The organism is Arthrobacter rhizophilus (assembly GCF_026241105.1).
In the GTDB taxonomy this organism is placed as follows: Bacteria; Actinomycetota; Actinomycetes; order Actinomycetales; family Micrococcaceae; genus Arthrobacter.
In genome coordinates, this window is sequence record NZ_JAPFFT010000028.1 from 1 (window position 1) to 44154 (window position 44154).

A 44154-nucleotide genomic window follows, 5' to 3' on the forward strand; every position below is an offset into this window, starting at 1 on the left:
CATGCTCAGGAAAGCCCCGGCGCGGAATGACCACAGCAGCCCGAACTCCTACACCACCTCCGAGTGGACATGCCCCCTCCTCGTTTGAACCATTGGACATAGCAGCACTATGTCCACTCCTGGCACCAAGGAGAGCGCATGCTCAGGGGAACCGGAGCACTATGTCCACTCCTGGCACCAAGGAGAGCGCATGCTCACGTGAATTGCGGCACCGAGGTGAGCGCGGCGCGCAACTCGCGGACCGCCGTCGGGCCTCCCGCAATGAACCAATCGAGGCCATTGACTCGCACGACGTCGGTGTCCCCGCCTGCCGCACGAACGATCGCCTTGCCGGGGAGCCAGTCCCACTCGGGGCAGCTGTGTTGGAACCAGCAGCCCAGTTCGCCGTCGGCCACCCTGCCGAGATCGCAGGAGCCGGATCCGAACATGCGGAGCGAGGCAGTGGACACCGCTGCGGCGTGCCACGGCATGGCGGCGCGAGGATCGGCAAGCCACTTGGGGTGAATGTAGGTGGCGGCGCCGAGTTCGCTGAGGGCCGCCCCCGATGGTCCGGAAATCCGTTCATCGTTGAGCGTCGCGGGGTGGCCTTCCCCGCCAATCCAGAGCTTGTCCAACTCGGGCTGGTAGATTGCTCCGAGGATGACGTCGGGATCCGACGCGACGCCGTGCGATGCCGGCCGCTCGTGCTTCAAGGCGATCGCGGAGCACCAGTACGTGGAGCCGTGCAGGAAATTGTAGGTACCGTCCACGGGGTCGATCACCCACATGCGGCCGCTGGTTCCTGCCACCGAGCTTCCCTCTTCGCCAAGGATGCCGTCGTCGGGACGGCAGCGGCGCAGCTGCTCAAGGACATAGGCCTCAGCCGCATGGTCTGCGGCGGTCACCACGTCCGAAACCGAGGTCTTGCGTTCTCCCTGCAACCCGCCCATCCGCATCAGCAGGGCAAGTTGCCCGGCTTCCCGGACCAGGGCAGCAGCCAGTTCGTAGTCGTCCAGCGATGGGTCAAGTTCTGTGGCGGAGTGCCTGCCAGTGGTCATGAGTCCAGCTTATGTGGCGGGATAATGATTCATATGGCCAAGACCCCTGCCCAACGCATCAAGAAGCACGGCGCCAACGCTGCCGTCCCGCAGCACCATTTGCCGTCCGTGGTCAATCCCACCACGCAGCGATCTCCCGAGAAGGCGCAAAGCAACGCAAAGCTCGTGGTGATCGCCGGGGTTGTGGCCAGCCTTTTCCTATTCTGGTACGTGCATCTCCTGACCCTGAACCAGATGACCCAGTTGTCGGGCGGCATGGCCATGCCTGATTCCCTCATTGGCGGATTCTCCACGGATTACGTCCAGCAGTTGCACTCCGCGATGAACGATGACGCCCGTGGCCAGCTCAGCTACATCCACAAAACCGCCGGAACCCTTTTTCCGCTGATCTTCGGCTTCACCTGGCTTCTGCTCATCGGCACCAACGTTGCCGGCAAGTCACTGCGTTGGATTCTGTGGGCTGCTCCCCTGCTGTTCGCGGTGGTCCGTTTGTGGAGCAACGTGGCGGTTGACGCCGCGCTGGGATCTGCCGTGCCCGACGCCGGACAGGTGGCTTTGGCGTCCACGCTCACCGTCTTGGGCTGGGTGCTTTTCCTGCTGAGCCTTTTGGCTGGCGGCGCGGCTGTGTTTATGGGGCGTCGGCGTTCAAAGAGCGCCTGACGATCCTGCGTTCCCGGTGCACTCGCCGCGCCACCACCAGGCCAACGAGCGAGAGCCCGAGGATGATCGGGTAGGCCATGGTCCGTTCGATGGCGCCGGGCTCGTCCACGCGCAGCGCCGAAGCAAGGACGAAAATCGTTGCGCCCAAGGACACCACACCGAAGAGCAGCACCATCCAGGACATCGTGGTGCGTCGCAGCCATACCAGGCCCAGCAATGCCAGTGCCAGCGGTCCCGCAATGAAATACAGCCCCGCTCCCGTCAAGTGCCAGGCCAGAGCCGTGTCCTCCGGAACCAGTCCCACGATGGTTTGGCCGATGCCGGCCACCAGCACCAGCACGCGCACCGCACCGGCAGCAAGCCACGGTACCTTTCCAGGGCCGGAACGGATGTAGCGCTGCCTTGGTTGCGCAGCCACGGACAACACCGCCGAGCTCAGCAGCACGGCACCTAGCACCATAGCAAGGCCTTGCAGGACGAAGGAGGCGTTCATGAGCCAGTTCAGTGGCGAACAGACCTCATAGCCGTTGAACTGCCCGCACTTGGCTGCGCCGAGGTCGCTGATGACATGGGCGCGGCGATCATAGCCAGGAGTGCCTTGCCAAGCGGCCATGGCGGCGGCTTCAACGATGAAGTAGTGGACGAGGCTGAGGGAGGCCCATGCCCCCACCAACTCGCGTCTTCCGGCGAGGTCCGGCAGCAATCCACGTTCTTCGGACAAAGGATCCCCGGCCCGCAGGGGGCCCGCCGTCGTCATAGCGCCAGAATAGCCGCCCGCGGAGCGGGAACGAAGACCCGGGGAGGAAGACGCTCCGAAACGAAGGAGCCCGCGGTCCGCGGGTGTTACTCGTGTTCCGGACCGGTTCCCGGGGCGAGCATCTCCCGGGCTTGGAGCGCACGCTGGTGGGCGCCGGCTTTGTCGAAGCGGTCAGCCGCTTCGAGCAGGCTTTGCCTTGCTGACTGCTTGCTCCCGGTATCGGCTTGGGCACGGGCCATCAGGAGGAATATTTCGCCTGCCATCTGCGGGGGCAGTTGGTCAGCACGGCCCCTGAGCTCGTCCAGCAACTTTATTGCTGCGCCAGCGTCGCCCGCGAGGTAGGTCCAATGCGCTCGGTTGAGTCGAAGCAGGAGAATTTCCTCTTCGTTGCCGCCCACCACATCCGTGGCAAGCTCCGCCCGTTCAATGCACCGCAGGGTGGCGGCATCTGCCACTTCGGCGGCCAGCCTCATCGCTGCCGATGCCTTGTTGAATTTGGCCCAGACATCAAGGTTCCGGGAAGGGGAAAAGGTTTCCGCTGCAAGCTCATGGTAGTGGAGCCCTTCATCGACCTTGTCGCAAAGGAAGGCCACATTGCCGATCACCCAGTACGCTTTCCCGGCTAGCTGGTCATCCATTTCATCCGAGATTCTTGCCGAGAGGGACAAGCACTCCTCCCAGGCCTCCTCCAGCTTGCCGGACTCGCCAAACGCGGCAATCAGTGCCTGCCTGGCATGGACGTCGATTTCCATGTCGGCGTCATCATCGACCAATCCAACTGCCGATGCCGCAGCCGAGGTGGCCAGCTCAAGGAGTCCTTCACCCCGCAGGGAATTCGCCATCAAGATGAGTGCCCGGGCCCGGTGTTGGGGTGAAGCCGCAGCCAACGATGCCTCGGAAAGGGACCTCGCCAGCGCAGTGCTGGCAGCGAAGTCACCTGCGTCAAGAAGATTCTCTGCTTGAAGGAAAGTCATGTTCCACCATCCGGTGGAATCGCCCTCGTCAAGAGCAATATCAGCAGCCGAGCGCGCACCATCGGCGGCCTTGGCGAAGTCGTGGCTGGCCCGGTGCCCCCTCGACTGCAGTTCCGCGGCGGCGTACGACGGCGCAACCTTCTTTTCTCCCATGGGTCCATTATGTCTCTGAGACCCTCCACCGATGATTCCGGTGAGCGTTTAGCATGTTTCTGCACCGTGCGGACGAACATTGATGACACGGCGTGTCGCTGCTCTTATAATGAGCATGCTTCACTTCGTTCACTCCAGTCGCATCAGTCACTCATATCAGGAGCTTCCGCATGAAAAGAACTATCGCCGCTCTCCTTGCTGCCGCAGCAATCTTGCTTGCCGGAATTTCCGGCTCGGCAGCCGTTTCCGCCAGCAGCGAGAGTCCCTCACACGACTCGTCCATCGCCACTGGCTGGTGGCCGAACTTCGCCCAGAACTCGGCAGAAGCCACTGGCTGGTGGCCGAACTTCGCCCAGAACTCGGCAGAAGCCACTGGCTGGTGGCCGAACTCCACCACTCAGGGTTCGCCTCAGGCCACTGGCTGGTGGCCGAACTCCACCACTCAGGGTTCGCCTCAGGCCACTGGCTGGTGGCCCAACTCCACCCCGTCCAACTAGCAATACCTGAAAGGCACCGGACCAAGGTCCGGTGCCTTTCTGTTGGCGCTCTGTTGCCGCCGCAAATCCGTTCAGGCGCCGCGCAGCAGCTCCGCGAATTTCTCGGGTGGCATGGGCCGTCCGAAGTAGTACCCCTGGCCGCTGGCACAACCGAGGCGGGAAAGCTCAGCCGCTTGGTCAGCCGTTTCGATGCCCTCAGCAACTGCCTGCATTCCGCAGGCATGGATGAGCTGAAGAACCGCCGCCACAAAGTCCCGTTCCTTGTCGTCCGTGCCCAGGCCCTGAATCAGGGAACGGTCAATCTTGACCACGTTGACGGGAAGGTTGCGTAGATAACTGATGGACGAATAGCCGGTGCCGAAATCGTCGATCTCCAAGCGGATCCCCAGGCGCCGGAGGCCGGTCAGCGAGTATTTGTCGATGTCGCTGCCGTTCACCGCCATCGACTCCGTGAGTTCGATGACCAGCCTTGCTGCTTCCACTCCGGTTTCGGCGAGCACTTCCCGCACATGCTCGATCAAGTCGAGGCTTTGAAGTTCAGTTGTTGAAATATTGACCCGCATGCTGAAGTCTTCGTCCACCCCCGGGCCGTCCTGCCACTCGCGCAATTGCCGCATTGCTTGGCGAAGGACCCAATAGCCCAGATCGATGATGATGCCGGTTTCCTCGGCCAGCGGAATGAACGCATCCGGCATCAGCAATCCCCTGTCGGGGTGGTTCCACCGCACCAGCGCTTCCGCGCCCTCAATCCGGCCCGTACTCAACTCGACAACAGGCTGGAAATGGAGAATCAACTGATCTGTCCGGATGGCTTCACGCAGCTCCGAGATCATGAGGCCTTGGAGTCGGCGTGCATACAACAAGGCGGGCTCGAAGACCCTCACAGTGCTCCGCTGCTCGGCCTTGGCCGCATACATCGCAGTGTCGGCTTCCATCACGAGGTCGTCCACTGACTGCCCGGGTTCGCCAACCGTGAGCCCGATGCTGGATCCGCAGATGATCCGGACTTCGCCAATCTCGATGCTCTCGCCCACTGCCCGGAGGATCCTTTTGGCAACCCCACGTGCGTGAGCCGCATTGGATTTTGGCAGCATGACGGCAAACTCGTCCCCGCCAAGCCTGGCCACCGTGTCTCCGTCGCGGACCGCCGCGAGCAAGCGCTTGGCAGTGACCTGCAGGACAGTATCACCGGCGCCGTGCCCCAGGGTGTCGTTGATGCCCTTGAACGAGTTCAGGTCCAAGACGAGCAATGCGGGTGGAAGTTCTCCCCGTTCGGACTCCGCCAGCTCGTGGCTCAGTGCCCTGTTGAGGGCAGTGCGGTTGGCCAGCTGGGTCAGCGGATCCGTGAGGGCCATCCTCTCAAGTTCGATTTGGGCCTCGCGCAGCATTGCCGTGCGGTTTTCGACCCGTTCCTCGAGTTCCTGGTAGATGGCTTGAAGATCGTCCGCCATGAGATTAATCCCGGTGATGACGGCAGCTACCTCGTCTCGCGGGCCAGAGACGGGGATCCGGGTGCTGAGGTCGCCGTCCGCAATCCGGACTACCCCTTCAACCAGGGCAAGGAGTCGAGGATCCTGGGACTCATGATTCACGGTGGTGCTCTATCAACCAGTCGCGGGCTTCCGCCTCGGAGGTGAAGAACCTCGCCGGAACTGAGTCCGACCTTGCCCGCAGGAGGTAATGCGCGATCACCCGATCCACGGGGCTCTCCCCCAGCAAGGCACAGGCGGATACAACGACGGAATTCGTGTAGCCTAGGCGCGCATCGTTCGTGACTGACAGTACGCCGGTCACTGTCAGCAGGAGCGGCAGCCTCCGTCCATCCGCAACAGCACAGACGGCCGCGGCGGCAGCCCGTGCTTCCGGCGAACGGACCACAGTGTTGGGCGGGAGGGTGACCTCAACGATGCCGTCTTCCGCTAGGTCCACGGTGATCTGGTCCGCAACGCTGGAGACCGCTCCCGAAGAAGCATGAAGCGCACCATCAGGGAGGCGGGATTCCTGGGCAGGCAGTGTCTGGGCGCTCATCGGTGTGTGGCCTCCCGCCGTCGGGCAATCAGCCCGCGAAGGTCCCGAAAGGCACGAACCAGGAGGTAGGATGTTTCCTTTGTGGGGAATATGAAGCCTGCGTGTCCCGTACGACGCAGAACAAGCTGATGAGTCATGGGTCCTATGTTCTGCCGTGTCGATCAATCTAGTCGGCGCCAAGCTGCGTGGAACCCTCAGCCCGGCGCCATTCCGGTGAGTGCACTCATGATAATGCACAGACTGCCCTCCCATTGACATGAGGCTACCCCTGAAAACTCAGCGTCCTGCAAACCGCGCCGTTGTCCGTCGTACTTCCCGGACCCGCTGCGCCACCACGAGCCCCGCAGCGCAAAATCCGACGGTGATCGGATAGGCCATCAGGCGTTCCAAGGTTCCCGGTTCGGGAACGTCCATCCGGGTCACGCCGCCCATCACGAGGGCGCCCAGCGACACCGTTCCAGCCACCAGAATGAACCAACTCATCGGCGTGTGCGGCAGCCAGAGCAGTCCGAGGAGCAACAGGGCGAACGCTCCGCCGATGAAGAACATGAGTGCGCCAACAAGGTGCAAGGGAGACCTAAGGTCTTCGGGCACACATCCGACAACGACGGTTCCCAGCCCGGAGATGCCCGTCAAAACGCGGACCGCGACGGCGGACGTCCACCCTTTGCGATAGGCGGCGCCTTGCTGGATCCGCACACCGGGACGGGCCGCAATACACAGGAGCGCGGAGCTGAGCAGGAGCGCCCCGAACAGCATTCCAAGGCCCTGCACCAGAAAGGACGCATTCATGAGCAGATGGAACGGCGAACAGATGTCACGGTGCTCGTAGATCCCGCAGTTGATGGCGCCAAGGTCGCTGATGAAACCAGTCCGGCGATCGTAGGCCCCGGGCCCGCGCCAGGCTTCGATCACTGCCGATTCGGCCACGAAATACTGCACCACGCTCAACTGCGCCCAGCCGCCAATGATCGATCGGGTCGAGGCCAGGTCCGGCAGGTAGTCGCCGGGGGCGGCCGGCACCGTCATCTGATCTCCCATGCGGGCCAGCCTAGCGGCACATGCGGAGAGGCGACGGCCTGTCGGTGTTCAGAGGCCGCCAGTGTTCAACGGCTACCCCGGCAGCTTGTATGCTTGTATGCGTGCCCGGCCAGCGGCTCCCAGGAGCTTCCGGCACGGGCACAGGCCCTCGTAGCTCAGTGGATAGAGCACGGCTCTCCTAAAGCCGGTGTCGTTGGTTCGATTCCAATCGAGGGCACTTGAAAGACCAGCCGCGCACATCGTCTCCGACGCAAGACCTGCGGGCCTACCTGCTGGGCAGTTGGACCGTGGATCGGTCCCTGTGGGACAGGGCGAGCGGAACCCGCGGTGCGCTCACCGGCGTCGTGCGCTATTCAGAAACGCCCGACGGCGGGCTCCTCCTTCGCGAAGACGGCACCATGACCTGGCCCACACACTCAGGCCCGGCCTTCCGCGAATACCTCCTGCGGCCTTCGGACTCGGCCGCCGCGATGGACGTCTACTTCCCTGATGGCAAGCCCTTCCACCGCATGAGCTTCGGCAGCCATGCCAATGAAGACCGGCACTGGTGCGATCCTGATGACTACAAAGTCAACTACCTCTGGGGCGGACAGGATGCCTTTAGCTACGCCTGGGACGTCCATGGACCAGCCAAGGATCTGTTGCTGGAATCGCAGCTGAGGAGAGAACAATGACCCCTGACGGCCCAGCCAAGGACCTGATCGTAGTCAGCGCGGTCTGCGTCTACGACGACGCCGGGCGGCTGCTGACGGTTCGAAAGCGCGGCACGGAGAAATTCATGCACCCGGGAGGCAAGCCGGAATCCGGCGAAACCGCGGCCCAGGCGGCATCGCGCGAATTGGCCGAGGAAGTCGGAATCGCCATCGACCCCGCAGACCTGGAGCCCTTGGGAAGCTGGCTCGCCGTCGCCGCCAATGAGGCCGCCACGGACATCGAGGCCACCGTCTTTACCGCCCCAGGTACCTGGGAGGCCCATCCCTCGGCCGAAATCGCGGAGATCCGCTGGCTGGACCTCGCTGCCGAACTTCCTGACGATCTGGCCCCGCTCCTGACCGACCATGTCCTGCCGATGCTTGCGAAAAGATGAGGCTTCCCACATGAGGAAAATCGGCACCTAACAGGGCCTGAACTTCTCGGTTCTTCCATGAAAATCGAGCGAGAACTGACTATAGTGGTCGCACAGTTTGTTTTAACTTGATACAGGCTGCATTGTCAGGTCCAGCTGGGGGATCGCATGCAATCTATGGTTCAGCGCCGGCGCGCCGCTGAAGACGGGCGCGCCACTGAAGAAGTCAGTGGAGGCCGGACGCAAGTCCGTGACACTCCACGCGAGGTTAGGGCCTACTCGGCTGCGGGAATCGCCGCTTGGGCGGCGCAACTGGGTTCTCCCGCGCCGGAGGCTCCGCGTTCCCGCAGAATGGCGAGGACTGGCGGGATAGCTTCGATCGCGGCTTTGTTGCTCTACCTGACCTGGCGGATCACGTTCACCATGCCGCTTGGCGGCTGGGACCCTGTCATCGCTTGGACGCTGGTGACGTTTGAGGCCCTCCCCCTCCTGGGGCTCGTCCTGAAGTCCATCACGCTGTGGAACATCGATTGTCATGCCCCGGAGCCGGTAGCCGAACCGCCCAATGGCATGAGGGTCGCCGTGTTGATCCCCACGTACAACGAACCGGTGGAGGTCCTTGCCCCTACCATCGCCGCGGCCTGCGACCTTCAACCGAGCCACGAGACATGGGTATTGGATGACGGATCCCGCCCGTGGGTTGAAGAGATGTGCGCATCCTTCGGCGCGCGCTTTGTAACCCGCGCCGAGCACGATCATGCCAAGGCGGGCAACATGAACCACGCGCTGGATCTGATGGCCGCCGAGGAAGCCGCCGGCAAAGACCCAATCGACATCATCGCCGTGCTGGACTGCGACCACGTACCCCTTCCGACATTCCTGACGGCCACCTTGGGGTGGTTCGCCGACGAGGAAATCGCCCTTGTCCAAGGTCCACAGGCGTTCTATAACTCCGGAGCCTTCGACGACGATGGAATCTCCGGCGAGCAGGGGTTGTTCTTCAACGTCCTGATGCCCTCACGCAACGTTCCCGGCGCGGGGCCTTTCTGGTGCGGGTCAACATCCCTCCTCCGGGTCAAGGCACTTCGTGAGGTAGGTGGTGTAGCCACCGAAACCATCACCGAGGATATGCACACCACCCTCAAGCTCATCCGGATCGGGTGGAAGACCGTGTACCACCACCAAACCCTGGCAGTAGGCCTGGCCCCGGCAACGGCCGATCAGTACCTGCTGCAACGCCGCCGTTGGGGCATGGGCGCGATGCAGATCCTTACTTACGAGCGACTGTGGGCCGCCAAGAGCTGGATGACCTGGCGGAACTTTCATGAATACCTCAACGGAACCTTATGGTGGCTGGAAGGCATTGCCACCCTGATTGCGTTCATTATTCCGATGGCGGTGATGATCTCAGGAGCTCAGACCTCGACCGCCGACCCACTGGAGTTCACGCTCGCCTTTGGAGCCATGTTCTGGGTCCGTTTGTGGGGCGCCAAAAGACTCATGCGCCACCAGATCCATTGGCCGACGGCGTTCGCCCTGCGGATCTTCCGGGTTCCGGTTGGCATGGCCTGCCTCTGGTGGCTCGTCTCGCGCAAGACCCTTGAGTTTCAAGTCACTCCCAAAGGCGCTGCAGAACTTCGACTCCGCGGGCGTGCCCCGCGGGTCCTCCTTGTGCTGATCTTCATCGTGGCCGGGATCATTCTCTACGCGGCCGCGGGTGTCCTGGGATGGGTGCCCTGGCGGACAAGTCCGGGCTCCACTATTGCCGCCGGCGTGTGGCTGGTGTTGGCCGGAGTTGTCCTCGTTCTGGGAACGCTCCGGATCCGAGCCGCCGAATTCGCCACGTCACGACGGAACGCCCACCGGGCCACCATCAACGTGCCCATCGTGGTTGAGGGTGTCCCCGGCGAATTGCTTGATATCTCCATGGGCGGCGCCGCAGTTCGAGTGGAGGCCGACGCGCTGCCGGACGCTGGCCGCGTTCACCTGGTCCTGCCTGGGGCCAAACCGATTGCCTTGGACATCGTGCGGGTCTGGTCCACGGCAAGGCAAGGCCGCACGGCATCACTGCAGGTTCGCGAGGGTGACTGGAACGCCTATCGAAGCCTGGCACTCTGGCTTTTCCACACTCCCGATAATGCACTGCCCGGTTTTCCCGCTGGTGTTCCTGCCATTGCAGCACGCGAGTCGGCATGAGCGGGTACAGCTTGCGAAAGCCAGCACTGGTCTGGAAAGTGCTTGCCGTCGGGGCGGCGGTGGTCACCCTGGCTGTGGTCCTCGGAGCAAATCAAGGGACGTCGACGGCGCAGTCCGCCGGGGATCTCGCCATCCTGGCGGCCGCGCTACTCGCTACAGTCAGTTGTGCCTGGGCAGCACGGCGTAAAGACGAAAGCTCGCGCGCGTGGCGGGTCATGGCCATTGCCACATTGGTCTGGACAATCGGACAAGCAATCTGGACTTTCTATGGGTTGGCTCTCGACCATGACTATCCCTACCCCTCCATAGCCGACGCCGCTTTCGTCGGCTATTCGATTCCGGCCGCGATCGCCCTCTACCTGTTCCCGCGTCCCCGGGTTTCCCGGGTTGCCTTCCTGCGCGGGCTCCTGGATGCCGCTGTGATTGCCTCCGCAGTGCTGTTCATGAGCTGGGCTACCGTTCTCGGTTCCATGTACAAGACAGAAGGGCAGGAAACCCTCGCCCATCTCACCGGCCTTGCCTATCCCGTTGCCGATATCGTGATGGTCTCCATAGTCCTCATGCTCACCATGCGGAGGGCACCAGGGGAGCGCCTCAGGTGGGTCTGCCTGGGTGGCGGGCTGCTGGTCCTTGCGATCACTGACAGTACCTACGTGGACCTGACCTCAGACGGCGTCACAGGGCTCACCGGAACACCCCTGGCGGCAGGCTGGATCGGGGCGTTCCTGCTGATCGCCCTCGCCCCGCTGGTCCCCTACGCTCCGCGTCCCCGGACTGATTGGCGCCTCTACACCCTGGCCCTAGAACTCCTCCCCTATGGCCCCGTCTTCGGTGCCATCATGGTGGCACCAATACGCGTCGGGCGTCCCAGCGACCCCTTCCTCCAGACCGTGGGACTTACCGTGTTGGCGCTGGCGGTCACACGCCAAATCCTCATGATCTTGGAGAACATCAACCTGACACGGGATCTCGAGTCCAAGGTTGCCCAGCGCACGGCCGAACTCGAAGGCCTGGGCGCGATCGTCAACTCATCGGCGGATGCCATCGTGGGCAAGACCCTGGGCGGCGTCATCACCAGTTGGAACCCGGGGGCCGAACGGATCTACGGGTACAGCGCCGCTGAGGCCATCGGGCGGCATGTCTCCTTCCTCGTCCCGGAGCACCTCCGGGACGAGGAAGAAGGCCTCCTCGCGGCGATCGCGGCCGGTGGGGAAACGCACAGCTTCGAGACAGAACGGGTCCGCGGGGACGGTTCCATCGTTCCTGTGTCCCTGACGTTATCCCCGATCCGGGGTACCGGCGGCATCCGCGGAGTCGCCGCGATAGCCCAGGACATCAGTGAACGCAGGATCGCGCAGGCAGAATTGGAAACCGCCCGGGAAGCCGCAGAGGAGGCCAGCCGCCTGAAGTCGGAGTTCCTGGCGACAATGAGCCATGAGATCCGCACACCGATGAACGGCGTGATCGGATTGACCGGTTTGCTGCTGGACACCCCCTTGGAAGAAACCCAGCGGCAATATGCCGAGGGCGTCAAAGGGGCGGGCGAAGCCCTGCTGACCCTGATCAACGACATTCTGGACTTCTCGAAACTCGAAGCGGGCAAGGTCGACCTGGACCCCGCACCCTTCAATCCGCGCACCCTGGTGGATGAGCTCGCAGCCCTCTTGGCGGAAGCCGCCCAAGCCAAGGGCCTGGAACTCATCGCGTACTGCCGCCCAGAGGTTCCGGCGACGCTGGTCGGCGACGCCGGCCGCATCAGGCAGATTCTCCTCAACCTGGCCTCAAATGCCGTGAAGTTCACCCCCTCCGGGGAAGTCGTGATCAGTGTGAAGGTCGTGGAGAAGGACCCCGCAAACGTCTGGGTGCGCTTCGAAGTCCGTGACACCGGGATCGGGATCGAGGCAGCAGATCATCTCAGGCTCTTCGAGTCCTTCTCACAGGCCGATGCCTCCACCACCCGGCGGTATGGCGGAACCGGCTTGGGACTAGCGATCTCGCGGCGGCTCACAGAGGTGATGGGCGGCGAGATCGGGGTGGACAGCTCCCTGGGAAATGGCAGCACTTTCTGGGCCACCCTTCCATTGGGAGTGACAGGTCCTTCCGCCGCCCCGCCGTCGATCTCTCCCGATCAACTGACGGGACTCCGGGTCCTGGTGGTGGATGACAACGCGACCAACCGTTTGGTGCTCGAAGGGCAACTGGCGGGCTGGCGGATGAAACCGGAGGCTGTAAGCGATGCCCAACAGGGCTTGGACCGTTGCCGCGAGGAAGCCGCCGCCGGACTTCCCTTCGACATCGCGGTGCTCGATATGTGCATGCCCCACATGAACGGGCTGGAGCTGGCGCGCAAACTGAGTACCGACGTCGCGTTGGAATCCATCCGGATCATTATGCTGACGTCCACCATGAACGTGGACAAAGCCGAACTCGTGGCGGCCGGGGTTCAGGAATGGCTCACGAAGCCCGTGCGCAGCTCCGAATTCTACGATCGGCTCATGCGCCTTGTCGCGACCCATCCAGTCAGCGCTCCCAGCGTTTCTCCCGCTGTTCCCGTCACCATCAGCCAGCCTTCGCGCGGCCTGATTTTGATCGTGGAGGACAACGAGGTCAATCAGCTCGTGGCCCGGAGCATGGTTGCGAAGTTGGGGTACGAGGCCGACGTCGTCGCTGACGGAAGTGCGGCAGTCGCCGCCACTGGGGCGACCAAGTACGCGGCGGTCCTGATGGACTGCCACATGCCCGTCATGGACGGATTCGAGGCCACCAAAGCCATTCGGGAACGGCAAAATGACCACCGCAGGCTCCCCGTCATTGCCATGACCGCCGGGGCCCTGGATGAGGACCGCGACCGCTGCCTTGCCGCCGGCATGGACGACTATCTCACCAAACCGGTGGACATGGACAAATTGAACCAAGTTCTCGCCCGGTGGATACCCAGACCAGCGAAGGAAAGCACCGAACCTGCCCTCGACCCCGCGAGGCTGGAAACATTGCGAGCCCTCGGCTCGGCGGACGGGCTGGGGTTGCTGCACGCCGCAGCACAGGCCTTCCGGCAAGACATTCAACCAAGCCTGGAAGCACTCCGCCAGGCTCTGGACAGCGGAGGCGGAGATGCTTTCAGACAGGTGGCGCATAAATTGAAAGGCTCGGCAGCCAACATTGGAGCCGCCCGCGCGGCCCGGATGTGCGAGGAGATGGAACACGGTTCTTCAGACGGAGCGCCTGGTGATCGCGTCCTCCTCGCCGATCTTGAAGCCGAACTGGCCCTTGTTGACAAAGCACTGAACGACGCCTTGGCGGTGGCCCCATGAAAGTGCTGGTGGCGGATGACGACTTCGGTTCCCGCCTGGTGGCGAAAGCAGCAGTGGAGCAGTCCGGCCACGAGTGCATCGTGGCCGCGGACGGCAGCTCTGCCTGGGAGCTGTACAGGCAACACCGCCCGCAGGTGGTCGTGACTGACCTGATGATGCCGGGGCTCAACGGGCTGGAGCTCTGCCGCTCCATCCGCAGCGCGGAAGAGGACTCCTACACGTATCTTGTCCTTGTCACCTCGAAGGATTCACGTGAGGACGTCGTCGCGGGGATGCAGGCCGGTGCTGATGACTACGTGGCCAAGCCGCTTGACCCGTTCGCCTTGCATACCCGCCTTCTGGTGGCGCAAAGGGTTACTTCGCTACACACGGACCTTGCGCGCTACCGCGCTGCGCTTGCTGAGCAAGCCCGGACCGATCCTTTGACGAAGCTCCATAACCGGCTGAAGCTCTCGGAGGATCTGGAGCAGCTGCACCACAAATGCGCTCGTTACGGGACGGACTACAGCCTGGCCATCTGCGACGTCGACAATTTCAAGAGTTACAACGACATCTACGGCCACCAAGCCGGTGACCTGGCGCTGCAGGCCGTCGCGGCTTCCCTCGCCGGCCAAGGGCGCCAAAGCGATGGAATCTACCGGTTCGGCGGAGAGGAATTCCTTTTCCTGCTTCCGAGTCAGACGGTGTCCGGAGCAGAAACGAGGCTGGAGCGTGCCCTCGCGGCAGTGCACGGCCTGGGCATTGCGCATTCCGGGAATCCCACGGGGACCCTCACGTTGAGCGCTGGAGTCTCGGCCTACGTTCCCGACCATCGGGTCAGCAGCGAACGGCTCCTCAAGGAGGCCGACATGGCCCTGTACGCAGCTAAGTCTGCCGGCAGAAACCGCGTGGAAGTTGCGCCGGAAGTCCGGCAACACACCCAAAGCTGAAGCGGCGACGACGCCATCAGCGTCACATAGTGAAAAACTCGACGTCACGCCTGACACTTTTTTGGCGGTCCTCCGTCCTCCGAACCCCGGATCTTCGGGGTCGACGCCGGACTGAAGAGTCAAAAAGATCCCCCACGTGACGCAGCCCGGCGAACCAGCCAGCCCCGGTCAAGCGGAGCCTGAAACCCGGGTCACGAGGCCTTACAGCTTCGGAACAGCTTCCTGCGCCACAGCCGTGGCCTCGGCGAACTGGGTGTTGTACAGCTCGGCGTAGCGTCCATCCGCCGCGAGAAGCTCTGCGTGCGTGCCGCGCTCAACGATGGATCCGTCCTCCACCACCAGAATGACATCGGCGGCCCGGATGGTGGAGAGCCTGTGAGCGATCACGACGGCGGTGCGTCCCGCGAGTGCCTCACCCAAGGCCGCCTGGACAGCGGCTTCACTTGTGGAGTCCAAGGCGGCCGTGGCCTCGTCCAGGATGACAACCCTCGGTTGCGCGATAAGCAGGCGCGCGATGGTGAGCCGCTGGCGTTCCCCGCCCGAGAGGCGGTAGCCGCGCTCCCCCACCACCGTTTCCAATCCGTCCGGCAACGAACGGACCATGGATTCGAGCCGGGCCCGCCGGAGCACGTCCCACATTTCCTCGTCCGTCGCGCCCGGCCTGGCAAGCCGCAAGTTGGAGGCGATGCTCTCGTGGAACAGGTGGCCGTCCTGCGTGACCATGCCAAGCGTCGCACGGAGGGAGTCAAACGTGGCGTCACGGATGTCCATGCCGGTGCCCTGCCCGCGCCCGCCCAAGCGCACGGTGCCGGAGTCGACGTCGTACAGGCGGGACAGAAGCTGGGCCACAGTGGACTTACCCGCGCCGGAGGACCCCACGAGCGCCACAGTCTGCCCGGGCTCCACGCGGAAGCTGATTCCGTGAAGGACCTCCTCGCCGCCGCGGGTATCCAGGGTGGCCACTTCCTCCAGCGACGCAAGCGACACCTTGTCCGCGGACGGATAGGCGAAGCGGACGTCGTCGAACTCCACTGCAACGGGTCCTGGGGGCACCGCGACTGCGTCCGGCTTCTCCTGGATGAGCGGCTTGAGGTCGAGGATCTCGAAGACCCGCTCGAAGCTGACCAGCGCGCTCATGACCTCAACGTGGGCACTCGACAGCGCGGTGAGCGGTGCATAGAGGCGGGTGAGCAGCAGGGCCAGCACGACGACGTCGCCCGCCGCCAGCTGTCCGCTCAGCGCAAGCCAACCGCCCAGTCCGTAAACAAGCGCGAGGGCCAGGGCGGAAACGAGGGTCAGCGCAGTGATGAACGTGAACTGCAACATGGCGGTGCGGACACCGATGTCCCGCACACGGCCGGCGCGCAGGGCGAACTCGGCGGATTCCTCGTCCGGGCGGCCGAACAGTTTGACGAGCGTGGCGCCGGGTGCGGAGAAACGCTCAGTCATTTGGGTTCCCATGGCCGCATTGTGGGACGCGGCTTCGCGGCGCAGGTCGGCCAGCTTGGAGCCCATGCGGCGTGCGGGGATGAGGAAGATCGGCAGCAGCACCATCGCCAGGACGGTGACCAGCCAGGAGGTGTTGAGCATGACCACGAGGGTCAGGGCCAAGGAAACGACGTTGCTGACCACTCCGGAGAGGGTGCCCGCGAAAGCCGATTGGGCTCCGATGACGTCGTTATTGAGCCGGCTGACAAGGGCTCCGGTGCGGGTCCGGGTAAAGAAGGCGATGGGCATGCGCTGCACATGGTCGAACACCCGCGTCCGCAGATCAACGATCACGCCTTCGCCGATCACCGAAGACAGCCACCGGGTCAGCAGTCCCACTCCGGCGTCAGCGACGGCCACGCCAGCGATGAGCGCGGCCAGCCCGATCACGACGTCCACGCCTGCATGGGCGATGAGCGCGTTCACCACCTTGCCGGCCAGCACCGGGGTGGCCACGGCAAGGAACGCACCGGCGATGGAGGCCAGTACGAAGGCAATCAGCTTGTTGCGGTGCGGTTTCGCGAAAGCGAGCACGCGCCTGATGGTTTCCCTCGAGAACGGCTGGGAGCCGCTCTTGGCGCGGGTGATGTTGTAGAGCGAGCGCCAGGCGACGCCATCCATGCTCATGGCTTGTGATTCCCCATTCCGGAAGTGTGGTGCAGTTCGGTCACGGTTCCGTTGTCAAGGTGCCAGCGGGAATCGAGCCGGACGTTTTCGAGCAGGCGGCGGTCGTGCGTGACCAGCAGGAGCGCGCCTTCGTAGCCGTCGAGTGCATCCTCAAGCTGCTCGATCGCCGGTAGGTCGAGGTGGTTGGTGGGTTCGTCCAGGACCAGCAGGTTGACGCCGCGGGCCTGCAGCAGCGCGAGCGCCGCGCGAGTGCGTTCGCCCGGGGACAAGGAATCCACGGTCCGGGAGGTGTGGTCCGCCTTGAGGCCGAACTTAGCCAGCAGGGTACGGACGTCCGCCGAGTTCCATTCGATCAGGACGGATTCGACGGCGTCTGCCAGGGTGAGGTGCCCCGCCAGCAGTCCGCGGGCTTGGTCGACCTCGCCGATCGCCACGGATGCACCCATGGAGGCGTCTCCGGCGTCGGGCTGTTGAAGCCCCAACAGCAGCCGGAGGAGGGTGGACTTTCCTGCGCCGTTCGGTCCGGTGATGCCAATGCGTTCGCCGGCGTTGAGCTGGAGATTGACGGGTCCCAGCGTGAAGTCGCCTTGATGTGCCACGACGTCGCGCAGGGTTGCGACGACCGAACTGGAGCGCGGAGCCTGGCCGATGGTGAACTGCAGCTGCCATTCCTTCCGCGGCTCTTCCACCTCGTCAAGCCGGGCGATGCGGGACTCCATCTGCCGGACTTTCTGGGCCTGCTTTTCCGAAGACTCAACGCTGGCCGCCCTGCGGATTTTGTCGTTGTCCGGGCTCTTCTTCATGGCGTTGCGGACGCCTTGCGAGCTCCATTCGCGCTGGGTCCGGGCCCGGGACACAAGATCCGCCTTGGTGTTGGCGAACTCCTCGTACCGTTCCCGGGCGTGCCGCTTCGCTACCGCCCGCTCTTCGAGGAAGGCGTCGTATCCGCCGTCGTAGACCGCCACACTGTTCTGTGCCAGGTCCAATTCCAGGACCCTGGTGACGCACCGGGCCAGGAACTCCCGGTCATGCGAGACCAGCACGGCACCGCCCCGCAGGCCTTGGACGAAGGACTCAAGCCGGGCGAGTCCATCGAGGTCCAGGTCATTGGTGGGTTCGTCGAGGAGCACCACATCGAAGCGGCTCAGCAGGAGCGCGGCCAAGGCGACCCGGGCTGCCTGCCCACCGGACAGGCCCGTCATCAGCGCATCCGGACCTGATTCCAGGCCCAGTTCCGCCAGGACCGCCGGGATTCTGTCCTCAAGGTCTGCCGCTCCCGACGCCATCCAGCGGTCGAAGGCCAGGGAGTAGGTGTCATCGGCTTCCGGAGTCCCGGCGGCGAGACCCTCGGCGCCCGCCTCCATGTCGGCCGTGGCTTGGGAGCAACCCGTGCGGCGGGCAATGTAGGCGGCAACCGTTTCACCGTGAGTGCGATCGTGTTCCTGGGGAAGCCACCCGACAAAGGCGTCGGCGGGAGCGAGGCTGACCGCGCCCTGTTGGGGACGGTCCGCTCCGGCAAGAATACGCAAGAGCGTGGATTTCCCGGCACCGTTGGCGCCGACAACGCCCACGACGTCTCCGGGCGCCACTGTGAGGGAGAGCTTCGAGAACAAGGTGCGGTGACCGTGGCCGCCGGAGAGCTCTTTGGCGACGAGCGTTGCAGTCATTGGTCTATCCTCTCACTGCTCCGCCCCTCAGCGGAAAGGGCGGGGCATGGAAGAACCCGCTGGTCCGTACTTGGGGGGTGTGCGGACCAGCGGGTTCGAGAATCAAGCATAATTCAATGTGCCCGCATCGTAAAATCGACCTCGCTGTCCCGTCAGAAACTGTCTGCCGGAAACCGTCTATCAGAAAGTGGTTCATGTCCCTCCCTTCCAAGGCGTTCCAGCGCTGGCTGCACGGGATCGCCCCGAATACCAGCACGGCCGATGTCTGCCGATTCTCAGGAGTGAAACGCACCACGCTCGCCCAGCAATTGGTCCGAGGCAAGGTGGCGGAGACGTCGCTCGTGAGCATCAGCCGGGCCTTCGACATGAATCCCTTCGATGCGCTGGCACAATTCGAGGCCTACGCAGCGCTTCGCGGGACCCCGGTTCCGCCCACTGACGCGGAACTCGTCAGCCAGGTTTCTACCATGGACCTTTTGCGGGCGGTCGTGCAGCGCTCCGAACCCCGCGACGGCCTCGCGCCCCTGGTCCTGGCAGACACGCCGCACGCGACGTCGGTCAGGAACTGGGTGGACGCGGTCGACGACGGCGAGCTGCGTCACCGGGTCAGCGATGCCACCGGGATCGCGCCACAGAACTTCTCCGCTCACCTGACAGCCAACCGGCTCCCCCCGGAACTGGCGCTGTCCACGTCACGGGCCGCCGGCGTCGGACCCGCCGGAGGCCTCGTCGCCAGCGGCCTCGTCACGGAGGCCGAAGCCGGCTGGCCTCCCGGGGCACGACGGGACGCCCTGGACAGGATGACAGACGGCGAACTAGCTCTGTTGGCCGGAGAGCGGCTGCAGGCCCTTGGCAAGGCCCTGCGCCGCCAAGAGCACGAGCTCGACGACACCAATAGAATCTGGGAGAACCTAGGATGATGGCCGTCCTGCCGTGGGCCACGCTCTTTGTTTGCCTCGCGTTGACGGCCGTCCGAATTCCGAGCGCCATACGGGGCGAGAACCGGATGATGTTGGTCCTGTTCGTGCTGATTTCCCTTGACATCCTCCTCAGCATCGAGGGTCCTTACGTGTTAATCGACGGGTGGCTGGGCGACTTCAATTTGTCCAACCTGCTTCTCCGGTTCCTGCTCTATGGAACGTTCCTGCTCATGGGCATCAAGGTGGCCAGGGCCTTCGCTTCGCCCGGTGGGGAACGCGCCATCAGGGGACCGCTCGGCTTGGCTGTTTTGGGACTCACTGCGGTCCTCACCGCCTTCTTTTTCTTCTCGATGGACACAGGGGGCTCCTCTGTGAGCCTGAGTGCATTCGACCCGGGGCCGGCCCTTGAAATCTACGCGGCCTTGGGCAGGTTCTACCCGGGTTACGTTGCCGCCTGCCTCCTCCCGGGCATATGGCGATCTGTCCGACGCTCCGGCCCCGTTCTGCTCCGGGCTGCGTCGGCCACGCTACTCCTGGGCCTCGGATTGCTCATCGTTTCGCAGGTCTTTCCGCTCATCCCGGCGTCGGTCGGATGGTTGCGGCCGCTCATCAACTACTCGGCTGCATTGGCGAGCACGCTTGGTTTGGGAGGCATCTGGCTATCCAAGGCCATTGCGCACCGCTCCAGCAGCGCGGTAACGTCAACGCAATAGAAAAACATACCGCGTAACCTCTTTCACGAATCCATTACAGCGTGGCATAATCATGAATGTGTGAAGGCGATGCAGCCTGACCTTCGAATCAATGAACGGGTTTCCAAGGTTCGTGGCGCGTGCTGAGCACATTTGGGGGGATGAGTGGTGGCGGGCTGTTGGGGACCGCCCCCACTCAGCCTTTTTAAGCGTCCTTCTGTGTACGCCCCCGGGCAGCTGGAACGGAGCCGTGACTAAGATGGCTTTCATGAAGAGCCTGCCCACTCGCCGCACAGCACTGTCCGCAACCCTTGCCGCCGTCGCGCTGGCGCTGTCCGCTTGCGGCGGCGGATCATCGCCGTCGTCGACATCGGGCGGAGACACCTCGCTGTCCGCCATCAAGTCCAAGGGCGAGATCGTCATTGCCACTGAGGGCACGTACCGGCCCTTCAGCTTCCACGAGAACGGAGCCGGTTCGCTCACGGGCTTCGACGTCGAAATCGCACAGGCCGTGGCCGGCAATCTCGGAGTCAAGGCGACCTTCCAGGAAACCCAGTTCGACGGCATCTTCGCCGGCCTTGATTCCAAGCGTTTCGACACCATTGCGAACCAGATCTCCATCAACCCCGAGCGCACGGCCAAGTACGATTTCTCGGCGCCATACACGGTCTCCAACGGAGTGGTGGTGACCAAGTCGGACAACACGTCCATCAACAGCTTCGCCGACCTCAAAGGCAAAACCACTGCCCAGTCGCTCACCAGCAATTTCTACAAGATGGCAGTTGACGCTGGCGCCAACGTCCAGGCCGTCGAAGGCTGGGCGCAGGCCGCAACCCTGGTCCGCCAGAGCCGCGTCGATGCAACCGTCAACGACAAACTGACCTACCTCGACTACGCCAAGACCACTCCGGACTCCGGCTTGAGGATCGCAGCGGAAACAACGGACAAGACGCAAAGCGCCTTGGTCTTCCGCAAGGGATCCACCGAGCTTAAGGCCGCGGTGGACAAAGCCATGACGGATCTTCAAGCAGACGGCACCTTGGCAAAGATCTCCCAGAAGTACTTCGGCGCAGACGTTACCAAGTAGCCGGCAGCCAAACAGATGACCTTCAACTGGGATCTCGTCTGGAGTTCCTTCGGGCCAATCATCGGCGGTGCCGTCACGGGCACCATCCCCCTGACCTTGGCGTCGTTCGCCCTGGGCCTGGCGCTGGCACTGCTCGTTGCCCTCTTGCGCTTGAGCCCAAACCGGGCGCTCTCCGGCGTCGCACGCTTCTACGTCTCCGTGATCCGCGGAACTCCCCTGCTGGTGCAGCTGTTCGTGATCTTCTATGGCCTCCCCAGCCTCGGCGTGAAGCTGGAGCCGTGGCCCAGCGCCATCATCGCATTTTCCCTCAATGTGGGTGGCTACGCGGCGGAGGTTATCCGCGCCGCAATCCTGTCCGTGCCCAAGGGCCAATGGGAAGCCGGGCACACCATTGGCATGTCCCGGCCTCAAACGCTCGTGCGGATCATCCTCCCGCAAGCGGCCAGGGTTTCAGTGCCCCCACTGTCCAACACGTTCATTTCCCTCGTGAAGGACACCTCGTTGGCTTCCCTCATCCTGGTCACCGAACTCTTCCGCAATGCCCAGCAGATCGCCGCGTTCAGTCAGGAATTCATGATCCTGTATCTTGAATCAGCCTCGGTCTACTGGCTCATTTGCCTTGTCCTCTCCACGGGCCAGTCGGCCCTGGAGCGCAGATTGGACCGCTATGTCGCCCACTGACACCAGCAACACCTCGCAAGCAGGCCCAGGGCTGGTTCTGTCCGCCAGGGACCTCGCCAAAGCCTTCGGCAGCAACGTGGTGCTGCGCGGCATCGACATCGATGTCCTGCGCGGCCAGGTGGTAGCGCTGATCGGGCCTTCCGGTTCGGGCAAGACCACTGTTTTACGTTCGCTCAACGGCCTCGAAGTGCCCGACGCCGGGACTGTCACCTTCGGGGACGCCGACGCCGGGACCGTCCGCGGATCCGGCGCGGGACTGACCCTCGACTTCGCCGGCCCCGTGGGTCAACGCGAAATCGCTGCCCTCCGTGACCGCAGTGCCATGGTGTTCCAGCATTACAACCTGTTCCCGCACATGACGGTGCTCAAGAACATCATCGAGGGACCGGTCCAAGTCCAGAAACGGCCACGGGCGGAAGTGGTGGCCGAGGCCGAGCGCCTCCTGGCCCGGGTAGGGCTCGAGGACAAACGCGACGCCTACCCCTTCGAACTGTCGGGCGGCCAGCAACAGCGGGTGGGAATCGTTCGCGCCCTCGCCCTCAAACCCCAGTTGCTGCTCTTCGACGAGCCTACCTCCGCCCTGGACCCGGAACTGGTGGGTGAGGTGCTCGGTGTCATCAAGGAACTCGCCGACGAAGGGTGGACCATGGTGATCGTGACCCACGAGCTCGCCTTCGCCCGCCAAGTTGCCGACGAAGTCATCTTCATGGACGGCGGCGTCGTAGTGGAGCGTGGGCCGGCCGCGGAGGTCTTGAGGGAGCCGCGGGAGGAACGTACCAAGCAATTCGTCAAGCGCCTGCAACACGACGTCTGAGGCTGGGCGCGCAAAAGCTCAGCGGCTGAAGCGCAAGGTCACCAGCTGGAACGGACGCAGCGTCAGTTCGGCCGCACCGGCTCCGGGCTTCACGCCGGGAGCCTCGACGGGGCGCTCCAGGAGGTCCACGACGCGCACCTCCCTGGAATCGAAGTTGGCCGTGATCATGCCTGTGGAACGTTCTCCCAGCGATTCGTAGAGCCGCACGATCACGTCTCCTGAGCCATCCTCAGCCAGCTTCACGGCCTCGATCACCAGCGCTTGGTTGAACACCGTGAAGAGGGGTTCCACAGGCTTCGCGCCCGCCAGCAGCCTCGGCTTGAGATTGGTCCGGTATCCCTCTTCCACGGCATCACCAATGCCGGCGCCGGGCCGGATGCTCAGCTCCAGGACGTGGACACCGAGATCGGATTGAGGGTCCGGGAACTTGGGTGCCCGCAGCAGGGACAAGCGGACGTTGGTGGTGGTTCCGCCGTCGTCGCGGATGGCCCGGGTGACGTCGTGCCCGTAGCTTGACGAGTTAGTGATGGCCACCCCGTAACCCGGCTCTGCCACGTGGATCCAGCGGTGGGCGCAGAACTCGAACTTGGCCGCTTCCCAGGATGTGTTGGTGTGGGTGGGCCTGAAGACGTGCCCAAACTGGGTCTCCGAGGCCGAGCGGTCCGCACGGACGTCCAACGGGAACCCGATCTTCAGGAGCTTCTCGCGTTCCTGCCAATCCACAGTCGTCGATATTCCGAGGGACTCCGCGCCCGCCTCGAGGGAAATCCGCTGGGTGATGGTGGAGGAGCCCACCGTCCGCTCAACGACGACGACGGCGTCCCAGCCGGCGCGCTCCAGCGTCACCGAACGCGCCTCGCCAATTGAGACGACGTTCCGGCGGTAGAACTCGTCGATATCCCACGCGTCCCACTCGTTGGGCGTATCCCGGTGGAGTTCAAGGTGGTTGCCGAACTGACCGGGGGCAATGGCCTCCCGGCCGCTTGCGTAGTCCGAAAGGGACGTCAGCAATCCGTTGGCGTCCAGCACGGCGCGGATGATGCCATTGTCCAAAACGTAGCCGCCGGCCCGTTCAGTAACGTTGACGGGGCTGTCGGAGTGAACTGCCTCGGCGGCCGCGAGCGGGGGCACGCCGTTGCGCTCATGCGGGGCTGCGTTGAGCAGGAACACAGTGTCCCCCTTACCCAGCAGGGCAACGGCTGCGTTCGCGATAGTGGCTTCCAGTTCCCTTGCGATCGAGGCGTAGTTCCGCTCGGCGTCCTGGTGGACCCACGCGATCGAACTGCCCGGCAGGATGTCATGGAACTGTTGCAAGAGCACAAGCCGCCACAAACGCTTAAGGTCCGCCGCCGGGTAGGTGAACGAACCCGCCGTCCGCACGGCCGCCGTCGAGCACCAAAGCTCGGCCTCGCGCAGGAGGTGCTCCGAACGGCGGTTGCCCTGCTTGGTGTTGGCCTGGCTCGTGTAGGTGCCCCTGTGCAGTTCCAGGTACATCTCCCCCACCCAGACCGGCAGATTCCGGTACTCGGCTTCGGCCTGCGTGAAGAACTCCTTCGCCGATCCCATGCGCACCTTCGGCGAGCCTTCCAGATCTGCCGTGCGGTGGGCTGCGGCGACCATTTCGCGCGTGGGTCCGCCACCGCCGTCGCCATAGCCGAAGGGGACCAGGGAAATGGTGCCCCGGCCATGCTCCCGGTAGTTGCGCTGGGCGTGTGCGAGTTCGCGTCCGTGGAGTTCAGCGTTGTAAGTGTCCACGGGCGGGAAGTGGGTGAATAGCCGCGTGCCGTCGATGCCCTCCCAGTTGAAGGTGTGGTGCGGCATCTTGTTGACCTGGTTCCAGGAGATCTTCTGGGTCAGGAACCAGCGGGAGCCAGCAGACTTGACGATCTGCGGCAGCGCCCCGGAATACCCGAAGGAGTCCGGCAGCCAGGCTTCCTGGCAGTCGATACCGAACTCCTGCAGGAAGAAGCTCTTGCCCTCGACGAATTGGCGGGCCATGGCCTCGCCGCCGGGCATGTTGGTGTCCGATTCCACCCACATGCCGCCAACTGGTATGAATTGCCCTGCCTTCACCTTCTCCCGGATCCGGATGAACAGCTCAGGGTAGAACTCCTTGATCCAGGCCAGTTGCTGCGCCGAGGAGCAGGAAAAGACGAAGTCAGGGTTCTCATCCATGAGGGCGACGACGTTTGAGAAGGTGCGGGCGCACTTGCGGATGGTTTCGCGGACCGGCCAAAGCCAGGCCGAGTCGATGTGGGCGTGGCCCGTGGCCAACAGTTCATGGGCTGAGGCATAGGCAGGCCTGCTCAAGACCTCGGCGAGGGCTTCCCTGCCGGCGGCAGCGGTACCCGCGACATCGTCAGGATCCATGACGTCCAGCATGCGTTCAAAGGCGCGAAGGATTTCATGGCGCCGGGGCAGTTCGAAGGGTAGCTCGTGCATGAGCCCGCTGAGCGTCCAAATATCCTGGTGGAGCTCCCAGACCACCTCGTTGAGTTCGGCTATGGCTATGCGCCCGAGCCGATAGCGGGGCTCGTCTCCGGAGGTGGCTATGTCCCCCAAAGGTGTTGCCGAAAAGCTCCATCCCTGGCTGAGATCAGGATTGGCCGCGGCTTCGACGTAGAAGTCCACCGAGAGCCCGCCACCCAGGAGCTTAAGCGGGACATGCTGGTTGCGGGGAGAAATGGCCTTGATGATGGTGCCGTCCGGGCGCCAGGCAATGCCTTCGCACTGGAATCCGGGGGCGTCAATACTGAATCCGAGATCGACGACGATCTCCACCGTGGTGCCATCGGCGACTCCCCAACCCTCCGGAACCTCACCTTGGAGCCGCAGCCACTTGGTGCTCCAAGCTTTGCCCCACGGAGCACCATGTTCCTGGGGTTCAAAGACTTGATGGAGCGCTTCCGAAGCGGGGACCGGCTCTCCCGGCACATCCCAACTGCTGAGGGTCAGGGGCAGCGCGCGGCCATAGATGGCGGGAGCGATCCGCTCCCGGATAAAACGTTCGAGCCGCTTCTCAGTGATCCGGCGGTCGTCGTGCAATTCAAGTCCCCTTTAGCGCTGGGCTGGGTCGAGAGGCTTCCGTACCGTTACAAGGAACCTAAGCGAGCAAGGTTACAAGCAGGTGGAAACAACGATTCCATTCGATGGATAAAATCTACGTTGTTCCGGAACAATAACCAAGTGATTGACGGCTATCCCTACAAGTCCCTAGAAGTTTGACGGAACGCGCACCCGCCCGCTGCCCGCATAAACGTTCAGGCTGGTCCCCCGGCTGAATCCCACCAGGGTCAGTCCGGTCTCCTGGGCCAGTTCCGCGGCGAGGCTGGAGGGTGCGCTGACGGCAGCCAGAACCGGGATTCCGGCAAGCGCAGCTTTCTGAACCAGCTCGAAGGACGCCCTCCCCGAAACTTGAAGGATAGTGCCGCTCAGGGGCAACAAACCCTCACGCAGTGCCCAGCCCACCACCTTGTCAACAGCGTTATGCCTGCCCACGTCTTCCCGCAGGCACAGTAGCTCAGCCTCGCCGTCGTCGTTGATCCTAAAGAGGCCAGCGGCGTGTACTCCCCCGGTCTTGTCAAAAACCGCTTGCGCTTCGCGGAGACGGTCCGGCAACGCAGCGAGAACCTCCACCGGCACGCTCAGGGAGTCGTCCGCCGGGCTGAAGTGTGAGGATTTGCGCACAGCCTCAATGGAGTCTGTGCCACAAATCCCGCACGAGCTGGACGTGTAGACATTGCGGCCGGTCTCAGGAAGGACGACGTCGGGCCGCAACTGGGCTTCCACCACGTTGAAGGTCTGGACGCCGTTCTCGTCCTCGCCGGCGCAAAAGCGCAGCGAGATGAGCTGAGCAGCGTCCCAGATGATGCCCTCGGAAACCAGGAAACCCGCCACGAGGTCAAAGTCGTCGCCAGGGGTCCTCATGGTCACGGAGAAGGACATATGCCCAAGGCGCACCTCCAGCGGTTCCTCGACGGCCAGGAAGTCCTCGCGGTAACGGACCGGGTGCTCCAACGCCTGGGCTGAGCCATCCAGCACGAACTTGTGCACCTTGCGGCGCTGGGTCACCCGTCCCATCTCAGATACCCGCCGTCCCGGCGGCAGCTTCCCCGTGCTTGGCCGTTTCCCCATGCTTGACGAACCGCACCGTCATGGCCTTATAGCCTGGCGTGTTGGATTCACGCGCCACGAGTTCCCGGTGCACCAAGGCGTTGGCCTCCGGGAAGTACGCGGCCGCGCAACCCTTGGCTGTGGGGTAGGCGACCAGCCGGAACTTGTCCGCCCGGCGTTCCGTTCCACCGAAGATGGAGATGACGTCCACCATGTCCCTGTCTTCGAAGCCGAGTTCGCTGAGGTCTTCCTCGTGGACCAGGATGACCCTGCGGCCCTCGGAAATACCGCGGTAGCGGTCATCGAGCCCGTAGAACGTGGTGTTGTACTGGTCGTGGCTACGGACGGTTTGCAGGATCAGGTGGCCGGCCGGGGCTTCAAGGTACTCCAGCGGGCTTACGGAGAAGCGCGCCTTGCCGATATCCGTGGCGAACGTGCGGGTGTCACGCGGTGGATTGGGAAGCACAAAGCCGTTCTTGGTGCGGACGCGCGCGTTGAAGTCTTCGAAACCGGGGATGACCCTGGAGATGTGATCCCGGATGACGTCGTAGTCCTCGGCCATCTCCCGCCAGTCCACCGCATGATCATCGCCGAGGACTGCTTGCGCCATGCGTGCGACGATGACGGGTTCGCTGAGCAAGTGTTCCGAGACCGGAGCCAAGCGGCCCTGGGTGGAGTGGATGACGGACATGGAGTCTTCCACGGAGAGGATCTGGCGTCCGCCGGGGTGCTTGTCGTCCGTGTCCGTTCGGCCCAGGGTAGGCAGGATCAGGGAGGTCTTACCGTGCACCACGTGGGCACGGTTGGGCTTGGTGGAGATGTGAACCGTCAGCCCGGCCCTCTTGAGCCCTTCCTCCAGCACGACCGTGTCCGAGCCGGCCGCGGCGAAGTTCCCGCCCATGGACACGAACACATCCACGTTGCCCTGCTCCAGGGCGTGTTGGGTCTCCACGGAGTCGTAGCCGTGTGCCCTGGGCATCGTGAATCCGAACTCCTTGTCGAGGGCTGCAAGGAAGCCCTCGGAAGGCTTCTCCCAGATGCCCATGGTGCGGTCGCCCTGCACGTTGGAGTGGCCGCGGACGGGGCAAGCGCCGGCTCCGCGCTTGCCGAAGTTTCCCTGCAGGAGGAGCAGGTTGATGATTTCCCGCAAAGTGTCCACGGAGTGGGGTTGCTGGGTCAGGCCCAGCGCCCAGCAAATGATGGTGCCCTTCGAAGCGGCCAGCATGCCCGCCACTTTGGTGATTTCGATGCGGCTCAGGCCTGTGGCGCGTTCCGTCTCGACCCAATCAAGCGTGGCCCGGGCTTCCGCGTAGGCCTCGAAGCCATCGGTCTGTGCCTCGATGAAGGCACGATCGACCACGGTTCCCGGCTGCCGCTCCTCTTCCTCCAGCAAGAGGTGGCCCAGAGCCTGGAACAAGGCGAGGTCGCCGCCGACCTTGATCTGCAGGAATTCATCGGCGATGTCCGTGCCGCCGCCCACCACGCCGTTGAGCGACTGGGGATCCTTGAAGTTCAGGAGTCCGGCTTCCGGCAAAGGATTGACTGCCACGACCTTGCCACCGTTGTTCTTGCAGTCACGCAGGGCGGAGAGCATGCGCGGGTGGTTAGTGCCCGGGTTCTGGCCCACAACCAGTACCAGTTGCGCCTCGTGGATGTCTTCCAGCGAGACGGTTCCCTTGCCGATGCCGATGGTCGGGTTGAGGGCGCTGCCGGAGGACTCGTGGCACATGTTCGAGCAGTCGGGCAGGTTGTTAGTCCCTAGGCTCCGCGCGAAGAGCTGGTACATGAAGGCTGTCTCGTTGGCCGTGCGGCCCGAGGTGTAGAAAACGCAGCGGTCCGGCGTCGTGGCATTGACGTGCTCGCCGATCAGGGCGAAAGCATCTGTCCAACTGATCGGAGAATAGTGTGTTTCGCCGGGGCGGATGACAACTGGCTCGGCGATGCGCCCCTGGCTGCCCAGCCAGTATTCGGTCTTGTCCTCAAGCTCGGCAAGGGAATGCTTGGCCCAGAACGCAGCATCGACCACGCGGGTGGTGCTCTCCTCGGCGATGGCCTTGGCCCCGTTTTCGCAGAACTCGGCGGGGCTGCGTTTTCCGGTAATGGACTCCGGCCAGGCGCACCCGGGACAGTCGAAACCGTCCCGCTGGTTGACGCGGAGCATTGACTTGACGGTCCGGCTCACACCGGCTTGGGCCCAACCTCGTTCCAAAGCCACGGTGACTGCCTTGACACCGGCGGCGGAGCGCTTGGGCGGGTGGATCTGGAGGTCATCTTCATTGATGTCCTGCTCGGGAGCATGCCTGTTCATGTCCCCATCATTGCAAGGCCTGTCCCTCTAATCCACCTGTGTCCATCCGGGACCGGAAGTTCTCAGCCAGTCAGGGCGCTCCAGTCCACCGGCCCTGACGAAACTTTGCGGGCGGGTCTGGCGGGAGGTTTCTTGGTTTTGTCCTGTGAAGGCTTTGGTTGGGGAAGCGGCGGTCCCCAAGGAAGGGGGAAAGCAGGCACAGGTTCCCCGAGTTGGACGCCGTGTGGCGGGACCACCATGACTCCGTCCGCACTGGCGAGGCCGCGCATCATCCCCGGCCCCGCGTGTTGGGCCGGCGAGGCCAATCCGTACACGAACCTGAAGGGAAGCAAGCGGGTGCGCCCGGGGTCGGCGTCGAGCATTGCACCGCAAGGCACTTCCCCCACCTCGGGCAGCTTGCCGTGACCCAGTCCCGCGAGCAGCGGTGCGCCGATCGTGAAAAGAACCATCATGGCCGCGAGCGGGTTGCCGGGCAGCCCCAGGACAAAGCGCCCGTCCGGCAACTCAGCCAGGACGCCAGGGTGTCCCGGCCGCATCGCAATGCCATCAATCAACAAGCGACCGCCGAGTTCCGCAACTGCCCGCCGGAAGTGGTCCGTTCCCGAACGGCCCGTTCCCCCGGTGGTGATAACGACGTCGGCCGGTGGCGTGTCCGGTGACAACTCGCCTTCCTCAAGGCCCGCGAGCCATTCCTCGTAGGAGTCGCCCACTTTGATCTGATCGCCGCGGATGCCGCCGAGGAGTTCGACGACGGCGCCAAGCTGCGGCCCGAAGGTATCCCTCACCCTCCCAGGGGCAGGGACACCAGCGGTCACCACTTCGGAGCCGGTCAGGAGCAGTTTCACATGGGGTTTGCCCAGGACGTCCAGTTCATCCCGGCCGGCAAGCGCGGCCAGGGCGAGGTGGGCGGGGTTCAAGACGACGCCGGACCTGATCAGCAGCTCGCCTGCCCCGGCTTCTTCTCCGGCGTTACGGATATGTTGCCCGTTGCGCGGTTCGCCAGGCTTCGCGTTTCCGCCGAGCGCGAGGACCGGCAGGCCATCTTCGTCGGTAGTCAGGACACCGCTTTCGCTACGGAGCACGGCCTTGGCCCCCGGCGGTACCAGGCCACCCGTGACAATAGGGCTCGCCTGATGCGGGGCCAGCCGATGGCCCGGCTCGGCCAGGATCCATGGACCGCTGCCGTTGACGGCCCAGCCATCCATCGCCGAGGACGCATAGTGCGGCAGGTCCTGCAGGGCGAGGACGTCCGACGCCAACGTCCGGCCGACGGCATCCTTGAGGGCAACGGGTGCGGCGGGAATGGGCGTGGCACAGTCGAAGGCAAGCTGCCGGGCTTCCGCCCACAGGTGGTCGGCGTGCGGGACATGCTCAACGTTCGGTGCCGGTTCGGTCACGGCGGAAGGGTGCTGGTTCTCGGCGCCCAGGTCCTCGGCGCCCTGATTCTCGGCGCCCTGTTCAGGGGCATCTGTCATCCGGCGTCGGTTCCGGGGTTCGTGTAGTCGTTGGCGAGCGTGCGTGCGAGGCCCATAGCGGCGTCCATCGACGCCGTTTCGGTCGCTTGTCCCGAACCCGCTGCAAGTCCGGCCGCGAAGCCGGCAATAAAGGTGGTCAAGGGAGCCGCCGGCCGAACTACGGAATGGGCTGCAACGCCCGCCAAGGACAGGATCTCGTTGATGTCGATCTCGACGCCTTCAATCTCATATGCTTGCAGCAGGCTCTTGCACCATTCCTCGAGCGTTTCTTCTTGGCTCTTCACGATCCGCCTCCAAAGTCCGGTACAGCTTTTGTCACGGCAGGTCGCCGTCCACTCCAAGCGCCGCGGCATCGTCCCAGGTATCCACGTCATCGGTGGAGCCAGCGGGAACAGGTACGGCCAGCAGATCAAGCCTAGCAAGCAGGCGGAACACCGCGGCGTTGGCGAGGCCACCCTGTTCTGCAGCGGCGTGCACTTCCCGTTGCAAAGCGGAGAACCGGTAGATTCCAAGCAATGGCTGTTTCCGGCCATCGGCGGATACGACCATGGCCCCTTCCGCTTCCCCGTGTCCGGCAAGTTCCCGGATGAGAACCGGAACGGCTGCGCCCGCGAGGGGCATATCGCACGCCAAGACGAGCACCCACGGTGCGGATGTTTCCTTTGCGGAAAGACCCTGGCGGGCATGCTTCTCGAGCGCAAGAAGTCCGGCTTCGATCGCCGCTGCCGGTCCAGCGAACGGGGGGTCCTCGCGGGCGGTCATGGTGCCGTCCGGCAACGTCCCGGGATCCGGCCCGACGACGACGACCCGCCCGGCCCCGTACGCGGCCGCGAGGGCGCGCTCGAGGAGCGTGGTGCCGTCGTACGTCAGCTGGGCTTTGGGCACGCCACCGAGGCGGGAGGACTTGCCACCCGCCAAGATCACTGCATCAAAGTCCACCAGCCCAGATTACCGGGGGCGGGCTCAGTCCGGTTAGGCCGCCGATTCGGGCAGGAGGAAGGGATCCCACGCGGGCGCAGGTTTCTCAAGCTCCTTGATCTGCCAGATAGTCCCGGTGGGCGCCGCCGGAGTGAACCTCAGTTTCCAGCCCATTTCGGCAGGTGTGTGGTCACTCTTGGCGTTGTTGCAGCGTAGGCACGCCGCCACCAGGTTTTCCCAGGAATCCGCGCCGCCCCTGGATTTGGGGTGGACGTGGTCAATTGTGTGGGCTGCTTTCCCGCAATAGGCGCAACGGTGACCGTCGCGGCGCAAGACGCCGCGGCGTGTAACCGCCGTGATCGCGTTGTACCTCGGCCGGATGTAGCGATTGAGCAGAATCACGGATGGACGTCCGAGAATCTCCTGTGGCCCGACGACAGGCTCGTCGCCTTCGGCCACTACGCTCGCTTTTCCGGTGAGCACAAGGACCAGCGCCCGGCGGAAGGTTACTACCGCCAGCGGTTCATATCCAGCATTCAGAACGAGTGTGCGCATGCACGTACCTCTTCACGGCCGCACCCGTCAGGGGCGCGAGGGCCGGCTGCCCTCTGCATGTACGGGCTGTGGATCGACATCACAAGAGTAAACACGCGGAGGCCAGATCAACGAATCCGCGGGTGGGTTCCGGCACTGTGTCGGGCAAAGTTCATGTACCGGACATGTGGCGGGAACCTTCAACATGCTGGTTAAAACAGAGCATCCCCGCGGGCGGACCAGCGGGGATGTTCTTGTGAAACTGTCTAGCAGAAGCTATTTAGCCACCAACGTGGATGTAGACCGGACCGGAGCCGATGTTCACGCTGTACAAAGCAGTGGTGCCACCGTTCCAGCCACCGTGGACGGCCATGCCGTTACCGACGTAAACAGCGATGTGGGCCTTGCCCATGCCGCCGTTCTGGTAGTAAACGAGGTCACCCGGCTGTGCTTCAGCAGCACTGACCGTGCGGCCGAGGGACATGTAGTCTGCCGGCCAACCGTGGAAGTTGATGCCAACAGCGGCCAGGGAGTTCGAAACCAGGGCGGTGCAGTCCTGGGCAACGCCAAGCTGCGCGTAAGCTGCGGCCGCAATTGCTGCGCCCTTGCCGCTGGCAACCTTCGTGGCGGGGGATACAGCGGCGGAAACAGAAAGCGTTCCAGCGCCCGTAGCAGCACCTGTTGCGGCCTTGGGAGCGGCAACAGCTTCCTGGACGGCAACCGGAGCTTCGACAACCGGAGCAGCTTCGGTGGAAACAGCCGGACGTTCGTATTTGATGGCGACGGAGGAGTCGGCCGCAATACTGGCTTGGGCGATGGACTGGACTTCCAGGGTGGAGGTCGCAGTGGACTCGCGGGGGACGTTGGTTTCGGCAGCGTTAGCCGCGATACCGCTAGTGAGAACCAGACCGGACGCAGCGGCGATAACTGCTGCCTGACGGCCTACACCACCGGCGTTGCTGCCGACAGTCTTAGCGATGACGGCAAGCGAGTTGGTCTTGGTGACCGCGGCGCGGTGGCGCGCAAGAGTAGTGCGTGAAGACACGTTAAGAGGCCTCTCCCTATGCCCGCGAGGTAAGCTGTCGGATTCGGATGGGAGTCATCCGGCCGCAATGCTTCCCATGGGAAACAAATGCGACTTAACCCCAAGGCCATCGGTGAAGATGACCAGAAGTGGGTCCCCCGCCTCTGCCAGACGATGTTTTGCGAACGGAACCTCAGGCAGTGGCAGAGCTAGGCAATCCACCCGAGTGCATCAACTCTCTAAAAGTTGATGCGAGTTAGACGCTACAGGAGTTTTGGCTGAATGTCACATTCAGGTCACGGAGCGTGACAAGCATGCGAGAGACGTCCATCGGATTGGCTACAGCCAGCCCAGGGGATCAACGACGTCGCCGTTTACCATGACTTCAAAATGGAGGTGGCAGCCGGTGGAGGCGCCAGTGGTGCCGCTCAAAGCGATGACGTCGCCGCGGTTGACCGTTTGGCCCACCTGGACGTTGAACGAGGACAAGTGGTTGTACGTGGTTTCCAGGCCGTTGCCGTGGTCCACCACAATGCGGTTTCCACCGCCATACGGGTGCCAGCCCGCGAACGTGACCTTGCCGGCCGCAGCCGCATGTACCTGGGTGCCGCACTGGGCCACGAAGTCCTGGCCACGGTGGAACTCCCCCAGGCCTCCCGTAATGGGGTTCACGCGGTAGCCGAACGGCGAGGCCGTGGCGAGGGTGTCCAGCGGAGCCCCCAGCGTGCCCTTCGAGGACGACGTCTTGATGCTGCCGACGGACTGCGCGCTCAGGAGTTGCTTGAGTTTGCTATCAGGATCCGCCGTAGTGGAAACGGCAGAGCGGCTGAAGTCGATGGTGGCATTGGCCGCAGCGGGAATCTCGGCCTGAGTCCCCGCCGAAGCGGCCGAAGCCTGGTTCGATTCCGCGGCCGTCAATGCGCCGGTACCCGGCATGGCCACCGTCAGGATGAGGCCCGTGGCGGCGAGGGCCACACCGGCTTTCTGTCCGGCGCCGCTCGCGGCGGCGAAATCAGCCATTTGCCGCAAGGGGCCCTTGCGCCGGCGCACTTCGCGATGCGGATCGCGGGGCCGATCGTGCGCAACGGCTTGCATGGTCCGCAGCTCAGCAGTAGGACCGGACGCGCGTCTGCGGCCCCTGGTGTTCTGCGTAGTCAAAATGTTCCTCTCTGGCAAGCCTGCGAAGTTAGCTGTCGGATTCGGGTCAGAGAGTGCATGGACCCGGTCCGCGTGGAGGGCGCGAAGCACAGAGACCCGGAAAGGGCCCTGCGCTTTTTGCACTTCCACTGCGGACTTCACCCCAAGGCTGCCTTTCGACCGCCGCTGGTGGTTCCCCCGCTTCTGCCAGTGAATGGACTAATCCACCTGATCCGCTGGCAGAACTCGGCTTCGGATCAGGTAACGCTTTGGTATCGGCGCCAGTACTAAACTATAGGGGATTAAACCCCCGCGGTAATAATTCCGTTATCTTTGCCGATCGGTTTGCCGAAAGGGCTAGGAGACGGTGACAAACACGTGCGACGCCACCTCAGGCGGCAGCTCCAAGGCACCGTCGATATTGGGCACCCGAACGGAGATGTACTCCCCCACACGCTCCAGGGAAACCCTGGCTCCGGGGCGGATTCCGCCCTCGTCCAGCTGCACCAACAGCTCCGGTTCCACCTGGATCGGTTCAGCCAACCGGCTGACAATGACCCGGTTGTCCGGTGAGTATTCGTTCATCGCTTCAAGAAGGTTGACCACGCCGTCCGTAAAGGCGTGAGACGCAACTCCCCCCAGGGCTTCGAGTCCTGGAATGGGGTTGCCGTAGGGAGATTCCGTGGGGTGGTCCAGGAGCTCATAGAGCCGCCGCTCCACGCGCTCGCTCATAACGTGTTCCCAGCGGCATGCTTCGTCGTGGACATAGGCCCAGTCCAGTCCGATGACATCTGCCAGGAGCCGCTCGGCGAGACGGTGCTTGCGCATGACCTCGGTGGCACGTTTCCGGCCGGTTTCGGTCAACTCAAGGTGCCTGTCGTTGGAAACAATGACCAGGCCGTCGCGTTCCATTCGCCCGATCGTCTGGGAAACGGTGGGACCGGAGTGCCGCAAGCGCTCGGCGATGCGCGCGCGAAGAGCCACGATGTTCTCTTCTTCAAGCTCCAAAATGGTCCGAAGATACATCTCAGTGGTATCGATCAGATCCGTCATCCAGCTCAGCTCCTCGAGCGCAGTATCTTGCGTATTTTCCACCGTACCGCAGCCGACTCAGTGGTCGACCAAGTGGTCTGCCCGCCGGCCGTCCTGGGCCGGGCGCCAGCTCCTAGCCTAGCTTATTTGGAATTACTCCGGATAATTTTCGCGCCCACCCCGGTCCCGCGCCCGTCCCCGCACGTGTCCCGCGCCCGTGTCCCGCGCCCAGCGGAACAGATGCTTTCCACGTGGCGGACTATGAAGCGTTCAGTTCTGTCCCCGGATGCCGAGTCAGGCAGAATTGGAGAGTCGAAGGGGCAGCGATGCCACCTGCCACGACCCATCTAGGCCGCTACTTCACCATTGGAGCATCCCGTGAGCGACAACAGCATCACTATCCCCGCCGATTTGCTGCCCAAGGACGGCCGCTTCGGCGCCGGGCCCTCCAAGGTCCGCCCGGAGCAGATCGAGGCACTGTCTGCCGCGTCGGCAACGATCCTCGGCACTTCCCACCGGCAGGCACCAGTCAAGAACCTGGTGGGCTCCGTCCGCGAGGGACTCAGCCAGTTCTTCCGTGCACCCGAGGGTTACGAGGTGATTCTCGGCGTCGGAGGCTCCACCGCATTCTGGGACGTCGCCAGCTTCGGCCTGGTAGAGAAGAAGGCACAGCACCTCTCCTTTGGTGAGTTCGGTTCCAAGTTCGCCTCGGCTACCAACAAAGCACCCTTCCTGGAAGCTTCCTCGATCATCAAGTCCGAGCCCGGCACGCGCCCGGTTTCCCAGGCCGAGGCAGGCGTGGACGTTTACGCCTGGCCGCAGAACGAAACGTCCACCGGCGTAGCGGCCCCCGTGAAGCGGGTAGCCGGTGTAGACGACGGTGCACTGGTCCTGGTGGATGCGACCTCGGCTGCCGGTGGCCTGGACGTGGACGTCGCCGAGGCCGATGTCTACTACTTCGCACCGCAAAAGAACTTTGCCTCCGACGGCGGACTGTGGCTTGGCCTCTTCTCCCCCGCCGCTCTTGAGCGCGCCGCCAGGATCAAGGCAAGCGGCCGCTGGATTCCAGATTTCCTGGATCTGCAGACGGCCATCGACAACTCGAAGCTCAACCAGACCTACAACACGCCGTCCCTGTCCACCTTGGTGACGCTTGACGCCCAGGTCCAGTGGCTCAACAAGAACGGCGGCCTGGACTTCGCTTCCGCGCGCACGGCGGACTCCGCCGGCCGCATCTACACGTGGGCCGAAGCTTCCGAACACGCCACCCCGTTCGTGGCAAAGCCTGAAGACCGCTCCAACGTCATTGCCACGATCGATTTTGATGATTCGATCGACGCCGCGGCCATCGCCAAGGTGCTGCGTGCCAATGGGATCGTGGACACGGAGCCGTACCGCAAGCTAGGCCGCAACCAGCTTCGCATCGCTACCTTCGTTGCCATCGAACCGGACGACGTTTCGGCGCTGCTCGCCAGCATCGACTTCGTGGTGGGCGAACTGAAGAAGTAAGAGCCCACCGCGTTACCGCGGTCAGGATTGGTCGGCGTCGTTCGGGTGAAGATCCCGGGCGGCGCCAGCCTTTTTAACAGCACCGTCAGCATTAACACCGTCCTCCATGGCAGGGCTGGTGCCTTGCGACTCGATGCGGAAGAACCGCAGCCCTCGGGCGCTGCTGTCGAAGCGAAGCCGCAACTGACGCGCGCGGATGATCCAGATGATACCGACGACGGCGGTGCTGGCGCCGGCGGCCGCTGCCACCCCGACGGCCCAACGGGGTCCGGCTACGTTGGACATCCAGCCGACGAAGGGCGCCCCGATGGGCGTTCCTCCCATGAAAATGGCCATGTACAGCGCCATGACCCTGCCGCGCATGACGGGTTCGGTAGTGGACTGTACATAGCCGTTGGCGCTAGTGATCATGGTCAAGGCGAACAGGCCGCACGGAATCAGCGCCAAGCCAAACATGGTGTAGTTCGGCGCCATGGCGGCGAATCCGCTCGCGATGCCGAACCCGCCGGAGGCGGCGAAGATGAGCCGCATGCGTGGCCTCCCCCGCCGGGCGGCCAGCAACGCTCCCGCCACTGAGCCGATTGCCATGACCGAGTTGAGGAGCCCGAACGCACCTGCGTCCATGCCGAATTCCGTGCCAACCATCGCAGCGATGAAGAGGACGAAGTTCAGGCCGAACGTGCCCATGATGAAAATCGCGACGAGGACCACCATGATGTCAGGGCGGTTGCGGACGTAGCGGAGCCCTTCGCGAATGCGGCCCTTGCCCGTGGCTGCCCGGGGCTGGACGCGCAGGGAGGAGGAAGGGATGGCCCGGATCGCGCCGAGCATCGCCACGAAGGTCAGCGTATTGATCATGAAAACCCAGCCCGGCCCCACGGCCACCGTCAACATGCCTGCCACGGCAGGGCCGATCATGCGGGCAACGTTGAACGAGGCACTGTTCAACGCCACGGCGTTGGAGAGGTAGTCGTCCTTGACGAGTTCCGAAACGAACGTCTGGCGAACAGGGGCGTCAAGTGCCGAGACGATGCCGAGCAACAGCGCAAACACGTAGACATGCCACAGCTGTGCAGCGCCGCTCAGCACGAGGATTCCCAACCCGGTGCTTAGGACCGCCATGGCCGATTGCGTCATGACCAGGAGCCTGCGCCTGCTGTAGCGGTCGGCAAGCAGTCCGGCCCACGGTGCCAGGAACAGCTGCGGACCAAGTTGGAGCGCCAAGGTAATGCCCATGGCACCGGCGTCGTGGTTGCTCAGATGGGCAAAGACCAGCCAGTCCTGCGCGGTTCGCTGCATCCAGGTGCCGATGTTGGAAACAAGGGCGCCAAGGAACCAAATGCGGTAGTTAAGGACACCCAGCGATTTGAAGGTGGACATCAGGTTCCACCTTCAAAGAGTTCATTCGCTGGGTCCGACAAAGGCTAGTCGGCCTCGACTTCGTCGTCGGCTTCAGACTCGTCGTCCTCTTCGGCGTCGTCCTCTTCATCGGGGGCGTCGTCGTAGTCGGAAGGCGCGCCGTCGTCGTCGGGGGCGTCCTCGTCAACGGAACTGTCCGCCGTCGAGGTGTCTTCCTCTGCCTGGTCGTCGGGGACCGCCTCGTCCTCTGGACGGACACGCTTTGCCCACGGCACCCATTCAGGGGCGAGGATGGAGTCCTCGGACGGCAGCAGGCCGAGTTCGCTGACCGTGACCACTTTGGAGCGCGAGTTGCGGGTCACGACGGCGTACCACTGCCAGCCGCCGTAACCGGCCAGTCGCGATTCGAAAAGGTGCGTGACGACGCGTTCGCCTTCGGAGCGTGCCGCGATATGCGGTCCGATTTCATTCGGCTTGGCAATAGTCTCCACCGCATTGCGGGCGACGTCGACGGCGGCCGCCAGGAAGGCGTCCGGCTTGCCGACGCGCCACATGGGAATGCCGGTGCGAGGTTTCGCCGTGGTCGGCTTCCGCCCAGCAGCGGCATCAGCCGTTCCTGCTGTTGCAGGGGCGGCACCGGTACCGTTCTCTTCAGTACTGGCTTCAGCGGATTCCGATGTCATGGCTGCTTAGGCTTCCAGCTCGTCGGCAACCTTGCGCAGTGCAGCCGCGATGGCCTTGCCTTTGGCGCCTTCAGGGTACTTACCGGCGGACAACGTCCCCGAAAGGTTGTCCAAGACGGACACAAGATCCTGGACCACGGGCGCGAGCTCACGGGCATTCATGCGCTTGGCCTTGGCAATGGAAGGCAGCTTGTCCAACACGCGGAGGCCCAGTGCCTGGGCGCCACGGCGACCGTCGGCAACGCCGAACTCGACCCGGGTACCTGCTTTGAGATCCGTTACACCCTCGGGCAGGGCGGATTTGGGCAGAAATACTTCCTGGCCATCCTCTGCTGCGAGGAATCCGAAGCCTTTGTCCTTGTCATACCACTTGACCTTGCCGGTGGGCACGTAATCAACCTTCTTCGTTCTTGCTTGGGAGACACAGCCGGCGCGTCACCGCATCCGCAGGATACTGCGGGAATAGGGGTAACTGCCTGGTCCATGTTGGTCTATTGCTTCAAGGTTATCCTGCCCAGCCGCGGATTCGCGCTTTGAGACCACGCGGAGCAGGTCCCGTCGCCTTTTGTTCCTGCGCAGGGCCGCAACAGCGCATGTGGCGCGGGACTGTTAGCGTTGCATACATGATTCCCCACGGCTACCGCCGCCCGCTCGTGATCGTCGCCGCCGTCGTCGCCGTGCTGTCCTTGGTGGCCGTTGGCGCCGTCATGGCTACCGCTTTTGCACGGGGTGTGGCGCCGATTTGGGTGACCTCCACCGCCCTCTATGGGCTGCCGCTGGCCTTCATTTTGATGGCCGCGTTGGTGGTGGACTCCGTCTGGGCACGGCGTCGCCAATGAGCCGCCAGAAAGCCCGACGGCGGCCCCGGCTGGCGGTAACGTTGAACTGATGTCCCTTATTCGCGCGCTCAGCAAGGAACTGGAAGCGCGCAGCGATGAATCGCTGCGGGCCCTGTTTGCCGCGCGGCCGGACCTCATTTCCCCTGCCGCCCCGGACTTCGCTGCTCTCGCTGCGAGGGCGAGCGCACGGGTCAGTGTGCAACGGGCCCTCGAACGGCTCAACAAACCGGAAATGCAGGTACTGGAGACGCTCCATCTCTGCACCAACGCAGACACTGGCCACAGCGTCTCTGCGGCGGGTTTGAAAAAGTGCATCAACGGCTCCACACTTGCCGCGCTCGAGCCGATCTTGAACAAGCTCCAGGAGCTGGCACTCATCCACAGGGCCGATCCGCCGGCCACGGTGCACAATCCTGGTCGCCAGCGCTTCTACTTGCCGGTGGGCAGCCTCAAGGACGTCATCGGCATCTACCCCGCCGGCCTGGGCCGCAGCTACACCGAACTGGTGCGGCTGCAGCCGGCCTTCGCCCAGCGCGTAGTACAGCTCGTAGCCGAACTTCACAAGAGCGGCGCCGATGTCCTCGCTGCCACCACGCCGATGGACGCAGCGCTGGCCCTGCAGCGATGGACGTCGACCCCGGAGAGTCTGCAGCACATCTTGTCCGAGGCCCCGATACGGACCCGTCCCCTTTTGAACAAGTTTGGCAGCTGGGCCATGGGTGCCGTTCCACAGGCCCAGCGCAAGGCCTCCGTGCTCCATGAGGGCCGCGACGTCGGTCCCGTGGACTGGCTCTTGGCCCGCGGCTTGCTTGTACCCCTGGACGCCGGCCACGTTGAACTGCCCCACAGCGTCGGTTTGTCCCTGCGTGGCGGCGCGATCGTGGACCACTTCACTTTGAAGCCTCCCGTGCCGGAGTTGGGCCAGACAAGTGCCGCCTTGCGCCGGAATGCCGCCATGGGCGCCATTGCCGAAGTACTCCGATTGGTCGGCGAACTCCTGTACGCGGTCCGGGAGCAGCCTGTGGTTACCCTGCGCAGCGGCGGGGTGGGTGTGCGGGAGCTCAAACGCCTGGCCGATAGCCTCCGATTGGGACTGTCCGAGACTGCGCTGATCCTTGAGCTCAGCGCCCTGTCCGGATTGCTGCGCCTCGATGTGGACAGTTCCACGTGGGTCCAGCCACCCACGGTGGAGTGGCTCACGCTCCCCCGGCAGGAACAGTGGCTCTGGCTGGTCAACGCCTGGCTGGCCAGCGAGCGCGCCCCGTCACTCGTCGGGCAGAACCTCCCCGGTCCTGCCGCGACGGCATCGCGAACCGGTTTTGCCGGAACTTCCATCAACGCTTTGTCTGCCGAGGCCCAACGCCCTGACGCCCCGCTTGTCCGCAAACGGATCTTGGAGATCCTCGACGAGCTCACCCGCGAAGTCGAAGCACTGGACGGCAAGGCCCCCGTGCTCAACGCCGAGGCTGTCATGGAGCGCGCTGAGTGGACCCAACCCCGGATGTCACGGCGGTTCAGTTCCCTCATCCGCGGCATATTGCACGAAGCGGAAATCCTGGGGCTCATGGGTTCCGGCGCCCTCACCCAGCTGGGCTCCGCCATCGCCACCGAACAGCCGGATCTTGCCCTGCGCATCCTCGGCGAACACCTGCCCGCTGCGGTCAACCACGTCCTGCTCCAGGCAGACCTGACGGCCGTGGCCCCGGGGTACTTGGCACCTGAACTGAGCGAAAAACTGCTTCTGATAGCCGAGGCCGAAGGCCAAGGGCCGGCCACCATCTTCCGTTTCTCCGGAGATTCAATCAGACGCGCGCTGGACGCCGGCCAGGACGCAGAGGCCATCCTCGCTTTCTTGCGCACCCACTCCGCCACTGACGTCCCACAGCCGCTCCAGTACCTGATCAAGGACATCGCCTCGCGGCACGGCCGGCTACGCGTCGCCACCAGCGCCAGTTTCATCCAAAGCGACGACGAGGCCGCCATTGCCGAACTCCTTCACGAGCCCGGGACGGCGAGCCTGGGCCTGGTCCGGATCGCCCCCACGGTGCTGACCTCCGCGGTGAGCCCGCGGGAGACCGCGAGGGTGCTGCGCGAGCTGGGACTTTCGCCTGCGGTGCAGGAGGCCGAGCCCGCCGTCGTGCGTTATAAGAGGGCGACGGCGGTGGCCGGCGGCGCCCGCCCCGTTTATACGGCGCCCCGCACCGCCCCGCCGGACGACGACGTCGACGCCCAACTGGCGGTCCTGAGGCATCATCGAGGGGTCTCGGGTGACATGACCGGCGAGGCGGCAACGCAACTGGGGCTCGAAACCCTCCAGAGGGCCATCCGGCTGAAGCAAGCGGTCACCATGAACGTTGTTGACGGCTTGGGGAATTCCAACACCGAGACCGTTGTTCCCGTATCAGTGTCCGGCGGGCGGGTCCGGGTGTTCGACGCGGCCAGGGACACCGAAAGAGTCTTGTCCATCCACCGCATTATCGATGTGGAACCTGCGGGCGATCCGCGCAAGTGAGGAAGCAATAGTGAGCGACGGTCCGCTGATCGTACAGAGCGACAAAACCATCCTGCTGGAAGTCGACCACGAGCTCGCCACCGAGGCACGGCATGCGATTGCGGCGTTCGCCGAGCTGGAGCGCGCCCCCGAACACGTCCATAGCTACCGGCTCACTCCTTTGGGTTTGTGGAATGCCCGCGCCGCGGGGCTCGACGCCGAAAAGGTTCTCGACACGCTCCTGCGCTACTCCCGTTTCCCGGTGCCGCACTCGTTGCTGATCGACATCGAAGAGACGATGTCGCGTTACGGCCGGTTGCGCCTGGAAAAGGACCCACAGCACGGATTGGTCATGCGGACCACCGACTATCCCGTGCTTGAGGAAGTCATCCGGGCGAAGAAGATCTCACCGCTGCTGGGGCCGAGGATCGACGGCGAAACGGTGGTGGTGCATTCCTCCCAGCGCGGGCAGCTCAAGCAATTGTTGCTCAAGCTCGGATGGCCGGCCGAGGACCTCGCGGGCTATGTAGACGGCACTCCGCACCTGATCACCTTGAACGAGGACGGCTGGCACCTGCGGCCCTACCAAAAGCTTGCCACGGAGAACTTCTGGGCGGGCGGCAGCGGCGTCGTCGTCCTGCCTTGCGGTGCGGGGAAGACGCTAGTGGGCGCGGCCGCCATGGCCACCAGCTCCACCACCACCCTGATCCTGGTCACCAACACCGTCGCGGCCCGGCAATGGAAGGACGAGCTTCTCAAGCGGACGTCCTTGACGGAGCAGGAAATCGGCGAGTATTCGGGCGCGGTCAAGGAAGTCCGGCCCGTCACGATCGCCACCTACCAGGTCCTGACCACAAAGCGCGGGGGCCTCTACCCGCACCTGGAACTCGTGGACGGGCACGACTGGGGGCTCATCATTTACGACGAGGTCCACCTTTTGCCGGCGCCGATCTTCCGGATGACGGCGGACCTGCAAGCCCGGCGGCGGCTCGGACTGACGGCGACCTTGGTGCGGGAGGACGGGCGGGAGGGCGAGGTTTTCAGCCTGATCGGCCCCAAGCGCTACGACGCACCGTGGAAGGACATTGAGGCCCAGGGCTACATAGCGCCGGCGGACTGCGTGGAAGTCCGGGTGGACCTGCCCAGGGACGAACGGGTGGCCTACGCCATGGCGGAAGATGCGGACAAGTACCGATTGTGCGCTACGTCGGAGACCAAGACCCACCTGGTGGAGCAGTTGGTGGCGCAGCACCAAGGCGAGCAGCTGCTGGTGATAGGCCAGTACATCGATCAGTTGGATGAGATCGGCGCGCGCTTGGACGCTCCCGTGATCAAAGGCGACACAACCGTCAAGGTGCGGCAGAAGCTGTTCAACGCCTTCCGTGCCGGTGAAATCAAAACCCTCGTGGTCTCCAAGGTAGCCAACTTCTCGATCGACCTGCCGGAGGCCTCCGTGGCGATCCAGGTATCGGGATCCTTCGGTTCCCGGCAAGAAGAGGCACAGCGGCTGGGCCGATTGCTTCGCCCCAAGCAGGACGGCCGTGCGGCGCGCTTCTACTCGTTGGTGGCCAGGGACACCCTCGACCAGGACTTCGCGGCCAAACGGCAGCGCTTCCTCGCCGAGCAGGGCTACGCGTACCGGATCATGGACGCGAAGGACGTACCCACGGGGTAGTGGCTGGTCACCTCAGGGTCTAGGCAACCAGCTGTTGTGCGCGCTCTTGTTGCTGCGCTGGTTTCAGCGCGACGACGTCGACGACGGCCCAAGACTCTTCGTCGTTGAGCTGCGCGTTCGCGAAGCGTTCGGCGGCAGCCCGATCACTGAATTCCTCGTGCCCGATGCGTCCTGAGTGCGGGTCCAGAAAGCTGACATGGAACTCGATGTTCTGAGGCTGCGGAGCTTGTTCGTTCTTCATGTCTAGTTTCTTTTCCATGGCTCCAGTGTGAAACGGGGCTCCGACAATTTAGGACTGTGCCAGCGGCGTGTTGGGTTTTGGCTGGCCGCGTTGGCTCGGGCCATGTTTGTTTAGGCCGAAGTTACGTCCGTCGTGACGTGCGAGATCCCCGCCGTGGCGGGGATCTCGCTGTTTTCGGGTCGGGTTGTTCT

38 protein-coding genes, 1 tRNA gene and 2 riboswitches are annotated in these 44154 nt (G+C 63.9%); of the genes, 17 read left to right on the forward strand and 22 right to left on the reverse strand.

Translation table 11 applies throughout. The annotated features are described in order from the left end of the window. Positions 1-194: 194 nt before the first annotated feature. On the reverse strand, positions 195-1037 hold the full coding sequence (locus OOZ51_RS18430) for an inositol monophosphatase family protein (RefSeq protein ID WP_265981221.1): 843 nt from the start codon (positions 1035-1037) through the stop codon (positions 195-197). 33 nt (positions 1038-1070) lie between these two features. Between OOZ51_RS18430 and OOZ51_RS18435 the strand changes: the two genes are divergently transcribed. Beyond that, the gene (locus OOZ51_RS18435; RefSeq protein WP_265981222.1) at positions 1071-1697 is read left to right on the forward strand and encodes a hypothetical protein; all 627 of its coding nucleotides are present in this window, start codon (positions 1071-1073) and stop codon (positions 1695-1697) included. Here OOZ51_RS18435 and OOZ51_RS18440 read toward each other — a convergent pair. Together OOZ51_RS18440 and OOZ51_RS18445 are read right to left on the reverse strand one after the other, a co-directional pair. Then, the gene (locus tag OOZ51_RS18440; protein ID WP_265981223.1) at positions 1666-2454 is read right to left on the reverse strand and encodes a DUF998 domain-containing protein; all 789 of its coding nucleotides are present in this window, start codon (positions 2452-2454) and stop codon (positions 1666-1668) included. The genes OOZ51_RS18435 and OOZ51_RS18440 overlap by 32 nt on opposite strands. Positions 2455-2540: 86 nt before the next feature. Next, a complete protein-coding gene (locus OOZ51_RS18445) occupies positions 2541-3581 on the reverse strand; it encodes a hypothetical protein (RefSeq protein ID WP_265981224.1) in 1041 nt (346 codons plus the stop codon). Positions 3582-3751: 170 nt separating this feature from the next. Here OOZ51_RS18445 and OOZ51_RS18450 point away from each other — a divergent pair, with 170 nt between their 5' ends. Next, entirely contained in the window at positions 3752-4078 is a 327-nt protein-coding gene (locus OOZ51_RS18450; RefSeq protein ID WP_265981225.1) for a hypothetical protein, read from the forward strand. 71 nt (positions 4079-4149) lie between these two features. On the opposite strand, the gene OOZ51_RS18455 is transcribed toward OOZ51_RS18450, so the two are convergent. The 3 genes from OOZ51_RS18455 to OOZ51_RS18465 form a co-directional block, all read right to left on the reverse strand. Beyond that, positions 4150-5670, reverse strand: coding sequence for a putative bifunctional diguanylate cyclase/phosphodiesterase (locus OOZ51_RS18455; RefSeq protein WP_265981226.1), 1521 nt, complete (start codon positions 5668-5670; stop codon positions 4150-4152). Beyond that, positions 5660-6106 (reverse strand): DUF7793 family protein, encoded by a 447-nt coding sequence (locus OOZ51_RS18460; RefSeq protein ID WP_265981227.1) that lies wholly within the window; start codon positions 6104-6106, stop codon positions 5660-5662. The genes OOZ51_RS18455 and OOZ51_RS18460 overlap by 11 nt, the downstream gene beginning before the upstream one ends. 276 nt (positions 6107-6382) lie before the next feature. Continuing rightward, positions 6383-7147: a hypothetical protein gene (locus OOZ51_RS18465; RefSeq protein ID WP_265981228.1), complete on the reverse strand. Its 765-nt coding sequence runs from the start codon at positions 7145-7147 to the stop codon at positions 6383-6385. A gap of 144 nt (positions 7148-7291) precedes the next feature. On the opposite strand from OOZ51_RS18465, the gene OOZ51_RS18470 reads away from it, so the two are divergent. From OOZ51_RS18470 to OOZ51_RS18495, 6 genes are all read left to right on the forward strand, one after another. Continuing rightward, positions 7292-7364 (forward strand) — tRNA-Arg (locus tag OOZ51_RS18470). A gap of 1 nt (position 7365) precedes the next feature. After that, entirely contained in the window at positions 7366-7821 is a 456-nt protein-coding gene (locus OOZ51_RS18475; protein WP_265981229.1) for a DUF6314 family protein, read from the forward strand. Next, positions 7818-8234, forward strand: a complete 417-nt coding sequence (locus OOZ51_RS18480; protein ID WP_265981230.1) for an NUDIX hydrolase — start codon at positions 7818-7820, stop codon at positions 8232-8234. Before OOZ51_RS18475 ends, OOZ51_RS18480 begins: the two co-directional genes overlap by 4 nt. Positions 8235-8381: 147 nt before the next feature. Beyond that, entirely contained in the window at positions 8382-10409 is a 2028-nt protein-coding gene (locus OOZ51_RS18485; protein ID WP_265981231.1) for a glycosyltransferase family 2 protein, read from the forward strand. Next, positions 10406-13720, forward strand: a complete 3315-nt coding sequence (locus tag OOZ51_RS18490) for a hybrid sensor histidine kinase/response regulator (RefSeq protein WP_265981232.1) — start codon at positions 10406-10408, stop codon at positions 13718-13720. Before OOZ51_RS18485 ends, OOZ51_RS18490 begins: the two co-directional genes overlap by 4 nt. Then, positions 13717-14649, forward strand: coding sequence for a GGDEF domain-containing response regulator (locus OOZ51_RS18495; protein WP_265981233.1), 933 nt, complete (start codon positions 13717-13719; stop codon positions 14647-14649). The genes OOZ51_RS18490 and OOZ51_RS18495 overlap by 4 nt, the downstream gene beginning before the upstream one ends. Before the next feature lie 201 nt (positions 14650-14850). On the opposite strand, the gene OOZ51_RS18500 is transcribed toward OOZ51_RS18495, so the two are convergent. Next, positions 14851-16764: an ABC transporter ATP-binding protein gene (locus OOZ51_RS18500; protein ID WP_265981234.1), complete on the reverse strand. Its 1914-nt coding sequence runs from the start codon at positions 16762-16764 to the stop codon at positions 14851-14853. Beyond that, on the reverse strand, positions 16761-18431 hold the full coding sequence (locus tag OOZ51_RS18505; protein WP_265981235.1) for an ABC-F family ATP-binding cassette domain-containing protein: 1671 nt from the start codon (positions 18429-18431) through the stop codon (positions 16761-16763). Before OOZ51_RS18505 ends, OOZ51_RS18500 begins: the two co-directional genes overlap by 4 nt. Before the next feature lie 194 nt (positions 18432-18625). Between OOZ51_RS18505 and OOZ51_RS18510 the strand changes: the two genes are divergently transcribed. The 5 genes from OOZ51_RS18510 (at position 18626) to OOZ51_RS18530 (ending at position 22625) form a co-directional block, all read left to right on the forward strand. Next, positions 18626-19351, forward strand: coding sequence for a hypothetical protein (locus OOZ51_RS18510; RefSeq protein WP_265981236.1), 726 nt, complete (start codon positions 18626-18628; stop codon positions 19349-19351). After that, a complete protein-coding gene (locus OOZ51_RS18515) occupies positions 19348-20064 on the forward strand; it encodes a hypothetical protein (protein WP_265981237.1) in 717 nt (238 codons plus the stop codon). Before OOZ51_RS18510 ends, OOZ51_RS18515 begins: the two co-directional genes overlap by 4 nt. A 247-nt stretch (positions 20065-20311) precedes the next feature. After that, positions 20312-21130 carry an amino acid ABC transporter substrate-binding protein gene (locus OOZ51_RS18520; RefSeq protein ID WP_265981257.1) on the forward strand — a complete coding sequence of 273 codons (819 nt, stop codon included), beginning with the start codon at positions 20312-20314 and terminating at the stop codon, positions 21128-21130. 15 nt (positions 21131-21145) lie between these two features. Beyond that, entirely contained in the window at positions 21146-21811 is a 666-nt protein-coding gene (locus OOZ51_RS18525; RefSeq protein ID WP_265981238.1) for an amino acid ABC transporter permease, read from the forward strand. Then, positions 21798-22625, forward strand: coding sequence for an amino acid ABC transporter ATP-binding protein (locus tag OOZ51_RS18530; protein ID WP_265981239.1), 828 nt, complete (start codon positions 21798-21800; stop codon positions 22623-22625). Before OOZ51_RS18525 ends, OOZ51_RS18530 begins: the two co-directional genes overlap by 14 nt. An 18-nt stretch (positions 22626-22643) precedes the next feature. Here OOZ51_RS18530 and OOZ51_RS18535 read toward each other — a convergent pair whose 3' ends face one another. The 10 genes from OOZ51_RS18535 to OOZ51_RS18580 all read right to left on the reverse strand — a co-directional run bounded on the left by OOZ51_RS18535 (position 22644) and on the right by OOZ51_RS18580 (position 35187). After that, entirely contained in the window at positions 22644-25670 is a 3027-nt protein-coding gene (locus OOZ51_RS18535) for an alpha-mannosidase (protein WP_265981240.1), read from the reverse strand. A 168-nt stretch (positions 25671-25838) separates the two neighbouring features. Then, the gene (gene fdhD / locus OOZ51_RS18540) at positions 25839-26705 is read right to left on the reverse strand and encodes a formate dehydrogenase accessory sulfurtransferase FdhD (protein ID WP_265981241.1); all 867 of its coding nucleotides are present in this window, start codon (positions 26703-26705) and stop codon (positions 25839-25841) included. Position 26706: 1 nt separating this feature from the next. Further along, positions 26707-29046 (reverse strand): FdhF/YdeP family oxidoreductase, encoded by a 2340-nt coding sequence (locus OOZ51_RS18545; RefSeq protein WP_265981242.1) that lies wholly within the window; start codon positions 29044-29046, stop codon positions 26707-26709. A gap of 62 nt (positions 29047-29108) precedes the next feature. Then, positions 29109-30521, reverse strand: coding sequence for a molybdopterin molybdotransferase MoeA (locus OOZ51_RS18550; RefSeq protein ID WP_265981243.1), 1413 nt, complete (start codon positions 30519-30521; stop codon positions 29109-29111). Next, the gene (locus OOZ51_RS18555; protein WP_265981244.1) at positions 30518-30805 is read right to left on the reverse strand and encodes a DUF6457 domain-containing protein; all 288 of its coding nucleotides are present in this window, start codon (positions 30803-30805) and stop codon (positions 30518-30520) included. Before OOZ51_RS18555 ends, OOZ51_RS18550 begins: the two co-directional genes overlap by 4 nt. A gap of 31 nt (positions 30806-30836) precedes the next feature. Then, positions 30837-31460 carry a molybdenum cofactor guanylyltransferase gene (gene mobA / locus OOZ51_RS18560; RefSeq protein ID WP_265981245.1) on the reverse strand — a complete coding sequence of 208 codons (624 nt, stop codon included), beginning with the start codon at positions 31458-31460 and terminating at the stop codon, positions 30837-30839. A 33-nt stretch (positions 31461-31493) separates the two neighbouring features. Then, positions 31494-31994, reverse strand: coding sequence for an HNH endonuclease (locus tag OOZ51_RS18565; protein ID WP_265981246.1), 501 nt, complete (start codon positions 31992-31994; stop codon positions 31494-31496). A gap of 259 nt (positions 31995-32253) precedes the next feature. Then, on the reverse strand, positions 32254-33018 hold the full coding sequence (locus OOZ51_RS18570; protein ID WP_265981247.1) for an NlpC/P60 family protein: 765 nt from the start codon (positions 33016-33018) through the stop codon (positions 32254-32256). Positions 33019-33023: 5 nt separating this feature from the next. Beyond that, positions 33024-33191, reverse strand: a riboswitch (cyclic di-AMP (ydaO/yuaA leader). A 145-nt stretch (positions 33192-33336) separates the two neighbouring features. Beyond that, a complete protein-coding gene (locus OOZ51_RS18575; RefSeq protein ID WP_265981248.1) occupies positions 33337-34155 on the reverse strand; it encodes a M23 family metallopeptidase in 819 nt (272 codons plus the stop codon). Between the two features lie 2 nt (positions 34156-34157). Continuing rightward, positions 34158-34365: riboswitch (cyclic di-AMP (ydaO/yuaA leader) on the reverse strand. A gap of 126 nt (positions 34366-34491) precedes the next feature. Continuing rightward, the gene (locus OOZ51_RS18580; RefSeq protein WP_265981249.1) at positions 34492-35187 is read right to left on the reverse strand and encodes an iron-dependent transcriptional repressor DtxR; all 696 of its coding nucleotides are present in this window, start codon (positions 35185-35187) and stop codon (positions 34492-34494) included. A gap of 357 nt (positions 35188-35544) precedes the next feature. On the opposite strand from OOZ51_RS18580, the gene serC reads away from it, so the two are divergent. Further along, positions 35545-36675: a phosphoserine transaminase gene (gene serC, locus OOZ51_RS18585; RefSeq protein ID WP_265981250.1), complete on the forward strand. Its 1131-nt coding sequence runs from the start codon at positions 35545-35547 to the stop codon at positions 36673-36675. A gap of 21 nt (positions 36676-36696) precedes the next feature. On the opposite strand, the gene OOZ51_RS18590 is transcribed toward serC, so the two are convergent. From OOZ51_RS18590 to OOZ51_RS18600, 3 genes are read right to left on the reverse strand one after another with little or no spacing between them, the layout of a single operon-like run. Further along, on the reverse strand, positions 36697-38055 hold the full coding sequence (locus tag OOZ51_RS18590) for an MFS transporter (protein ID WP_265981251.1): 1359 nt from the start codon (positions 38053-38055) through the stop codon (positions 36697-36699). 44 nt (positions 38056-38099) lie between these two features. Continuing rightward, entirely contained in the window at positions 38100-38717 is a 618-nt protein-coding gene (locus OOZ51_RS18595; RefSeq protein ID WP_265981252.1) for a DUF3027 domain-containing protein, read from the reverse strand. A 6-nt stretch (positions 38718-38723) separates the two neighbouring features. Then, positions 38724-39107, reverse strand: coding sequence for a cold-shock protein (locus OOZ51_RS18600; protein WP_028266166.1), 384 nt, complete (start codon positions 39105-39107; stop codon positions 38724-38726). A 233-nt stretch (positions 39108-39340) separates the two neighbouring features. On the opposite strand from OOZ51_RS18600, the gene OOZ51_RS18605 reads away from it, so the two are divergent. The 3 genes from OOZ51_RS18605 to OOZ51_RS18615 are packed head-to-tail and all read left to right on the forward strand — an operon-like array spanning position 39341 to position 43722. Next, the gene (locus OOZ51_RS18605; protein WP_265981253.1) at positions 39341-39556 is read left to right on the forward strand and encodes a hypothetical protein; all 216 of its coding nucleotides are present in this window, start codon (positions 39341-39343) and stop codon (positions 39554-39556) included. A gap of 49 nt (positions 39557-39605) precedes the next feature. Next, positions 39606-42068, forward strand: a complete 2463-nt coding sequence (locus OOZ51_RS18610; RefSeq protein WP_265981254.1) for a helicase-associated domain-containing protein — start codon at positions 39606-39608, stop codon at positions 42066-42068. Between the two features lie 10 nt (positions 42069-42078). Continuing rightward, positions 42079-43722, forward strand: coding sequence for a DNA repair helicase XPB (locus OOZ51_RS18615; RefSeq protein WP_265981255.1), 1644 nt, complete (start codon positions 42079-42081; stop codon positions 43720-43722). A gap of 19 nt (positions 43723-43741) precedes the next feature. Here the strand turns inward: OOZ51_RS18615 and OOZ51_RS18620 are convergent, their stop codons facing one another. Continuing rightward, on the reverse strand, positions 43742-43963 hold the full coding sequence (locus OOZ51_RS18620; RefSeq protein WP_265981256.1) for a hypothetical protein: 222 nt from the start codon (positions 43961-43963) through the stop codon (positions 43742-43744). Between the last annotated feature and the right edge of the window lie 191 nt (positions 43964-44154).

What these genes read in the sequence shown, in the direction of transcription:
- OOZ51_RS18430 (WP_265981221.1), bottom strand. Translation starts at nt 1,037, where the DNA reads ATGACCACTGGCAGGCACTCCGCCACAGAACTTGACCCATCGCTGGAC.
- OOZ51_RS18435 (WP_265981222.1), top strand. Translation starts at nt 1,071, where the DNA reads ATGGCCAAGACCCCTGCCCAACGCATCAAGAAGCACGGCGCCAACGCT.
- OOZ51_RS18440 (WP_265981223.1), bottom strand. Translation starts at nt 2,454, where the DNA reads ATGACGACGGCGGGCCCCCTGCGGGCCGGGGATCCTTTGTCCGAAGAA.
- OOZ51_RS18445 (WP_265981224.1), bottom strand. Translation starts at nt 3,581, where the DNA reads ATGGGAGAAAAGAAGGTTGCGCCGTCGTACGCCGCCGCGGAACTGCAG.
- OOZ51_RS18450 (WP_265981225.1), top strand. Translation starts at nt 3,752, where the DNA reads ATGAAAAGAACTATCGCCGCTCTCCTTGCTGCCGCAGCAATCTTGCTT.
- OOZ51_RS18460 (WP_265981227.1), bottom strand. Translation starts at nt 6,106, where the DNA reads ATGAGCGCCCAGACACTGCCTGCCCAGGAATCCCGCCTCCCTGATGGT.
- OOZ51_RS18465 (WP_265981228.1), bottom strand. Translation starts at nt 7,147, where the DNA reads ATGGGAGATCAGATGACGGTGCCGGCCGCCCCCGGCGACTACCTGCCG.
- OOZ51_RS18480 (WP_265981230.1), top strand. Translation starts at nt 7,818, where the DNA reads ATGACCCCTGACGGCCCAGCCAAGGACCTGATCGTAGTCAGCGCGGTC.
- OOZ51_RS18485 (WP_265981231.1), top strand. Translation starts at nt 8,382, where the DNA reads ATGCAATCTATGGTTCAGCGCCGGCGCGCCGCTGAAGACGGGCGCGCC.
- OOZ51_RS18490 (WP_265981232.1), top strand. Translation starts at nt 10,406, where the DNA reads ATGAGCGGGTACAGCTTGCGAAAGCCAGCACTGGTCTGGAAAGTGCTT.
- OOZ51_RS18495 (WP_265981233.1), top strand. Translation starts at nt 13,717, where the DNA reads ATGAAAGTGCTGGTGGCGGATGACGACTTCGGTTCCCGCCTGGTGGCG.
- OOZ51_RS18500 (WP_265981234.1), bottom strand. Translation starts at nt 16,764, where the DNA reads ATGAGCATGGATGGCGTCGCCTGGCGCTCGCTCTACAACATCACCCGC.
- OOZ51_RS18505 (WP_265981235.1), bottom strand. Translation starts at nt 18,431, where the DNA reads ATGACTGCAACGCTCGTCGCCAAAGAGCTCTCCGGCGGCCACGGTCAC.
- OOZ51_RS18510 (WP_265981236.1), top strand. Translation starts at nt 18,626, where the DNA reads ATGTCCCTCCCTTCCAAGGCGTTCCAGCGCTGGCTGCACGGGATCGCC.
- OOZ51_RS18515 (WP_265981237.1), top strand. Translation starts at nt 19,348, where the DNA reads ATGATGGCCGTCCTGCCGTGGGCCACGCTCTTTGTTTGCCTCGCGTTG.
- OOZ51_RS18520 (WP_265981257.1), top strand. Translation starts at nt 20,312, where the DNA reads ATGAAGAGCCTGCCCACTCGCCGCACAGCACTGTCCGCAACCCTTGCC.
- OOZ51_RS18525 (WP_265981238.1), top strand. Translation starts at nt 21,146, where the DNA reads ATGACCTTCAACTGGGATCTCGTCTGGAGTTCCTTCGGGCCAATCATC.
- OOZ51_RS18530 (WP_265981239.1), top strand. Translation starts at nt 21,798, where the DNA reads ATGTCGCCCACTGACACCAGCAACACCTCGCAAGCAGGCCCAGGGCTG.
- fdhD (WP_265981241.1), bottom strand. Translation starts at nt 26,705, where the DNA reads ATGGGACGGGTGACCCAGCGCCGCAAGGTGCACAAGTTCGTGCTGGAT.
- OOZ51_RS18545 (WP_265981242.1), bottom strand. Translation starts at nt 29,046, where the DNA reads ATGAACAGGCATGCTCCCGAGCAGGACATCAATGAAGATGACCTCCAG.
- OOZ51_RS18550 (WP_265981243.1), bottom strand. Translation starts at nt 30,521, where the DNA reads ATGACAGATGCCCCTGAACAGGGCGCCGAGAATCAGGGCGCCGAGGAC.
- OOZ51_RS18565 (WP_265981246.1), bottom strand. Translation starts at nt 31,994, where the DNA reads ATGCGCACACTCGTTCTGAATGCTGGATATGAACCGCTGGCGGTAGTA.
- OOZ51_RS18580 (WP_265981249.1), bottom strand. Translation starts at nt 35,187, where the DNA reads ATGACGGATCTGATCGATACCACTGAGATGTATCTTCGGACCATTTTG.
- OOZ51_RS18590 (WP_265981251.1), bottom strand. Translation starts at nt 38,055, where the DNA reads ATGTCCACCTTCAAATCGCTGGGTGTCCTTAACTACCGCATTTGGTTC.
- OOZ51_RS18595 (WP_265981252.1), bottom strand. Translation starts at nt 38,717, where the DNA reads ATGACATCGGAATCCGCTGAAGCCAGTACTGAAGAGAACGGTACCGGT.
- OOZ51_RS18605 (WP_265981253.1), top strand. Translation starts at nt 39,341, where the DNA reads ATGATTCCCCACGGCTACCGCCGCCCGCTCGTGATCGTCGCCGCCGTC.
- OOZ51_RS18610 (WP_265981254.1), top strand. Translation starts at nt 39,606, where the DNA reads ATGTCCCTTATTCGCGCGCTCAGCAAGGAACTGGAAGCGCGCAGCGAT.
- OOZ51_RS18620 (WP_265981256.1), bottom strand. Translation starts at nt 43,963, where the DNA reads ATGAAGAACGAACAAGCTCCGCAGCCTCAGAACATCGAGTTCCATGTC.